At 61.5% G+C, this 54,310-nt stretch carries 61 protein-coding genes and 1 tRNA gene; 22 read left to right on the forward strand and 40 right to left on the reverse strand.

What is annotated here, in order from left to right:
• Positions 1-131 precede the first annotated feature (131 nt).
• The 5 genes from Q7T45_RS21025 to Q7T45_RS21045 form a co-directional block, all read right to left on the reverse strand.
• Positions 132-617 carry an ATP F0F1 synthase subunit B gene (locus Q7T45_RS21025; protein WP_304873245.1) on the reverse strand — a complete coding sequence of 162 codons (486 nt, stop codon included), beginning with the start codon at positions 615-617 and terminating at the stop codon, positions 132-134.
• Positions 618-622: 5 nt separating this feature from the next.
• On the reverse strand, positions 623-1,156 hold the full coding sequence (locus tag Q7T45_RS21030; protein WP_304873246.1) for a F0F1 ATP synthase subunit B': 534 nt from the start codon (positions 1,154-1,156) through the stop codon (positions 623-625).
• 64 nt (positions 1,157-1,220) lie between these two features.
• Entirely contained in the window at positions 1,221-1,448 is a 228-nt protein-coding gene (locus Q7T45_RS21035; protein WP_009796340.1) for a F0F1 ATP synthase subunit C, read from the reverse strand.
• Positions 1,449-1,505: 57 nt separating this feature from the next.
• Positions 1,506-2,252, reverse strand: coding sequence for a F0F1 ATP synthase subunit A (locus Q7T45_RS21040; RefSeq protein ID WP_304873262.1), 747 nt, complete (start codon positions 2,250-2,252; stop codon positions 1,506-1,508).
• A gap of 72 nt (positions 2,253-2,324) precedes the next feature.
• Entirely contained in the window at positions 2,325-2,696 is a 372-nt protein-coding gene (locus Q7T45_RS21045) for an AtpZ/AtpI family protein (RefSeq protein ID WP_304873263.1), read from the reverse strand.
• A 282-nt stretch (positions 2,697-2,978) separates the two neighbouring features.
• On the opposite strand from Q7T45_RS21045, the gene Q7T45_RS21050 reads away from it, so the two are divergent.
• Genes Q7T45_RS21050 through Q7T45_RS21060 form a run of 3 tightly spaced genes read left to right on the forward strand, consistent with a single transcriptional unit; the run spans position 2,979 to position 4,690 of the window.
• Entirely contained in the window at positions 2,979-3,602 is a 624-nt protein-coding gene (locus tag Q7T45_RS21050; RefSeq protein WP_304873265.1) for a 2-hydroxychromene-2-carboxylate isomerase, read from the forward strand.
• Between the two features lie 54 nt (positions 3,603-3,656).
• Positions 3,657-4,211, forward strand: a complete 555-nt coding sequence (locus Q7T45_RS21055) for a hypothetical protein (RefSeq protein ID WP_304873267.1) — start codon at positions 3,657-3,659, stop codon at positions 4,209-4,211.
• A 5-nt stretch (positions 4,212-4,216) separates the two neighbouring features.
• Positions 4,217-4,690, forward strand: a complete 474-nt coding sequence (locus Q7T45_RS21060; RefSeq protein ID WP_304873268.1) for a secondary thiamine-phosphate synthase enzyme YjbQ — start codon at positions 4,217-4,219, stop codon at positions 4,688-4,690.
• A 281-nt stretch (positions 4,691-4,971) separates the two neighbouring features.
• On the opposite strand, the gene Q7T45_RS21065 is transcribed toward Q7T45_RS21060, so the two are convergent.
• Positions 4,972-6,663, reverse strand: coding sequence for an MFS transporter (locus Q7T45_RS21065; protein ID WP_304873269.1), 1,692 nt, complete (start codon positions 6,661-6,663; stop codon positions 4,972-4,974).
• A 461-nt stretch (positions 6,664-7,124) separates the two neighbouring features.
• Here Q7T45_RS21065 and Q7T45_RS21070 point away from each other — a divergent pair, with 461 nt between their 5' ends.
• Positions 7,125-7,514 (forward strand): MAPEG family protein, encoded by a 390-nt coding sequence (locus Q7T45_RS21070; protein WP_304873271.1) that lies wholly within the window; start codon positions 7,125-7,127, stop codon positions 7,512-7,514.
• Positions 7,515-7,621: 107 nt separating this feature from the next.
• Here Q7T45_RS21070 and Q7T45_RS21075 read toward each other — a convergent pair whose 3' ends face one another.
• The 16 genes from Q7T45_RS21075 to Q7T45_RS21150 all read right to left on the reverse strand — a co-directional run bounded on the left by Q7T45_RS21075 (position 7,622) and on the right by Q7T45_RS21150 (position 19,946).
• Positions 7,622-8,629: a sodium:calcium antiporter gene (locus tag Q7T45_RS21075; RefSeq protein ID WP_304873272.1), complete on the reverse strand. Its 1,008-nt coding sequence runs from the start codon at positions 8,627-8,629 to the stop codon at positions 7,622-7,624.
• A gap of 209 nt (positions 8,630-8,838) precedes the next feature.
• Positions 8,839-10,521 carry a Na(+)/H(+) antiporter subunit D gene (locus Q7T45_RS21080; protein WP_304873274.1) on the reverse strand — a complete coding sequence of 561 codons (1,683 nt, stop codon included), beginning with the start codon at positions 10,519-10,521 and terminating at the stop codon, positions 8,839-8,841.
• Positions 10,511-10,750 carry a hypothetical protein gene (locus Q7T45_RS21085; protein ID WP_304873275.1) on the reverse strand — a complete coding sequence of 80 codons (240 nt, stop codon included), beginning with the start codon at positions 10,748-10,750 and terminating at the stop codon, positions 10,511-10,513. Before Q7T45_RS21085 ends, Q7T45_RS21080 begins: the two co-directional genes overlap by 11 nt.
• Before the next feature lie 3 nt (positions 10,751-10,753).
• Positions 10,754-12,229: a monovalent cation/H+ antiporter subunit D family protein gene (locus Q7T45_RS21090; protein ID WP_304873276.1), complete on the reverse strand. Its 1,476-nt coding sequence runs from the start codon at positions 12,227-12,229 to the stop codon at positions 10,754-10,756.
• Positions 12,226-13,719 carry a monovalent cation/H+ antiporter subunit D family protein gene (locus Q7T45_RS21095; RefSeq protein WP_304873278.1) on the reverse strand — a complete coding sequence of 498 codons (1,494 nt, stop codon included), beginning with the start codon at positions 13,717-13,719 and terminating at the stop codon, positions 12,226-12,228. The genes Q7T45_RS21090 and Q7T45_RS21095 overlap by 4 nt, the downstream gene beginning before the upstream one ends.
• Complete coding sequence (locus tag Q7T45_RS21100) at positions 13,716-14,081, reverse strand: cation:proton antiporter subunit C (RefSeq protein WP_304873279.1); 366 nt, start codon at positions 14,079-14,081, stop codon at positions 13,716-13,718. The genes Q7T45_RS21095 and Q7T45_RS21100 overlap by 4 nt, the downstream gene beginning before the upstream one ends.
• Positions 14,081-14,497, reverse strand: coding sequence for a Na(+)/H(+) antiporter subunit B (locus tag Q7T45_RS21105; protein WP_304873280.1), 417 nt, complete (start codon positions 14,495-14,497; stop codon positions 14,081-14,083). Before Q7T45_RS21105 ends, Q7T45_RS21100 begins: the two co-directional genes overlap by 1 nt.
• Positions 14,494-15,030, reverse strand: a complete 537-nt coding sequence (locus tag Q7T45_RS21110; protein ID WP_304873281.1) for a DUF4040 domain-containing protein — start codon at positions 15,028-15,030, stop codon at positions 14,494-14,496. The genes Q7T45_RS21105 and Q7T45_RS21110 overlap by 4 nt, the downstream gene beginning before the upstream one ends.
• A 14-nt stretch (positions 15,031-15,044) precedes the next feature.
• Complete coding sequence (gene mnhG, locus Q7T45_RS21115) at positions 15,045-15,410, reverse strand: monovalent cation/H(+) antiporter subunit G (protein ID WP_304873282.1); 366 nt, start codon at positions 15,408-15,410, stop codon at positions 15,045-15,047.
• Positions 15,407-15,688 (reverse strand): monovalent cation/H+ antiporter complex subunit F, encoded by a 282-nt coding sequence (locus Q7T45_RS21120; protein WP_304873372.1) that lies wholly within the window; start codon positions 15,686-15,688, stop codon positions 15,407-15,409. Before Q7T45_RS21120 ends, mnhG begins: the two co-directional genes overlap by 4 nt.
• Positions 15,688-16,164, reverse strand: a complete 477-nt coding sequence (locus tag Q7T45_RS21125) for a Na+/H+ antiporter subunit E (protein WP_304873283.1) — start codon at positions 16,162-16,164, stop codon at positions 15,688-15,690. The genes Q7T45_RS21120 and Q7T45_RS21125 overlap by 1 nt, the downstream gene beginning before the upstream one ends.
• 244 nt (positions 16,165-16,408) lie before the next feature.
• Positions 16,409-16,783, reverse strand: coding sequence for a hypothetical protein (locus Q7T45_RS21130; RefSeq protein WP_304873284.1), 375 nt, complete (start codon positions 16,781-16,783; stop codon positions 16,409-16,411).
• A 78-nt stretch (positions 16,784-16,861) separates the two neighbouring features.
• Positions 16,862-17,185 (reverse strand): hypothetical protein, encoded by a 324-nt coding sequence (locus tag Q7T45_RS21135; RefSeq protein WP_304873285.1) that lies wholly within the window; start codon positions 17,183-17,185, stop codon positions 16,862-16,864.
• Positions 17,182-17,502 carry a hypothetical protein gene (locus Q7T45_RS21140; RefSeq protein WP_304873286.1) on the reverse strand — a complete coding sequence of 107 codons (321 nt, stop codon included), beginning with the start codon at positions 17,500-17,502 and terminating at the stop codon, positions 17,182-17,184. The genes Q7T45_RS21135 and Q7T45_RS21140 overlap by 4 nt, the downstream gene beginning before the upstream one ends.
• A gap of 174 nt (positions 17,503-17,676) precedes the next feature.
• On the reverse strand, positions 17,677-19,656 hold the full coding sequence (locus Q7T45_RS21145; protein WP_304873287.1) for a sodium:solute symporter family protein: 1,980 nt from the start codon (positions 19,654-19,656) through the stop codon (positions 17,677-17,679).
• Between the two features lie 11 nt (positions 19,657-19,667).
• A complete protein-coding gene (locus tag Q7T45_RS21150) occupies positions 19,668-19,946 on the reverse strand; it encodes a DUF4212 domain-containing protein (RefSeq protein WP_304873288.1) in 279 nt (92 codons plus the stop codon).
• Positions 19,947-20,233: 287 nt separating this feature from the next.
• On the opposite strand from Q7T45_RS21150, the gene Q7T45_RS21155 reads away from it, so the two are divergent.
• The 4 genes from Q7T45_RS21155 (at position 20,234) to Q7T45_RS21170 (ending at position 24,170) form a co-directional block, all read left to right on the forward strand.
• Positions 20,234-20,857, forward strand: coding sequence for a hypothetical protein (locus Q7T45_RS21155; protein ID WP_304873290.1), 624 nt, complete (start codon positions 20,234-20,236; stop codon positions 20,855-20,857).
• 30 nt (positions 20,858-20,887) lie between these two features.
• Positions 20,888-23,020, forward strand: a complete 2,133-nt coding sequence (locus tag Q7T45_RS21160; RefSeq protein ID WP_304873291.1) for a DUF294 nucleotidyltransferase-like domain-containing protein — start codon at positions 20,888-20,890, stop codon at positions 23,018-23,020.
• A 189-nt stretch (positions 23,021-23,209) separates the two neighbouring features.
• Positions 23,210-23,887, forward strand: coding sequence for a response regulator transcription factor (locus tag Q7T45_RS21165; protein WP_304873293.1), 678 nt, complete (start codon positions 23,210-23,212; stop codon positions 23,885-23,887).
• 70 nt (positions 23,888-23,957) lie between these two features.
• On the forward strand, positions 23,958-24,170 hold the full coding sequence (locus tag Q7T45_RS21170) for a hypothetical protein (protein WP_304873294.1): 213 nt from the start codon (positions 23,958-23,960) through the stop codon (positions 24,168-24,170).
• Positions 24,171-25,082: 912 nt separating this feature from the next.
• On the opposite strand, the gene Q7T45_RS21175 is transcribed toward Q7T45_RS21170, so the two are convergent.
• The gene (locus Q7T45_RS21175) at positions 25,083-28,598 is read right to left on the reverse strand and encodes a hybrid sensor histidine kinase/response regulator (RefSeq protein WP_304873295.1); all 3,516 of its coding nucleotides are present in this window, start codon (positions 28,596-28,598) and stop codon (positions 25,083-25,085) included.
• 121 nt (positions 28,599-28,719) lie between these two features.
• On the reverse strand, positions 28,720-29,949 hold the full coding sequence (gene hemA, locus Q7T45_RS21180) for a 5-aminolevulinate synthase (RefSeq protein WP_304873296.1): 1,230 nt from the start codon (positions 29,947-29,949) through the stop codon (positions 28,720-28,722).
• Positions 29,950-30,208: 259 nt separating this feature from the next.
• On the opposite strand from hemA, the gene Q7T45_RS21185 reads away from it, so the two are divergent.
• Complete coding sequence (locus Q7T45_RS21185; RefSeq protein WP_304873297.1) at positions 30,209-30,697, forward strand: hypothetical protein; 489 nt, start codon at positions 30,209-30,211, stop codon at positions 30,695-30,697.
• Between the two features lie 33 nt (positions 30,698-30,730).
• On the opposite strand, the gene Q7T45_RS21190 is transcribed toward Q7T45_RS21185, so the two are convergent.
• From Q7T45_RS21190 to Q7T45_RS21210, 5 genes are all read right to left on the reverse strand, one after another.
• On the reverse strand, positions 30,731-31,792 hold the full coding sequence (locus Q7T45_RS21190) for an MBL fold metallo-hydrolase (RefSeq protein WP_304873299.1): 1,062 nt from the start codon (positions 31,790-31,792) through the stop codon (positions 30,731-30,733).
• 207 nt (positions 31,793-31,999) lie between these two features.
• Positions 32,000-34,165, reverse strand: a complete 2,166-nt coding sequence (locus tag Q7T45_RS21195; RefSeq protein WP_304873300.1) for a methyl-accepting chemotaxis protein — start codon at positions 34,163-34,165, stop codon at positions 32,000-32,002.
• A gap of 172 nt (positions 34,166-34,337) precedes the next feature.
• Positions 34,338-35,054 (reverse strand): outer membrane protein, encoded by a 717-nt coding sequence (locus tag Q7T45_RS21200; protein WP_304873301.1) that lies wholly within the window; start codon positions 35,052-35,054, stop codon positions 34,338-34,340.
• A 204-nt stretch (positions 35,055-35,258) separates the two neighbouring features.
• Positions 35,259-35,996: an outer membrane protein gene (locus tag Q7T45_RS21205; RefSeq protein ID WP_304873302.1), complete on the reverse strand. Its 738-nt coding sequence runs from the start codon at positions 35,994-35,996 to the stop codon at positions 35,259-35,261.
• A gap of 487 nt (positions 35,997-36,483) precedes the next feature.
• Complete coding sequence (locus tag Q7T45_RS21210) at positions 36,484-36,804, reverse strand: hypothetical protein (RefSeq protein ID WP_304873304.1); 321 nt, start codon at positions 36,802-36,804, stop codon at positions 36,484-36,486.
• 250 nt (positions 36,805-37,054) lie between these two features.
• Between Q7T45_RS21210 and Q7T45_RS21215 the strand changes: the two genes are divergently transcribed.
• Entirely contained in the window at positions 37,055-37,309 is a 255-nt protein-coding gene (locus Q7T45_RS21215; RefSeq protein WP_304873305.1) for an SDR family oxidoreductase, read from the forward strand.
• 98 nt (positions 37,310-37,407) lie between these two features.
• Here Q7T45_RS21215 and Q7T45_RS21220 read toward each other — a convergent pair whose 3' ends face one another.
• The 7 genes from Q7T45_RS21220 to Q7T45_RS21250 form a co-directional block, all read right to left on the reverse strand.
• Entirely contained in the window at positions 37,408-38,223 is an 816-nt protein-coding gene (locus Q7T45_RS21220) for a hypothetical protein (RefSeq protein WP_304873306.1), read from the reverse strand.
• Positions 38,223-38,558 carry a hypothetical protein gene (locus tag Q7T45_RS21225; protein ID WP_304873307.1) on the reverse strand — a complete coding sequence of 112 codons (336 nt, stop codon included), beginning with the start codon at positions 38,556-38,558 and terminating at the stop codon, positions 38,223-38,225. Before Q7T45_RS21225 ends, Q7T45_RS21220 begins: the two co-directional genes overlap by 1 nt.
• Before the next feature lie 519 nt (positions 38,559-39,077).
• Positions 39,078-39,362: a hypothetical protein gene (locus Q7T45_RS21230; RefSeq protein ID WP_304873308.1), complete on the reverse strand. Its 285-nt coding sequence runs from the start codon at positions 39,360-39,362 to the stop codon at positions 39,078-39,080.
• A 239-nt stretch (positions 39,363-39,601) separates the two neighbouring features.
• Positions 39,602-39,928, reverse strand: a complete 327-nt coding sequence (locus Q7T45_RS21235; RefSeq protein WP_304873309.1) for a phasin family protein — start codon at positions 39,926-39,928, stop codon at positions 39,602-39,604.
• A gap of 716 nt (positions 39,929-40,644) precedes the next feature.
• The gene (locus Q7T45_RS21240) at positions 40,645-40,944 is read right to left on the reverse strand and encodes a hypothetical protein (protein ID WP_304873311.1); all 300 of its coding nucleotides are present in this window, start codon (positions 40,942-40,944) and stop codon (positions 40,645-40,647) included.
• A 518-nt stretch (positions 40,945-41,462) separates the two neighbouring features.
• Positions 41,463-41,852, reverse strand: coding sequence for an MAPEG family protein (locus tag Q7T45_RS21245; protein ID WP_304873312.1), 390 nt, complete (start codon positions 41,850-41,852; stop codon positions 41,463-41,465).
• A gap of 45 nt (positions 41,853-41,897) precedes the next feature.
• The gene (locus Q7T45_RS21250; RefSeq protein ID WP_304873313.1) at positions 41,898-42,536 is read right to left on the reverse strand and encodes a heme-binding protein; all 639 of its coding nucleotides are present in this window, start codon (positions 42,534-42,536) and stop codon (positions 41,898-41,900) included.
• Between the two features lie 601 nt (positions 42,537-43,137).
• Between Q7T45_RS21250 and Q7T45_RS21255 the strand changes: the two genes are divergently transcribed.
• The gene (locus Q7T45_RS21255; RefSeq protein WP_304873314.1) at positions 43,138-43,365 is read left to right on the forward strand and encodes a hypothetical protein; all 228 of its coding nucleotides are present in this window, start codon (positions 43,138-43,140) and stop codon (positions 43,363-43,365) included.
• Between the two features lie 51 nt (positions 43,366-43,416).
• Positions 43,417-44,112, forward strand: coding sequence for a UPF0149 family protein (locus Q7T45_RS21260; RefSeq protein ID WP_304873316.1), 696 nt, complete (start codon positions 43,417-43,419; stop codon positions 44,110-44,112).
• 108 nt (positions 44,113-44,220) lie between these two features.
• Here Q7T45_RS21260 and Q7T45_RS29055 read toward each other — a convergent pair whose 3' ends face one another.
• A complete protein-coding gene (locus tag Q7T45_RS29055; RefSeq protein WP_370691331.1) occupies positions 44,221-44,442 on the reverse strand; it encodes a DUF3024 domain-containing protein in 222 nt (73 codons plus the stop codon).
• On the opposite strand from Q7T45_RS29055, the gene Q7T45_RS21265 reads away from it, so the two are divergent.
• Positions 44,429-44,788, forward strand: coding sequence for a hypothetical protein (locus tag Q7T45_RS21265; RefSeq protein WP_304873317.1), 360 nt, complete (start codon positions 44,429-44,431; stop codon positions 44,786-44,788). The two genes, Q7T45_RS29055 and Q7T45_RS21265, sit on opposite strands and share 14 nt — an antisense overlap.
• A gap of 54 nt (positions 44,789-44,842) precedes the next feature.
• Entirely contained in the window at positions 44,843-44,983 is a 141-nt protein-coding gene (locus Q7T45_RS21270) for a hypothetical protein (protein WP_304873318.1), read from the forward strand.
• Positions 44,984-45,092: 109 nt separating this feature from the next.
• Here Q7T45_RS21270 and Q7T45_RS21275 read toward each other — a convergent pair whose 3' ends face one another.
• The 3 genes from Q7T45_RS21275 to Q7T45_RS21285 all read right to left on the reverse strand — a co-directional run bounded on the left by Q7T45_RS21275 (position 45,093) and on the right by Q7T45_RS21285 (position 47,121).
• Positions 45,093-45,440 carry a DUF3024 domain-containing protein gene (locus tag Q7T45_RS21275; RefSeq protein WP_304873319.1) on the reverse strand — a complete coding sequence of 116 codons (348 nt, stop codon included), beginning with the start codon at positions 45,438-45,440 and terminating at the stop codon, positions 45,093-45,095.
• 19 nt (positions 45,441-45,459) lie between these two features.
• Positions 45,460-46,929 (reverse strand): hypothetical protein, encoded by a 1,470-nt coding sequence (locus tag Q7T45_RS21280; protein WP_304873321.1) that lies wholly within the window; start codon positions 46,927-46,929, stop codon positions 45,460-45,462.
• Between the two features lie 117 nt (positions 46,930-47,046).
• A tRNA-Thr gene (locus Q7T45_RS21285) sits at positions 47,047-47,121 on the reverse strand.
• Positions 47,122-47,466: 345 nt separating this feature from the next.
• Here Q7T45_RS21285 and Q7T45_RS21290 point away from each other — a divergent pair.
• The 8 genes from Q7T45_RS21290 to Q7T45_RS21325 all read left to right on the forward strand — a co-directional run bounded on the left by Q7T45_RS21290 (position 47,467) and on the right by Q7T45_RS21325 (position 54,210).
• Positions 47,467-47,658 (forward strand): hypothetical protein, encoded by a 192-nt coding sequence (locus tag Q7T45_RS21290; protein WP_304873322.1) that lies wholly within the window; start codon positions 47,467-47,469, stop codon positions 47,656-47,658.
• 107 nt (positions 47,659-47,765) lie between these two features.
• Complete coding sequence (locus tag Q7T45_RS21295) at positions 47,766-49,475, forward strand: FAD-dependent oxidoreductase (protein WP_304873324.1); 1,710 nt, start codon at positions 47,766-47,768, stop codon at positions 49,473-49,475.
• Between the two features lie 191 nt (positions 49,476-49,666).
• Complete coding sequence (locus tag Q7T45_RS21300) at positions 49,667-49,975, forward strand: UBP-type zinc finger domain-containing protein (protein ID WP_304873325.1); 309 nt, start codon at positions 49,667-49,669, stop codon at positions 49,973-49,975.
• A gap of 202 nt (positions 49,976-50,177) precedes the next feature.
• Positions 50,178-50,684, forward strand: a complete 507-nt coding sequence (locus Q7T45_RS21305) for a hypothetical protein (RefSeq protein WP_304873328.1) — start codon at positions 50,178-50,180, stop codon at positions 50,682-50,684.
• Between the two features lie 105 nt (positions 50,685-50,789).
• Positions 50,790-51,614 carry an alpha/beta fold hydrolase gene (locus Q7T45_RS21310; RefSeq protein ID WP_304873329.1) on the forward strand — a complete coding sequence of 275 codons (825 nt, stop codon included), beginning with the start codon at positions 50,790-50,792 and terminating at the stop codon, positions 51,612-51,614.
• 17 nt (positions 51,615-51,631) lie between these two features.
• Positions 51,632-52,291: an NAD(P)H-binding protein gene (locus Q7T45_RS21315; protein WP_304873330.1), complete on the forward strand. Its 660-nt coding sequence runs from the start codon at positions 51,632-51,634 to the stop codon at positions 52,289-52,291.
• Positions 52,292-52,398: 107 nt separating this feature from the next.
• A complete protein-coding gene (gene murA, locus Q7T45_RS21320) occupies positions 52,399-53,688 on the forward strand; it encodes a UDP-N-acetylglucosamine 1-carboxyvinyltransferase (RefSeq protein ID WP_304873331.1) in 1,290 nt (429 codons plus the stop codon).
• A 69-nt stretch (positions 53,689-53,757) separates the two neighbouring features.
• Positions 53,758-54,210, forward strand: a complete 453-nt coding sequence (locus tag Q7T45_RS21325; protein ID WP_304873333.1) for a DUF2948 family protein — start codon at positions 53,758-53,760, stop codon at positions 54,208-54,210.
• The last annotated feature ends 100 nt before the right edge of the window (positions 54,211-54,310 follow it).

Below are 54,310 nucleotides of genomic sequence, written 5' to 3' on the forward strand. Positions count from 1 at the left end.
CGCCGCTCTCCGGACGATGCTTCGCATCGCCGGGCTCGCGTCGACCCTCCCCCTCCAGGGGAGGGTGAGAACACAAAAAAACCGGCGCGATCATCTCGCGCCGGTTTTTTGTGTCTACGACTTGAAGCCCGTCAGTTCAGCTTGGCCTTGACCTCGGCGATACCCTTGGTCAGCAGGTCGTCCGCGACCGAGCCGGTCACCGACTGCGACAGGATGGCGGAAGCCGCCGTCACCGCGGCGTTGGCTGCCGCCGCGCGAACGTCGGCGAGGGCCTGGGCTTCGGCGAGCGCGATCTTGCTTTCGGCGGTCTTGGTGCGCCGGGCGACGAAATCTTCCAGCTTGGTCTTGGCTTCGGAGGCGATGCGCTCGGCTTCGGCCTTGGCGAAAGCGATGATTTCCTGCGCTTCGCCTTCCGCCTTGGCGTGGCGGGCCTTGTATTCGGCCAGCAGCTTGGCCGCTTCGTCCCTGAGCTGGCGGGCGTCGTCGAGTTCGGCCTTGATGCGGGCGGCGCGGTGATCGAGCGCCTTCAGCACGGTGTGATGGATCCCGAAATAGGCAAACACCGCCATCAGCAGGACGAAGGCGACGGCGACCCAGAATTCCGCTTGGTAGAGCATGGTCACTATCCCTTCAGCGACGCGTCAACGGCCGAGGCCACGGCCTTGCCGTCGGGCGCCACGCCGGTCAGCCGCTGCACGATCGCGGTGGCAGCTTCCGCGGCGATGCCGCGGACGTTGCTCATCGCGGTCTCGCGCGTCGACGCGATGGTTTTTTCAGCCTCGGCGAGCTTGACCGACAGCTTGTCTTCCAGCGCCTTGCGCTCGGCTTCCGATGCCGCGTTCAGCTTTTCGCGGGTCTCGGCGCCGATCGCCTGCGCGCGCGAACGGGCCGCGGCCAGTTCGCTCTCATAGGCTTTCAGGGCGTTGTCGGACTCGTCCTTCAGCTTCTGCGCCGCGGCCAGATCGCCCTCGATCGCAGCCTGACGGTCCTCGATCGTCTTGCCGACGCGCGGCAAAGCGATACGCGAGACGATCAGGTAGAGTGCAACGAACGCGACCAGCAGCGACACCAGTTGCGAAGCAAAGGTGTCCTTCTGGAACGGCGGAAACGGAGCCTTGTGGCCGCCGTCTGCCGCGGTATGAGCCGTCGTAGCCACGGGCTTCTCCTCGTTGGACGATCGAGGTCCCGGTTGGGACCTCACCGGCCAGATCGGTATGGGATCAGAGAGCGAACAGCAGCAACAGGGCGATCAGCAGCGAGAAGATGCCGAGCGCTTCGGTCACGGCGAAGCCGAAAATCAGGTTGCCGAACTGGCCCTGGGCTGCCGAGGGATTGCGCACCGCAGCGGCGAGATAGTTGCCGAAGATGATGCCCACGCCGGCGCCTGCGCCACCCATGCCAATGCAGGCAATACCAGCGCCAATGTACTTTGCTGCGATCGGATCCATGAAACGAACTCCTTCTTGAGGTTTGCTAGAGCGGCAGGTTTGCCAGTGAGGGCCGGATCAGTGGCCCGGATGGAGAGCATCGTTGAGATAGATGCAGGTGAGGATAGCGAAGACGTAGGCCTGAAGGAACGCGACCAGAAGCTCGAGCGCGGTCAGCGCCATGGTCAGGCCGAGCGGCAACACGGCGCCGGCCCAACCGAGGAAGCCGAGGGCGCCGAGCATGCCGATGAAGCTCGCGAACACTTTCAGCGCGATGTGGCCCGCCAGCATGTTGGCGAAAAGTCGCACCGAATGCGAAACCGGCCGCAGGAAGAACGACAGCACCTCGATGAACATCACCAGCGGCAGGATCGCGATCGGAACACCCGACGGCACAAATATCTTGAAGAATTTCAGGCCGTTCTTGTAGAGGCCGTAGAACAGCACGGTGAAGAACACCACCAGCGCCAGCGCCACGGTGACGATCAGATGGCTTGAAACCGTGAAGGTGTAGGGAATGATCCCGATGAAGTTCGAGATCATGATGAACATGAACAGCGAGAAGATCAGCGGGAAGAACTTCATGCCTTCCGAGCCGGCGGTGCTTCTGATCGTGCTCGCCACGAATTCGTAGCTCAGTTCGGCCACCGACTGCATGCGGCCCGGGATCAGCTGCCGGCCGGTGCCGAGCATCAGCAGCGAGATCACCGCCACCGACAGGAACATGTAGGCCGACGAATTGGTGAACGCGATTTCCTGTCCGCCGATGTGACCGATGGTGAAGAGCTTGGTGATCTCGAACTGGTGAATTGGATCGGCGGCCATGCGTCTCTCAGTCTATCGGTTTCGCGATCGCTCGCGGATCGGACGTTCGGTTGCGCTTCGACGACATCGGCGTCAGAGCCGTTCAGACTGCTTCGCCATCACGCCCGCGGTCCGCATCACATTCATCACGCCGGCGGTAAAGCCAAGCAGCAGGAACACGATGAGGCCCCAGGGCGAAGTCGACAGCAGGCGATCGAAACCCCAGCCGAGACCCGCTCCGACAAGAACACCGGCAACCAGTTCGGAGGAGAGCCGAAGCCCCATGGCCATGGCGGATGCCCTGGCTTGAGCCTGCTCGCTACCGGACGGGTCAGTCCCGATTTTGCGGCTGTCCCTGACTTCGGACAACCGCTGATCCAGACTTCCGAGCCTTGCGGAAAGCGCGGCTTCGTCGGACGATTTATCGCGACTTCCATTTCGCTCGCCGTTCGTGCCTTCAGCCATGCTGTGGAGCCCAAACGTATCTGCGGTGGATGGAAATAACGCCCCGTCACCCTCAAAAGCCGCGCGGACCATACTGACCGCACCTAACCAAGTCAAGATTGCGTCGTAACCAGTTAGTGCATTGATTTAGCTCGATTTATTCAGCGAGAGCGGGATCGGCGGCCAAGCCCTCGCCGCACTGCAATAGCCAAGCCCTGTGTCAGGCGGTCTTGGCCGATCTTGCACCGCTCCGGCGGGTCTGTTGGGATGGCCGCCGACAGTCATTCCCGTCTTGGAGTCCGCATGCCGCGTCCGGTCGATTACTATTTTTCGTTTCAGTCCCCGTGGGCCTATATCGGGCACAAATTGTTCCGGGAGGTCGCAAATACCTGGGATCTCAAGGTGAATCACAAGCCGGTGGTGCTGATCGACCTGTTCTCGGAGACCGGCGGCCTGCCGCTGATGAAGCGTCATCCGGTGCGGCAGCGCTATCGGATGGTCGAACTGCAGCGCTGGCGCGACAAGCGCGGCCTGAACTTCCACCTGCAGCCGGCGCATTGGCCGTTCAACGCGCGGCTCGCCGACGGCGTGGTGATTGCGGCTCTCGAGGCCGGCCACGATCCCGATCCGTATCTGCGGCGGGCATATGCTGCGGTGTGGGAAGACCAGCTCAATCTGGCCGATCCGGCGACCCTGATCAAACTGGCCGACGATTCCGGGCTTCCCGGCAGGCAGCTGGTCGAACGTTCGGGATCCGACGAGATCGGCGCGATCTATGAGCAAAACCGCCAGGATGCGCTGGCGGCGGACGTGTTCGGATCGCCGGCCTATGTGCTCGATGGCGAGGTATTCTGGGGGCAGGACCGGATCGAATTGCTCGCCGACGCGTTGAAATCCGGCCGCGCGCCCTATAGGTCGCAGGTGTAGGCTGGAAGCGCCCGGGACGGGGACGGCCTGTCGGGTTTGAGGCGGAGCGATCCCATGAGCACAGCGACATCGCCCTCGAAGTTCTCCACAGCCATCGCGGTTACCGCGGTAATTTTCGGCATCGCCGGTTCCTTTGGCGGAATCGCCGCCGCTGTCGCGCAATCGATGCCGGACGGCGAGAAGGGCCGTTATTCGATGTCGACGGTCGGCAACGGCGTGATCCGGCTGGATACCAGGACCGGCGCGGTCTCGACCTGCAACAATGGCGGCGCAGGCTGGGCGTGCTACGCTGTGCCCGACGAACGCGCGGCGCTGGATGCGGAAATCGGCCGGCTGCAGGCCGACAATGAACGACTGAAGGCTGAACTGGCGGCGCGCGAAGCCGTCGTCACCGGCAAGATCGATGAGGCCTTGCCCAAGGACATTTTACCCAAGACCGATTCGCTGAAAAAACCCGACCCGAAGGTGGCCGAGGGCGAGCGCAAGATCGAGATTCCGCTGCCGAGCGACCGCGACATGGACCGCATGATGTCGTTTCTGGAGCGGGCGTGGAAGCGGCTGATCGAGATGGCCAACCGGGTGCAGAAGGACGTTTCCGGCCGGATTTGAAAATAATGCCTCATGGCAAATCCATCTCCCGTTCCGCGCCATCGACGGTCCCGGTGACCACCATCGTGTCCTCGCTGCTGACAGTGCAGACGCGCGGCGCCGGCTTCACCGACCTCAGCGCCGAAATCGAAAAATTCGTTCGCGAGGCCGGTGCGCAAGAGGGCGCGGTGACGCTGTTCATCCGCCATACCTCGGCGTCGCTGACGATCCAGGAAAACGCCGATCCCTCGGTGCTGGACGATCTGATGACGGCGCTCGGCCGGCTCGCGCCCGAGGGGACCGGATGGAGCCACGACACCGAAGGTCCCGACGACATGCCGGCGCATATCAAGACCATGCTGACCGCGACCTCGCTGCAGGTGCCGGTGCTCGAGGGCGAACTCGCGCTGGGCACCTGGCAGGCGATCTATCTGGTCGAGCATCGCCGCGCGCCGCACCGCCGCGAGGTCGTGCTGCAGTTTGCCGGAAGCACGAGTTAGAGCGCTCTGAGCCAGCGCGCTTTTTTCTTCTCCCCTCCTCCCGCGAAGCGGCGGGGTGGGGTCGGGGGTGGGGGGTGTCTCGGCGTACTCGCTCCGAGTCGTCAGCGCGTACTACCCGGCAGCGAGTCTGCGGAAGCGCCCCCCACCCCCGACCCCTCCCCACCACGCGCAAGAGCGCGTGGGAGGAGGGGAGAAGAGCCCAAAACAAAACCGGCCGCGGAGCGATCCGCGGCCGGCTTGTGAGGATGATCCGGCGGCGATCGCCGCCGGATCAGTTCAGTCTACTTGGTGATATCGACGTCCTTGGTTTCCGGAAGGAAGAAGAAGCCGACGACCGCGGTGATCGACGCGAAGATGATCGGGTACCAGAGACCGGCGTAGATATCGCCGGTCGAGGCCACGATCGCGAACGAGGTCGCGGGCAACAGTCCGCCGAACCAGCCGTTGCCGATGTGATAGGGCAGCGACATCGAGGTATAGCGGATCTTGGTCGGGAACAGTTCGACCAGCATCGCCGCGATCGGTCCGTACACCATGGTGACGAAGATCACGAGGATGAACAGCAGCCCGATCACCGCCGCGACCTGCGGCCGGAAGATATCGAACGGATGCTGCATCTTCACGATCTGGGCGTCGCCGGCCTTCGGATAGCCCGCGGCCTGCACCGCCGCCAGCACCTGCGGGTTCGACACCGCCGCTGCCGTGTAGGGCACGTCCTTGCCGGCGACGACGACCTTCACGCCGGAGCCGGTAGCACCGTAGCTGGTGGTGTACTTGACCGACTGCAGCGCCAGGAACGCCCGGGCGGTGTCGCAAGGCGCGGTGAAGACGCGGGTGCCGACCGGGTTGAACAGGTCGCCGCACAGTGCCTTGTCGGAGACGACCTCGACCTTCACGGTTTCGATCGCCTTTTCCAGCGCCGGATTGGCGTTGGTGGTGATCGATTTGAAGATCGGGAAGAAGCTCAGCGCCGCGATCAGGCAGCCCGCCAGGATGATCGGCTTGCGGCCGATCTTGTCGGACAATGCGCCGAACACGATGAAGAAGCCGGTGCCGAACAGCAGTGACCACGCGATCAAGAGGTTGGCGGTGTAGCCGTCGACCTTGAGGATCGATTGCATGAAGAACAGTGCGTAGAACTGGCCGGTGTACCAGACCACGCCCTGACCCATCACGCCGCCGATAAGCGCGATCAGCACGATCTTGGCGTTGCTCCAGTTGGCAAAGGCTTCGGTCAGCGGAGCCTTGGAGCCCTTGCCCTCGTCCTTCATCTTCTGGAACACCGGCGATTCGTTGAGGCGGAGCCGGATCCAGACCGAGACGCCGAGAAGAGCCACGGACACCAGGAACGGAATGCGCCAGCCCCAGGCGGCAAATTCAGGTTCGCCGAGGGCGGTTCGAGTGAACAGGATCACCAGCAGCGACAGGAACAGGCCCAGCGTGGCCGTCGTCTGGATGAACGAGGTGTAATAGCCCCGCTTGCCCATCGGCGCGTGCTCGGCCACGTAGGTCGCCGCTCCGCCATACTCACCGCCGAGCGCGAGACCCTGCAGCAATCGCAGGCCGATCAGGATGATCGGCGCCGCAATGCCGATCGTCGCCGCGTTCGGCAGCAGGCCGACGACGAAGGTCGACAGGCCCATGATCAGGATGGTGACGAGGAAGGTGTATTTGCGGCCGACGATGTCGCCGACGCGGCCGAACACGATGGCGCCGAACGGACGGACGATGAAGCCCGCGGCAAAGGCCAGCAGCGCGAAGATGTCGCGGGTCGCCTGGTTGAACATCGGCAGCTTGGTGGCGGGATCGATGACGCCGAAGAACTGCGCGCCGATGATGCTGGCGAGCGAGCCGAACAGGTAGAAATCATACCATTCGAAGACGGTGCCGAGCGAGGAAGCGAGAATGACGAAACGTTCGTCCTTCGTCATGCCTCCGGTTCTGACTTTTTCCGTTGCAGCTATTGTGGACATTTCCGGTCGCTCCCGTCTCTTTTTTGATTCACGAAGATGTGTGATGCGTCAAATAAACGCGCATCAATCAGGCGCCTCACTACAGGCTCGGGAAGCATGCCCCAATAGTACTTTCGGCTGGCAGAGATTTGCCACGCACACGATGGGGTTGCGAGATTTTGCCCCGATGCTGGCGTGATTCCGCGGGCGTAACCGGTCGGCAGTGCTGATTTTACGGGGACAAATGAGCTTCGCGCGCAGGCCAGGGCCTTCGAAAAATGCTTCTACTCGCCTTTGCATTCTCCGAATCAGTTAAACCAAAGTCGGGACCATGCTGCGCGAGGAACCCGCCGACGATCGGTGTAGTCTCAAACTAAAGTCCAATGCCGGAGAAAACAGCGCGATCGTCCACATCGCCAACGGAGATGATCGCGGTCCAGCGCGCGAACAGCAGATAGGTCTCGCACAATCGGGGAGGGAGCATGTCCGTAGAAATGAGGTGCTTGTTTGCGGCCATGGTGCTTGCGCTCGTGCACCTGACCGCAGCTTCCTTTAGCTTCAAGGCGCAAGTAGGCAACCGATATTCGGTGGGTCCACGGGACGAATATATCCGTCGAACGGGTATTGCCGGTCGGCTTGAACGCGCTCAGTGGAATTTTCTCGAGACGTTTCCGGTCTTCGTAGCAGCGGTGTTGATGGTCCACCTGCTGGATCGGAGCGGGGCCGTCAGCTCTGCAGGAGCGCTGCTTTACGTTGGATTTCGCGCGATCTTTCTTCCGCTGTATGCATGGGGCGTTCCCTGGCTGCGCACCTTTAGCTGGAATATCGCCACACTCGGCCTGGTCCTGGTCATGGCGCAACTTGTGCTTTGAATTGACGCGGCCCGCATCTGATTCGTCCAGCGTCCGCGCCGTTCAAGAATCCACGATGTACGCTACCTTCGGCGGCGTGGGGGACACCCATGTCTTGCAAGAACCACTCAATGTCCGTGCAAATAGACCGCATAGGAACTCAGCAGATAGACTGTCAACAACGACAGGCTCACCCAGCCGACGGTGCCATGGAAGCGCGTGACCGGCCTGTAGAGTAGCGCGACGATCAGGATTCCGGACATGATCACCGCGGCGAAGGCCGTTATGGCGTGCGTCGGCGACACCGCCGAGAGCAGCGGTCCCTGCACATAGAAGAGATCGTCAATCGCCAGGATGAGCACATCGAACAGGTTGCTGCCCAGAAGATTGGCAATGGCCATGTCGAGTGCGCCGAGGCGCAGCGCACTGATGGTCACGACCAGTTCGGGCAGCGAGGTTGCGCCGGCAATAAGCAGCGTGCCGACGAATGTCGTACGCCAGCCCATGACCTCCGCGATTTCCACTCCGATGAACGGCAGCCATGCGCCGGCGCCGACCACGACGGCAGCGGCGCCAAGATACCGGGTGACCGCCATCCGCAGGGTGACTTTCGGGTCGTTGTCGACCATCGCCCGGGGAGCGGGCCTCCGGCCCTCGTAAACGAAGGCGGAGCGCATCGCGACAAGATAGAGAACGAAGATGATGGGGGTGTAGATGCCGACGTGAAGGAAACTGATATTGAGACCCTCGCGTCCGAGCAGCAGCGAGACTCCCGCCAATCCGATCAGGATGACGCCGAAGCCCGCCGTCAGGATGTGCCCCTGATCCATGCGGCTATACATCGGTCCATCACGGTGCATCGCATCGAGAACCACCAGCATCGTCAGATTGAAAACGCAACTGCCCAGGGCATCGCCAACCGCGATGTTGGGCGCGTCGGCGATGGTGACCGCGCTGACGCCAGTGAACAGTTCGGGCAGCGATGTAGCCGTGGCAAGCAGGAGCAGCCCGATCCACGTCCGTGATACGCCGGTCCTCCGGGCGATGATGTCCCCGTAACGGGTAAGGACCGGGCCGGCGAAGCCGATCAGGGCGGCACATATAGTGAATTTCACCCACACCATGGCAATCATCATCTGCAGCCTGCCGCTGTGGCTTCGGACGCAATGACCAAGTATGCCCTGGGCTCGACGGAGCTGCCGGCATTGTCTGGATCGGGGTCAAGCTATAGCCCTTCGGCCGCGGCTCATTGCGCTAGGTCAACGCTTCATGGACAGGGCAGACCGAGAAGTACATGCCGAGTCCGCGCCGCCGGATGGAGAGAATTCTCGATCGGGATTCAGAATCACAAATACGACAGGATAAGATACGCGGCCAGCATGATGGTCATCCAGAACGCCATCGCGCCGGTCGGCCAGGTGCGGGCCAGGATACCATCGGGTCCGTGATAACGCTGGATACCCGACGAAACTCCCCGGGCAGCCCGTTCTGCTGAACCCATGACGCCATTCCACGCGGTCTCTGCTGCCCGGTTCAGGTTCTGAGCGAGCGCCAGACCGAGCCTTCGGTATAGCCAGTCAACGTCTAGCGTAATGGTCAGCGTCCGCTTCAGCCAGTCAAGCATCAGAAAAAATGCGAGACCGGAGAACAACAGCAGTTGCAGATAGAAAACCACGTGGCTCGGAGTATAGGGAACATAGGTTACCGGATACGGCAAGATAGCGTAAAGCGGCCCGGGCAGGACACCGATGCCGATGCACAGCGCCGCACACAGGACCATGGCGGCCCGCATGTTCCAGGGCGGATCGGCCGGCCGCAGTCCTGAATCTTTCTGGAAGAAGACGAACCATGGAAACTTGATGCCGGCGTGCAGGAAAACGCCGGCTGATGCGGCCGCGAGCAGATACCACACCATTTCCAGCCGCTGGATACCCGCGGCATCCGAGATCATCGATTTCGAGACGAAGCCCGACGTCAGGGGAAACGATGAAATCGACAGCGCGCCGACGATGCCGCAAATGGTCGTGAGCGGCATGGTGCGAAACAGCCCGCCGAGGTCGGTGCATTTGCGCTTGCCGGTCATGTAGAGAACCGAGCCTGCCGACATCAGCAACAGCGCCTTGTAGATGATGTGCGTGAAAGCGTGCGCGGCGGCGCCATTGAGTGCGAGTTCGGTACCGATGCCGATTCCGGTCACCATGAACCCCACCTGATTGACGATGCTGTACGCCAGGATGCGGCGCATGTCGTTTTCGAGGATCGCGTAGACGATCCCGTAGAACACCATGAACAGTCCGACATAGATCAGCAGTTCCGTGCCCGGAAAGCAGCGCAGCAGTACATAGACCGCGGCCTTGGTGGTGAAGGCCGAAAGGAACACCATGCCGCTCCACGAGCTCTCGGGATAGGCGTCGGGCAACCAGGACGAAAGCGGCCAGGCGCCTGCGTTGATCAGGAACCCGGCGAGGATCAGGCCTCGTGACAGGCTGTCGAGTTCGAGCTTGCCGAGCGCCAGCGAGCCGGTCGAAGCGACCTCGCCCGCGATGCCGGCCATCAGCAGGACCCCGCCGAGCAGATGGATCGCGGCGTATCTCAATCCCGGCCCACGCGCGGACGGCCCCGCGCTCCACACCACCAGGGTGGAAGCGATCGCCATCAGCTCCCAGAAAATAAACAGGCTGATCAGGTCGCCCGCGAACACCACGCCGATGGCGCTGCCGGCGTAGCAAAAGGCCGCCGCCAGCTCGACCACGCGATTCTGGTTGAGCGCGAACAGACCGCCGGCGAACGCCATGACGGCAAACACCGTCGCGAACAGGCGGGACAGCGCATCGCCCTTGACCAGCGTCAGCTCGTAGCCAAGGAACGGCATCCGCAGCGCCGCTCCGTCGGGGACCTGCCAAACCAGGAACAGCGTCACCAGCGGCATCGCGAGAATCGTGAAGCCGCGCAGCCGGACAGGCAACATCGGCAGGACCAAGCCGCCGATGATCAGCACGATGGCTGGCGGAAGGACGCTAGCTGTCATAATAGGTGTCCGGCCGCTTCAGGATGGCACCAAGCGCCTTGGCAAACACGATCATGGCGACGCAGGTCGCGAAACCGAACCAGGCGCCGAAGCCGAATGTGCCGTCCAGCCCGAAATGCGGGTGATGGTTGATCGCGAGATCCATCAACACGGTCGCCGCCAGCACGATGACCGATCCGATCCAGAGCCGCTTGATCGTGCTTGCGCGGGTAAGCCAGTGGTCGTCCATGACTTAACGCCCCATCATAAGTGTTGCCAGCGCATAGGGAATGCCGGGCAGGAAGAACATCAGCATCGATCCGGCCGCCGTCGTGGTCAGCGCCAGCACCATCGGCCACGGCGCCTCGCCGTGCGCGGGTCCATGCCCGTCGTCCGGCGGCTCGCGAAAGAATGCGCGGAAAACGATCGGCAGGAAATAGCCGGCGTTGAGCAACGTGCTCACGATGATGACGGATACGGCCAGCCAGTTGGCCGTTTGCATCGCCCCGGTGAGAATGAACCATTTGCCGAGAAAGCCGGCCGTCGGCGGAATGCCGATCATGCCAAGCGCGCCGATCGTGAAGGCCGCCATGGTCCACGGCATACGCCGGCCGATGCCGTCCAGCTGGCTCACCTCGGTCAGGTGCGCAGCGGTGTAGATCGACCCCGCCGCGAAGAACAGGGTGATCTTGCTGAAGGCGTGGGCGGCGATATGCATCGCGGCGCCGGTCAGGGAGATCGGCGCCAGGATCGCGACGCCGAGCACGACATAGGAGAGCTGCGAGATGGTCGAATAGGCGAGCCTGCGTTTGAGGTTGTCCTGTCGCAGCGCCACGATGGACGCCGCGATGACCGTCGTCCCCGCAACAGCCGTCAACCATGCCGATTGCCCTAATGAGCTCAGATTATCGACGCCGAAAACGAACACCGCCACCTTCACCACCGTGAAGACGCCGGCCTTGACCACCGCCACGGCGTGCAGCAATGCGCTGACCGGCGTCGGCGCCACCATTGCCGCCGGCAGCCAGAAATGTAGCGGCATCACCGCCGCTTTGCCGATGCCAAAAACGTAGAGCGCGAGCAGCACGGCGATCACGGGGACGCCGGCCTTGCCGGCGAGGATGCCGCCCGGCGTGAAATCGAGCGTGCCGGCGATGGCCCAGGTGGCGATGATCGCTGGCAGCAGTAACAGCAGCGACGTGCCGAGCAGCAGCAGAAGATAGAGGCGGCCGGCGCGAACAGCCTCCTCGTTCCGCTTGTGCGTCACCAGCGGATAGGTCGAGAGCGTCAACGCCTCGTAGAACAGGAACAAGGTGAACAGGTTCTTGGCGAACGCGATCCCGATCGTGCTGCCGAGCGCCACCGCAAAGCAGACGTAGAATGTGGTCTGGCGCGGCTCGTCGTTGGCGCGCATGTAGCCGATCGAATAGATCGAATTGACAACCCACAGGGAGGCCGCGACCAGCGCGAACAGCATGCCGAGCGGTTCGACCTTGAACGCAAGGTCGAGGCCCGGGACCACCCGGAGGATCTGCATTTCCGGCCTGGCGCCATCGAGCACCGGCCCGAGTAGGCCGATCGTGAGCAGGCACAGTGTACCCGCCGTCACCAGCGTCACCGTCTCGCGCAGGTTCGGAGAGCGGCGAAACAGCGGAATGAGCAGCGCGCCGGCGAACGGCGTCAGCACGGTCATCACGGCGAGGTTCTCGTTCGACAGGGCCGCCGTCATCGTAGCCCCCCGAGCAGGTTCTTGACGGCCGTACCGGCGATTCCCGCGGTCCACTGGGTATCGAGGCCGAAATAGATCGTGGCGGCGGCCAGCACGACCAGCGGCAGCAGCATCGACAGCGGGGGATCGCTCGCATTGGCGATCGCGGCCGACGGCTCCCGCAGCCAGACGACTTCGAGGACGCGGCCGACATAGACCAGCGCGATCAGCGAGCTTCCCACGATCAGGAAGACCGGCACCCACCACCCCTTGTCGAGCGCACCGAGCACCAGAAACCATTTGGAAATGAAGCCGGAGGTGCCGGGCGTGCCGACGAGTCCGAAACACGCGACCGTGAAGGCGGTCATGGTAAGCGGCATTTTGCGTCCAATGCCGGCAAGATCGGAAAGCCGCACTGTGCCGATGCGGAAAAAGATCGCTCCGGCTGCAAGAAACAAAGCCGCCTTCATCAGCGCGTGATTGACGATATGGACCAGCCCGCCGGTCAGTCCGGCCTGGTTGGCGAGCCCGATGCCGAGCGTGATGTAGCCGATCTGGGCAACCGAGGAATAAGCCAGCATTCGCTTCAGATCGGTCTGGAACACGGCGATAACCGAGGCCACGAACATGGCCGCGATCGACAGCGCGATAACGATGTCGGTGACCGGCAATTCGCGGAAATCGATCGCGACGCCGAAAATCGAGAAGAAGAAGCGCACCAGCAGGTAGATCGCGACCTTGGTCGCGGTGGCCGACAGGAAGGCCGTCACCCAGGACGGCGCATAAGCATAGGCGTTCGGCAGCCAGGCGTGGAGCGGAAACAACGCGAGCTTCAGGCTGACGCCGACGGTAATGAAGGCCAGGGCCGCCACGATGGCGCGCGAGTGACCGGCCCATTCCGGGCCGAGCCGCGCGGCGATGTCGGCCATGTTGAGGCTGCCGGTCAACAGATAGAGGAGGCCCACGCCGATGATGTAGAAGGTCGCCCCGATCGTGCCCATGATCAGGTACTGGAACGCAGCGAGCAGTGCGCGCCGGTCGCGGCCGAGCGCCACCAGCACGTAGGTCGACAGCGACGATACCTCGAGAAAAACGAAGGCGTTGAAGGCGTCGCCGGTTGTCACGATGCCCAGCAGCCCGGTGAGGCAGAGCAGATACATGCAGTAGAACCAGGCCTGCTGTCCGTCCTCGACCTCGAACGCGACCGAGCGCCGCGCGAACGGCATGATCACCGCGCCGACCGTGGAGACCAGCAACAGCATGAAGCCGCCGAGAACGTCGACCCGGTACTCGATGCCCCAGGGCGGCGGCCAGCTGCCGATGTGGTAGGAGATCGGACCGCTCGCCAATACCTGCCACAGCATCGCGCCTGCGATCAACGGCATCAGCCAGCTCACCGCCAGCGCCACAGCGAAGGCCGGGCCGGCGCGGCGCAGGAACCCAGCCAGCACCGCCCCGATCAGCGGAACAACGACCTGCAATATGGGAAGGTGCGGCCAGACCGCGTTCATGTCTCGCGGTCCCTCTCGAAGATCTCATCCTCCTCGATCGTGCCGTAAGCCTCGTTGATGCGCACCACCAGCGCGAGGCCGAGCGCGAGCGTGGCCATGCCGACGACGATGGCGGTCAGCATCAGGACGTGCGGAAGCGGGTTCGAATACACGGTGAATGACGGATCGATGATGGGAGCGGTTCCGCCGATGATCTTTCCCGGCTCGACGTAAAGCAGATACACGGAGGTCTGGAAGATCGACAGTCCGACCAGCTTCTTCACCATGTTGCCGCGGGCGACGACGATGTAGAGGCCCGCCATCATCAGGAAGATGGTGATCGCGTAGTGGTAATGATCGGTGACAATCGCCAGCGTCGGCATCAGCGGCCCCGCTCGACAAAGGCATAAAACAAGGACGTCATGGTGCCGGCCACCGTGATCAGGACACCCGCCTCGACCAGGAATATGCCGAGCTCGTGCCCGTGGGCGGGGTCGTGAGCGAGCACCGAATAGTCGAGATAGTTCTTGCCCAGCAGGAGCCCGGCGACGCCGGTACCCGCATAGATCAGTACGCCGAGCGGGACCATGCTCTGGACCACGGCCTGCGGCGCGATGCGATGCGCCAGATCGAGGCCGCAGGTGATCGCGAGCAGGATGACCGTGCTGGCCGCAATGACGCCGGCCTGGAAGCCGCCGCCCGGCCCGTAATCGCCATGAAACTGTACGTAGAGCGCGAACAGCAGAATGAACGGCAGGATCAGCTTGGTGCCGACGCGCAGAACGAGATCGTAACTCATCGCGAGGTCTCCGCATCATCGCGGCGGCCTCGCCGCCGTGCCTTGCGCAGCAGCAGCATGACCCCGATGCCAGCGGTGAAAATTACCGTCGTCTCGCCGAGCGTGTCGTAGCCGCGGTAGTCGGCCAGCACCGAGGTCACGACGTTCGGAACGTTGGTATCTTTGATCGTGTCGGCGATGTAGCGCGGCGCCACATGCTTGTGAATGGCCGCATCGGGGGTACCGAATGGCGGTAGCACCAGCGTGCCCCACACCAGAACGGCGCCGGTGCCGAGCGAGACGAACAGCGGCAAGAGATGGGGGCGCACCCGCTTCATCTCGGTGGTCTTGACGAGGTGCAAGGTCGCGAGCAGCAGCACCGTCGAGACGCCGGCGCCGACCGACGCCTCGGTCATCGCCACGTCCACGGCGTCGAGCACGATCAGCACGCTCGCCATCAGGAAGCTATAGATGCTCGCAAGGATGACGACGCCGAACAGGCTCCGCTGCCGGACGATGGCGATGGTCACGACTGCAAGCAGCGTCAGCAACACCGTATTGATCAGGGTTATGATGGCTGCCTCCCGTCGTCCGGATCGGTCGACCGGGGGCGAGTCATGCCGCGACGGTCTTCCGCCAGCAGCGGCTTGATACCTTCATGCAGACAGGCTTGCGCGAGGGCGTGCGTCACGACGGGGCCGGTAAAAACGAACAGCGCCAGGAGAAACAGAAGCTTCAGCGTCACCAGGCCGAAACCGGCCTGCAGGGTCATGCCGAGGATCAGAAAACCGACGCCGAGCGTGTCCGTGACGCTGGCCGCGTGCATGCGCGTGAAGACTTCCGGCATGCGCACCAGCCCGAACGCCCCGACGAGGGTGAAGAAACTTCCAAGGAGGATAAGTCCCCAGCTTGCGAGATCCACGGCCAGCGTCATGATTTTGACTCGCTGTCGGCGTCGTAGGCCAGGTCGCCATGGCGGAAGAACTTCAGGACCGAGAGGGTGCCGATCAGATTGAGGAGGCCGTAGGTCAGCCCGATGTCCAGGAACTCGGGGCGCTCCGTCAGAAAGCCGACGACCGCGAGCAGCATGATGGCAAGCGTTCCCACGGAATTGCCAGCGAGAACCCGGTCGAACACCGTCGGCCCCTTGATCGCACGGATAATCGCGAGCGCGAGAGCGACGAGGATGGCGGCGGCCGCGGCGGCAAACATCACGCCGCGCCTTCAAACTGACTGACGCGGCGGTCCATCCCGCCGCCCTCGAGGTCGTCAGCGCCGTCTCGCACCAGCGCATGAACGGTGAATTCGTCGCCGCTCACCCCCACGGTAATCGTGCCCGGCGTGAGTGTGATCGAGTTGGCATAGGTCGCCATGCCGGCCGGCGTTTTCTGGCTGGCCCGCACCACCGTCATGGTGGGCGAAATCGGAAGGCTCGGATCCAGGATGACCTTGGTTACGCTCCAGCCGGATTTGGTGATCTCGAGAAACAGCCAGGGAAAATAGGTGATGGCCCCCCGGAACAGCTCGATCGGATGCCCCTCCGGATCGGCGGCGCGCATGCGGATCGCAGCGAAGACACACGCCACCGCGCACACGGCACCGGCCGTGACCAGCATAGGCGTGTAATGCCCGGACAATGCGAGCCAAAAAGCGAACAGGAGCCCTGCCAGACTGAAGTACCGTATCATCCGCTCCTACCCTGGTCTTGCTACTCAAGCTCACATTTCAGTTGGCGTGCTACAATCTGGCTCATTGTCACATAGCCTACTCGAGAAGATTGCGGATTTGCCTCGTCATCATCGCATCATAGACTAAGACGGCCCCGGCACATAGACTATGCTGAACAGGATCAGGAAACCTGCCGGAGACGGTACGTGCTTCATATCCGCAGCATAAGCTGAGCCTTCGGGCACTCGAGCTCGCGCTCCAGTTTCAAACCAGGGTTTCAACCGCCGAGAAGAAAAGCGCAATGCTCCACATCACGATGGAGACGATCGCGCTCCAGCGCGCGAACAGCAAATAGGTTTCGCGCATGACCGTCGAGACCATCCTCTGCGCCACGGCCTGCGGCGGACGGCTCTCCTTGGGAAGATAGAGCCACATCTCGGTCCGGCGGTGATCCTTGGTGCGGGCTTCACGGGCCTTGAGGACGAGAACAAGGGTCATCAGCAAGCTCAGAAAACCTCCCGCCTGAAAGGCGGAACGCGGGACGAAGGACATGGCGATCAGGACGCAGAAAATGGCCAGCGATGCGAATCCGCACGCGCGCAGCACCGTTGTATAGGCAATCTGGCGCATCTCTTCCACGATCCGCCCTCCGTCTGCGCGGGACCTGAGCCCCAGCGTAGCGGCAAGGTCTCGCGCCCTCAACCTCGGGGCAGCCGGCTAGAGGCCGATTTTGAGAAAATTGCCGGCAGCGGGCAGTGCCAGGATCGCCGTCGTGGCAAGCCAGATCCAGAGCGATACGTTGTTTGACTCCGGGGCGCCGGTGACCCGCTCGTAGATCGCCGCCGGAATTCCGCCGATAATGACCGTGGCGGTCGAAACCATCAGCGACGCGAACATCAGCGTCAGCGACAGGTTGCCGAACAGCAGCGGGCCGGCGATCGTCTGCACGTAGAGCAGCGCGAAGATCAGCCACAGCTGGTTGAAGATGCCGTTGATCATGCCGAAGAACGCGATGCCGATGAAATAGAAGTTGCGGTTCATGACGCCGCTCCGCCGAGCTTGGGGGCGAGGTTCAACAGCAGCAATGTGTAGTGAAGCACGACGCGCAGCCAGAACATCCAGACGAAGCCGAACAGCCACAGCACGGCGGGAGCCGTGACCTTCGGGGTCACGATCGCGATGAGGCCGATCACGGGATCGGTGAACCGGCAAAAGAACCGCCAGATGTAGTTCGGCGAATCCGCGTCGACCATCAGGCCGAGCAGGAACCGGCCGAGCATGGTGTACATCAGCGCCGCCAGAACGAAGTTCGGCAGATGGTAATACCAGTAGGTGGCGATTGAGGCTGCAGTATCCAACGTCCGATGCTCCCCGCCGTGCTTCGACAATCGACCAACCGGGATGTGTGACGACACCGCGATCGTGCATGACAATGGCAAGCGCCGACTTCCCCGGCAAGAGCGGACGCAAGGTCATCGAAAACAAAACGGGGCCCCGAAGGGCCCCGTTCATCGAGATGTATTGCAGTGCTCTTAAGTGGTCTTCTCTTCGAGCACCGTCCTGCCGCGCGGCTTGCGGATATCGTCGACATAGGCCTGCATTTCCTTCGACGGTTCCTTGCCGAGCAGGCTGACCACGTAGATGACCGCGAAGCCGAGCGGTGCTCCCAGCATACCGCAGGCGATGTTGGTCAGGCCGAACCAGCCGACCTTGTTGGCCAGCGGGTGTGCCAGCGTCGGGAAGGCCTCCATGGCGTTGGGCAACGCCATGGCTTTCGCGATATCGACGATAGGCGCCCCCGTCACCGGGTTCAGCAGCGATGTCATGCCGTAATACTTCACGCCGGCGCCCGGGAAGTAGCGGGTTGTGACGAGATAGAACAGGCACAGTCCGAAGCCGGCAATGATGCCGCAGATCGCTCCCGTCGCCGTCGTGCGTTTCCACCAGACGCCCATCACGAGTGCCGGGAAGTTACCGGCCATCGCCAGCGAGAACGCCCAGCCGACCATGGCCAGGATATCCCCGGGCTTGGTGGCGGCCGTCGCCGCCGCAACAATGGCGACGATCAGCAGCAGTACGCGGGCGACCATCAGCCGGCGCACGGTCGGCGCGTTGGGATCGACCATCTTGTAGTAGACGTCGTGCGACAGCGCGTTGGCGATGGCGAGCAGCAGCCCGTCAGCGGTGGACAGTGCGGCGGCGAGGCCGCCGGCGGCGACCAGACCCGAGATTACATAGGGAAGTCCCGCGATCTCCGGGGTGGAGAGCACGATCACGTCGGTGTTGATCACGAAGTCCTGCAGCCTGACCACGCCGGTATGACCGGCGATGGCCTTGCAGGCCGCGACGATCGCATCGATGCTGCCGGCGTTCTTGCCGCAGATCTGGATCAACCCGAGCTCACCCCAGTTGAAAATCCAGGGTTTCAGCGCAGTGACATCTGCTCCGATGATGTTCGTGTAGACTTCCAGCTTCGAGAACGCCGCGTAGGCCGGCGCCGAGAAGTACAGCAGGAAGATGAACAGCAGCGACCACGCCACCGACTGGCGTGCTTCACGCACCGACGGGGTGGTGAAGTAGCGCATCAGGATGTGCGGCAGCGAAGCCGTACCGACCATCATGCAAAGGATGATCGCGAAGAAGTTCAACGGGCTGTAGTTGATGAACGGCGAGATATGCGGCTTGAGGTTGGCGACGGTCGCAAGACCGCTCGCCAGCATTTGCTGCTCCCGCGCGATAATGTCCGAGATGGCCAGTCCGTAGGTGAGTTCCGGAATCGGAAATCCGTACTTCTTGGTGGACAGGATCACGATGGGTGTCAGATAGGCGATGATCAGCACGATGTACTGGGCGACCTGGGTCCAGGTCACCGCCCGCATCCCGCCCAGCATCGAGCAGACCAGAATGCCGACAAGTCCGGCGAAAACGGCAAGTTCGAATGGCATGCCGAGGAAGCGCGAGGCGATAAGCCCGGTGCCGTAGATCTGCGCCGTCACATAGGTGAAGGAGCAGGCGACCAGCACGATCACGCCGAGCCCGCGGGCGAAATTGCCGCCGTACCGGAAGGCCAGGAAGTCTGGCACCGTATAGGCGCCGAACTTGCGCAGATACGGTCCGATCAGGATCGACACCAGCACGAAGCCGCCGGTCCATCCGAGCACCCATGCGATGCCGTCGTAACCGAGCAGGAACAGGGTGCCCGCCATGCCGACGAAGGACGCCGCCGACATCCAGTCGGCGCCGGTCGCCATGCCGTTATAGAACGCCGGCACGCTGCGGCCGGCGACGTAATATTCGGAAACCTGCGCCGTTCGCGAGAGCACGCCGATGATGGCGTAGACCGCCAGCGTGAAGAACACGAACAGGTAGCCGAGGATCTTGTTCGGAACCCCCATCTGCTCGAGCACTGCGATCAGGATGACGAACGCGAGGAAGCCGCCGGTGTAGATGCTGTAGACCCGCCCAAGGTTGTTGAGAAAGTCACCGCTGCCTGATGTAGATTCTGTAGCCATTTCCGTTCCCCCTAGTCTTCCTCGGCAAAGCCGTATTCGCGGTCAATCTTGTCCTGCTGTCTTGCGAACATGAACAGCATGACCACGAACACGATGAGCGATCCCTGCGCGGCCATGTAAAAGCCGAGCGGAAAGCCCAGGATCGGAATGATGATCTTGTTGAGCGGCACCACGAACATGTGGATGACATAACCGAAGAAGAACCAAACCCCGAGATGCATGAACATCAGCCGGGAGGTCTTTGCCCAGTGGGCTTCTTCTCGTTGCTTCAGGTCTGTAGATTCAGGCATGGGCTGCAAATCCTCCTCAAAGCACCGGTCGCAATGCGCCGGATGGACTGATCGAGGGGAATGCAAATCCCTTCAGCGCGGCGCCCCCCCTGCCGCCCTCCATCCGGTCTTGCGCCGGTATGGAGACGTTGAACGCTAGCACTACGAACGGTTCCGGCTTTATTATACTTTCGGGGAATATGAGAATGTTGCAACTGCGAAGCAAACAGGCGTTGAAAACATTGGACTTGGCAGAAGCCGGATAAGCTGGCGAACTGTCCTCGGTCCATTTTGCGGGAAAGACGGCGATGAAACTGTTCGACAAGTTGTTTCGTCCGCGTCCGCCGATTCGCGACCGGGAGGCGCTGGCGGACTTCGTCGACGCGCAATCGGCCTTCATCGTGCAAAAGGGAATCTACGAATATTCCCGTGCGCGCGCGGGCCACTATGCCAAGGTTCTGTTTGCCGAGAAGGAGTTCGCGCAATCCGTCGAGTATTCGCGCTGGCAGGCCTATCCGCTGGGCCTCTCGATGGTCGGCGAAATGATCAATGGCGTGCTGGCTTCCGAGGCCGACGGCATGCAGCGCCGGCAAATTCTCGACCAGCTCATCCTTGTCGTTCTTTCGGTATTCGACCGCTACCCGGTCCCTCCTTCGATCGGCGAGTCCGCCTGGCTTGCCGCGCGCAGCGACCTTGCGCACCGGCTCGATCTGGCTGGCGGGCATGCGCCCAGGCGCGTGATGGATATTCCAGATCCGCTGGCGGAAGCCTATTTCGCCATGATGCCGATCCACGAAAAGCTGCGCGGGCGGGATTTCCAGACCACCCGCAATTATCTCCGCGTCAGCCTGTGCAACATCCACGACGAATTGATCTCGCGCATGGACAGGGCCGCGGTGCAACGGACATTGCTCGCGGATGCCGTGGCATAATCATCACGTCGCGGCGGGTCAGGAGGGGCGATGGACAGCACGAGTGGCGGCGTCCCGCTTTTGTCGCTCGACGCCGTTGTCATCGATACCGAAACCACCGGGCTCGATCCGCGCAAGGCGCGGGTGATCGAACTCGCCGGGGTCCGCCTGTCCGGCGGAAAGCTGGCGGGCGATGGCGCGTTTCGCCAATTGCTGCGGCCGGGCGCTGAAAAGATCCCGGCGGAGACGACGCGCATTCACGGCATCGACGATGCCATGGTCGCGCAGTCGCCGACGTTCGCGGATGTCTGGCCGGATTTCCACAGGTTTCTCGGCCAGGCCATGGTGATCGGGCACACCGTCGGGTTCGACCTGGCGATATTGAAGCGCGAATGCGATCTTGCCGGCCTGCCGTGGCTGCGTCCGCGTACGCTCGATACAAGGCTGCTGGCGCAGATCGCAGCACCCGACCTGGCCGGCTATACGCTGGAGAACCTCGCCGCCTGGCTGGGCGTCGTCGCCGCCGGCCGGCATTCCGCGCTCGGGGACGCGACGACCACGGCGCGGGTGTTTCTGGCGCTGGTGCCGAAGCTGCGCGACCATGGCATCCGGACCGTTGCCGAAGCCGAACGGGCCTGCCTTGCGCTCACTTCCGTACTCGACGGTCAGGCGCAGAGCGGCTGGATCGAGGCCGTCGAGGCTCCGGCGCGCACGGACGCGGAACGGACCCTGAAACGCTTCGACAGCTACGCCTACCGGCACCGCAATCGCGACATCATGCGGGTGCCTCCGGTGTTCGTGGAATCCGGCGCGTCGGTGCACGACACCCTCGCGCGGCTGGCGAGCGAGAAGATCTCGGCCGTCTATGTGGCGCCGCACGCTGCGTCCGGCGGCGTCAAGGCGGCGGAGGCGGGCATTGTCACCGAGCGTGACCTGCTGCGCGCGATCGCCCGGTTCGGCGCCGCCGCGCTCGATCTGCCGGTCGGGCAGATCATGAGCCGGCCGCTCACGGCGGTTCCGGCGGATGCTTTCGTCTATCGCGCCATCGGCCGCATGAATCGCCTGAAGACCCGCCATCTCGGCGTCGTCGATGAAACCGGCAGCGTGGTCGGCGCCTTGTCCGCGCGCGATCTGCTGCGCCTGCGCGCAGGCGAAGCGATATCGCTCGGCGACGAGATCGACGACGCCGCGGACGCGCCCGCGCTGGCGGTGGCCTGGGCCAAGCTGCCGCGGGTCGCGGAATCGCTGCTGGCGGAAGGGCTGTCCGGCCGCGACATCGCGGAAGTGATCTCGCGCGAACTCGGCGCGCTCACCAGGCAGGCTGCCGTGATCGCCGAGCGGATCATGCGCGAGCGCGGCCACGGCGACCCGCCCTGCGGTTATGCCCTGATCGTGCTCGGATCGGCCGGACGCGGGGAAAGCCTGCTCGCGATGGACCAGGACAATGCCGTGATCTTCGAACATGGCGAGCCGGACGGCGAGCAGGATCGCTGGTTTGCCGCGCTCGGAACCCATGTCGCGGATATCCTGCATGAGGTCGGCGTGCCCTATTGCAAGGGTGGCGTGATGGCCAGCAACGCGCCCTGGCGCGGCTCGGTCGCGACCTGGAAGGACCGCGTCGACCACTGGATCACGCGCTCCAGGCCTGCGGACCTGCTGTCGGTCGATATCTTCTTTGACCTGCGGGCCGTCTGCGGTGATGGCGGTCTTGCCGTCGCGGTGAGGCAGGCCGCCTTCGCGGCCGCCGAGGGCGAGCTCGCCTTCGCCAAGCTGCTGGTCGAGGGCATCAGCATTCCCGCGAGCCTGAAGCTCTTCGGCGGCATCCGCACCGAAGCCGGTCGCATCGATCTGAAGGCGGCCGGGCTATTCGGTCTCGTCGCCGCAGCGCGGGCGCTGGCGATCCGCTATCACGTGATGGATCGATCGACGCAGGCGCGGTTAGCCGGCGTGAAGGCGCTCGTTGACGTCAGCCAGAGCGATCTCGATGCGCTCGTCGAAGCCCAAGGCGTGTTTCTCGATCTCATCCTGTCGCAGCAGGTCGAGGATATCGCCCACGGGATCCCGCCCTCCAACACCGTTTCGGTGAAGCGATTGACGGCCCGCGACCGCGATCGTTTGCATGCGGCGCTTCGCGCGGTCACCGCGATCAATGCCCTGACCCGCGATCTCCTGTTCAGGCAGTGATCCGGGACGGGGAATGCTGCGATGCACAACGGGTGGGTTAACCGCTTTGCGGCGTGACGGCATTGTGCGCTTGCATGCGAACGCCGGTCAGACGACAATCGCCGGGAAAACTCGCTTGGCAGGCTTTCTTGCAAAGCGGTCAAGGGCTTGCCGCAACCGTCTCACAAGAAATCGTCTCACAAGAAATCAATGACCGCCGCTGTCAGCACCCATCTCGTTATCGCCGATGACCATCCGCTGTTTCGCGATGCCTTGCGACAGGCGGTCGCCAGCGTCGTGCCGTCGGCGAAGATCGGCGAAGCGGGGTCCTTTGACGAATTGACCAAGCTGCTGGAGCGGGATTCCGATGTCGATCTGGTGCTGCTCGATCTGACCATGCCGGGTATCAGCGGCTTCTCCGGCCTGATTTACCTGCGCGCGCAATACCCGGCGATCCCCGTGGTGATCGTCTCGGCCAGCGACGACGGCGGCACCATCCGCCGTTCGCTGGATTTCGGCGCCTCCGGCTTCATTCCCAAGCGCTTCGGGGTCGAGACGCTGCGCGACGCTATTGTGAAGATCATGGAAGGCGACGTCTGGATCCCGCCGGACACCGATCTCACCTCCACCGCCGACCCGGATATGACGCGGCTGCGCGACCGGCTGGTGACGCTGACCCCGCAGCAGGTGCGGGTGCTGATGATGCTGTCGGAAGGTCTGCTCAACAAGCAGATCGCCTACGAACTCGGCGTGTCGGAAGCCACCATCAAGGCGCACGTATCGGCGATCCTGCAGAAGCTCGGCGTCGAGAGCCGCACCCAGGCCGTGATCGCCGCCGCCAGGATTTCCGGCGGCCAGTGGCGGCAAGGCACACCCTCGGCGACGTAGCCGTTGCGTAAACAAACCGACTCGAAGCCATCATCGGCTACATCTGGATGCGACAACAGCGGAGGACGCCATGGCCTATTTCCAGCGAAAAATGGACGGCATCGAGCGGGGCGGCAAGATTGCCGCCGATGTATTCTGCGTTCTCCTGCTGGGAGTCATGGCGGTGGGATGCCTGGGCATTTTATCGGGTGTCGTCGCGAGCGTGCTGGTTGTGCTGGGCGTGCTGACCATCGATTATTACACGGCTGATCCGGACGATCATGTCGCCGGCGTCATTCGATAGGCGCCTTTGGGGCATCACGGCCGCGCGGTTCGCTTTTTAGGAGCGGCATATCGCGTGAGCGAGCCTCATCCTCATCGGATGTAAAAAAATCTTCGCCAGGCCAACTTGCGCGAAAACACCGATTTGTCGAACAGATTCAACGAATCGACCCGACGGGCAAATCACTTCCGATTATCGGAAATTGAAAGTCAAGCCCCGCGCCTGAAAATATTTCTGTTTTCCAGAAGTGAGCGCCGGTCTATAAGCATGGCCATCCCGTCCCATTCGAGAGGGGCGTTTCGCGAGCGTCACGAACGCGGGGCGGGGAAGCGGTGGACGCAGCGGGTGCTCCTGACGAGGGCGCCTGATGCGGATGGCGAAATCGTGTGGTCCCGGCACCCTCAGGCTGGTGTCAAGTTCGCAGCTCAGGCTCGCGGGCGACGGTGGCAAAAGTGCAGAGCTCACCGAGGAGAGCACCTATAAGCCTTAAACCATCGCGCAGGGAAAGTCGGGATGCCTCCGCTGCCCTGTATGCTCGTGTGCGTATTCTCGTGCATTTTTTGCACACGAGACCGCGGGTGCAGCGCGCACCCGGCTTTCCCTGCGCCCTCTCTGTTTCGGAGGGTGGCAATCGACGCAAAGCTCGGACGCATGGCGCCGCGAGAATGCGGACGTGCATCTGCTGTTGAAAGTTGATTCAAACTCCCAAAGCGTCATTGCGAGGAGCTCTCTTGTCCGCCCGAAGGCGGTCTTCGGCGGACAATAGCGCTTCTCGCAATGACGTTGATGGATTGGTGCGTACGTCGGATTATTCCCGTAGCCCGGATGGAGCGCTTGCGTAATCCGGGGCCACCGCCGCGTTGGTCCCGGATTGCGCCATCGGGCGCGCATTCGCGCGACCGCTGGCTCCATCCAGGCTACCAACTGTGCTTGCTACTCCGCCGCCACCATCTGCTGGGTCCGCCACTGCCCGAGCAGTGCGCGCAGGCTGGCCGGCTTGACCGGCTTGTTGAGCACCGCGATGTTCTCGTCGCGCGCCGCGTCCCGCACATGCGGACTGCGATCGGCGGTGATCAGGATCGCGGGAATGTTCTCGCCGAAGCGGCGGCGGATGTCCCGGATCGCGGCGACGCCGTTGCCGCGGTCGAGGTGATAGTCGACCAGCAGGCCGGTGACCGGTTCGCCGGCGGCCTCGATCGCCTCGATGGCGGCTTCGGGATCGGCCACCGCGATGACCTCGGCGTCCCAGGCCGTCAGCAGGGTCTTCATGCCGTCCAGGATCGCCGGGTCGTTCTCGATGCACACGATCAGCGAGCCGCTCATCGGCGTCCTCGACAGCGGCGTCGCGCTGGTGACCGCGCCGGTGACGGTGGCGGCGCTGGCGACCGGCACCGTCACCGAAAAGAACGAGCCACCGCCGGCATTGGAGTCGATCGCGATGCCGTGGTTGAGGACGCGCGCGAGCCGCTCGACGATCGACAGCCCGAGGCCGAGGCCGCGCGCGATCCGCGCGCCCTGTTCCAGCCGATGAAACTCCTTGAAGATCTCGCCGCGCTTGATCACGGGAATGCCGACGCCGGTGTCATAGACCCCGATCTGCAGCGACTGGCCGTGACGCCGGCAGCCGACCAGCACACGGCCGCGCGGGGTGTATTTGATCGCGTTGGAGATCAGGTTCTGCAGCAGCCGGCGCAGCATCAGGCGGTCGGATTCCACCGCCAGCGAGCACGGCACGAAAGTCAGCTTCAGCGCCTTGGCCCGGGCAATCGGCGCGAACTCGATTTCCAGCGAACGCATCAGGTCGCCGATCTTGAAGCTCGAGATCGACGGCGTCATGGCGCCGGCGTCGAGCCGCGAGATGTCCAGCAGCGCGCCGAGGATTTCCTCGATCGCCTCCAGCGAATCGTCGATGTTTTCCACCAGCCGCGAATCCTCGCCGCCGTTCTGGCGTTCCACCAGACTCGTGACGTAGAGCCGCGCCGCGTTCAGCGGCTGCAGGATGTCGTGGCTCGCGGCGGCCAGGAAGCGCGTCTTCGAGATGTTGGCGTCCTCGGCGGTGCTCTTGGCCCGCGCCAGTTCCGAATTCAGGCGGGTGAGTTCCTCGGTGCGGTCGCGCACGCGCTTTTCCAGCGTCGCATTGGCGCGTTCCAGCGCCTCGGCCGCCTCGAACGACGGCGTGACGTCGGAGAAGGTGATCACCAGTCCGCCGCCGGGCATCCGGTTAGCGCGCACCTCGATCACCATGTGGCGATCCGGCAGCCGTTCCAGATACGGCTCGCCCACGGTGGTATAGGCGGCCAGCCGCATCTCCAGCAACGAGGAGCCATCGGTATCGCCGAAGCCGGGAGGACGGTTCGCCCCCATGTATTCCAGGATCTCCTGCAACGGAATCCCGATCTGCACGAGGTGCAGCGGAAGTCCGAGAATTTCGCCGAACTGCTGGTTGGAACAGATCAGCTGCAGTTCTGCGTCGAACACGGCGATGCCCTGCCGCACATGGTTCAGCGCGGTCTGCAGGATCTCGCGGTTGAAGTGAAGGGCGGCATGGGAATCGTCGAGCAGTTTCAGCGCGGCCTTGGCGGAGACGGTGCGCTTGCGGAGCAGCAGCGACATCACCAGCCGCGAGGACGCCGCGCCGATCGACGAGGCGATCAGATGTTCGGCATGCTGCAGCAATTCGAAATCGGCGGGCGCGGCCGGGTCGAGCGCGGTGTTGCGTGCGATCGCGAAGGCCTCGAACGAATGACTGGCGCGATCGGGGCCGAGATATTGCGCCACCGTGCTCTGAATGTCCTGCACGGTCACCGTGGTGCGCCAGCGCCGGAATGCCGGGGTCGTCGGCGCCAGCGTGCTCGGCGCAAACAGGTCGGCCTGCAGCCGTTCGATCGAGGACGGCTGGCGCGCCATCGACAGCACGATATAGGTCAACAGGTTGAGCGACAGCGACCACAGCACGCCGTGCAGCAGCGGCGGCAGGTCGGCGCCGAACAAAGCTCGCGGACGCAACGCCTCGATGCCGAACGGACCGTGCTGCAGCAGCAGCATGCCGGCGGTATTGCCCTCGAGGAAGCTCGGCAGGAACAGCGTGTAGATCCAGACCGCGACGCCGACCAGCATGCCTCCCATGGCGCCTCGCGCGGTGGCGCGGCGCCAGAACAGGCCGCCGAAGAACGACGGCGCCAGCTGCGCGACCGCCGCAAAGGACAACAGGCCGATCGCCGCCAGCTGGGCGTTGCCGAGCGCCCGATAGTAGAAATACGCCATCACCATGATGGCGAAAATCGCAAAGCGGCGAACCCGGAGCAGGAAGTTGCCGAAATCTTTCTGGCCGGCGCGGGATTCACGGCTTCGCTGCAGCACCAGCGGCACCACGATGTCGTTCGAGACCATGATCGACAATGCGACGCATTCGACGATCACCATGGCGGTGGCCGCCGACAGGCCGCCGACGAAGACGATGACGCTGAGCACGGGAGAACTGGCCTGCATCGGCAACGCCAGCACGTACATGTCGGCCTCGACGGCGCCGAACGGGAAGGTCACGAGCCCGGCGATCGCGATCGGAATCACGAACAGGTTGATGGCGACCAGATACAGCGGAAACAGCCAGCGCGCCCGGCCCACCTCGGCGTCGCTGGAATTCTCGACCACGCTGACGTGAAACTGGCGCGGCAACAGCATGATCGCGAAGAACGACAGCAGCGTCATGGTGAGGAAATTGCCGATCGAGGGCGTGTATTCGAGGGCCCGTACCGCCTCCGGGGTCTTCATCGCGCGTTCGATCAGATCGACGGGTGAGAACATCCAGAAGGTGACGAAGGCGCCGACCGCGATGAAGGCCACCAGCTTGACGATGGATTCGGTGGCGATCGCCAGCATCAGGCCATGCTGGTGTTCGGTCGCGTCGGTCTGCCTGGTACCGAACAGCACCGCGAATACCGCCATCGCCAGCGTGACGATCAGCGCGACATCGCCGATGATCGGAATCGAGGAGAAGGCCTGGTCTTCGCTCAGGATGGTTCCGAGCGACGACGCCACCGCCTTGAGCTGCAGCGCGATGTAGGGCACCGAGCCGATGATCGCGATCGCCGCGACCGTGGCGGCGACCGCCTGGCTCTTGCCGTAGCGCGCGGCGATGAAATCGGCGATCGAGGTGATGTTCTGCGATTTCGCCAGCTTGATGACACGGCGCAGCAGCGGGGTACAGAACGCGATCATCAGGATCGGGCCGACATAGATCGCGAGAAAGTCGACGCCGGTGCGGGTGGCGAAGCCGACCGAGCCGAAGAATGTCCAGGAGGTGCAGTAGATCGCCAGCGACAGCGGGTAGATCAGCGCGCTGGCGCGGCCGCGCTGGGTCGGCGAGAGGCGGTCGCCGTAGCTGGCAACCAGAAACAGGAACAAGATGTAGCCGAAAGCGGCTGCGATCACGCCCCAGTCGTGCAGCATGGCTGCTTACCTCCCTCGCGTTTCGGCGCTGCACCCGGGGCCGTCGCGGGAGCCATTATAAACGGATTGGGCCGGTAGCACATGGTGCAACCGGCCCAAATTCCCGTTTCGAGAGGAAGGGTTACTCCGCCGCCAGCGATTTCGCGCGCAGCGGCAGGCCGAGGCGATCCCAGACCTGCAGCAGCGCTTCGGCGAGCTGATCGATCAGGCCGTCGTCATGATAGGGCGAGGGCGTGATCCGCAGCCGCTCGGATCCCTTGGCGACGGTCGGGTAGTTGATCGGCTGGATATAGATGCCATGCTCTTCCAGCAGGATATCGCAGGCCCGCTTGCAGGCCTCGGGGTCGCCGACGAACAGCGGCACGATATGGGTTTCGCTCGACATCACGGGCAGGCCCGCGGCGTTGAGGATCGCCTTGACGCGGGCGGCGCGGTCCTGATGGCGCTCGCGCTCCCAGCTCGAGGTCTTCAGGTGCCGGATCGCGGCGGTGGCCGCCGAGCAGATTGCGGGCGGCAGCGCGGTCGTGAAGATGAAGCCGGGCGCATAGGAGCGCACCGCGTCGACGATGTCGGCGCTGGCGGCGATATAGCCGCCGAGACAGCCGAACGCCTTGGCCAGCGTGCCTTCCAGAACGTCGATGCGGTGCATGACGCCGTCGCGCTCGGCGATGCCGCCGCCGCGCGGGCCGTACATGCCGACCGCGTGAACTTCGTCGACATAGGTCATCGCGCCGTATTTCTCGGCGAGATCGCAGATCTTGGCCAAGGGTGCCACGTCGCCGTCCATCGAATACAGGCTCTCGCAGGCGATCAGCTTGGGCCGGTCCGGTCCCGCGGCGATCAGCAGTTCTTCCAGATGCGCCATGTCGTTGTGGCGGAAGATCTGGCGCTCGCAGCCGGCCTGGCGGACACCCTCGATCATCGAATTGTGGTTGAGCGCGTCCGACAGGATCAGGCAGTTCGGAATCAGTTTTGCGATCGTCGAGATGCCGGTCTGGTTCGAGACATAGCCCGAGGTGAACAGCAATGCGGCCTGCTTGCCATGCAGGTCGGCGAGTTCGGCTTCGAGCTGCACCAGCGGGTGATGGGTGCCCGCGATGTTGCGGGTGCCGCCGGCGCCGGTGCCGACCCGGGTCGCGGTCTCGACCATGGCGCCGACCACTTTCGGGTGCTGGCCCATGCCGAGATAGTCGTTGGAGCACCAGATCACGACATTGCGCGGCCCCTTCGGGGAATGCCACACCGCGTGCGGGAACCGGCCCGCGATCCGCTCGAGATCGGCGAAAACCCGGTAGCGCCGCTCGTCATGCAGGCGGCTGAGGGCGGTGCTGAAGAACTGGCTGTAATCCATCGCGAAACCTGAAACGGTGCGTGAAGCCGGAGCGGCGAGCCTCTTTTTAGAGCGTTTCTACAATTAATGTCGAGCGGGAATCGGGGCCTTGATCAGGATCAAGTCCGGTCTGCGCCGCGCGCAATTCGCTGGCCATGGGGCGCCCCGACGGCCCGGGCGCTTCGTCCTGTTCATGCATTGAGCGGGGCGTCGATTAACCCGCAGTTTACCATGTTGGCGGTAGCTTTCCGGCTCGAGGATTCCAAAAAGGGTCACGCGTATGGCGTTCCGCGCAAATCAGCAGCTCCGCGACGACATCTGGGATTACCGGTACAAGTCTTCCGCGCCTGCCGCCCCTGAACCCGAAAACATCGTGAGTTTGGCGGCTCCCCCCGCGCCGAGGAACGACGGCGTCACCGCGCTCGACCTCGTGCACCAGGCCGCCGAAATCTTCAAAGGCATGGAAAACCATGCGCGCGAAACCGAAGCGCGGGCGAAGGCGGTGTGCGAAGACCTCGCCGACAAGCTGCGGCTTGCCGAAACGCAAAAGGACGCCGCCGAGCAGGCGCGCCGCGAAGTCGTCAACGAACTCAATGGCAAGCTCCAGGACGTATCGAGAGCCTTGCAGCAGGCCCAGTCGCGCATCATGGGTGCGGAAGAACGAACGGTAGCCGCCGAATTTCGCGCCCAGGCCGCCGAAGCCAAACTCTACAGAGCCAACCAGGAACTCGCCGCCGTCGAGGAAGCCATCCGCAAGCGGCTGCTCTGAGCACCCGTCGCTGCATGCCGTCGGTTTCGGTTTTCAGGTGGTCCTGAAGCGCAGTACGCCGTCGGTTTCCTCGGCGATCAGTCGCCCCTCGACCAGCATGTAATTGACGTGCGCGATCAGCTCGCCGGCGGCAAAGCCCATCTGGTGCACGTCGAGCACGTGCTTGTGGAACACCACCGGCACCAGCTCCTTCGAAGTCTGCGGGATTTCCCGGCAGGCATCGGCGATCAGTCCGCAGCGTTCCTCGTGATGATCGGCCAGCTGCTTGATGCGGGTCTTCAATCCGTAGAACGGCACGCCGTGGCCGGGCAGCACCAGCACATCATAGGGCAGCGTGGTGGTGAGGCTGGCCAGCGAAGCCAGATATTCGCCGAGTGAATTCTGGTCGGGTTCGACCGCCCAGACGCTGACATTGGGCGAGATCTTGCTCAGCACCTGATCGGCCGACAGGAACAGCTTGTCGGCGGCGCAATACAGCATCACCTGGTCGAGCGCGTGGCCGCCACCGGTGATCACCTTGAAGCGCCTCGTGCCGATCGAAACCTCGTCGCCATGCGAGATCCGGCGATAGGACGGCGGCAGCGTCGAGACCCGCTTCAGATAATCCTGGCCGCGGCCGAGCAATTTGTCAGTCAGGTTCTCGTCCATGCCGTGACGGCGGAAGAACAGCCGCTGCGCGTTGCGCCGGTCCTCGGTGCCGCGGTTCTGGTGATAGACCGATTGCAGATATTCCACCTGCGACATCTCGAGCGGACAGTGGAAGCGATCGACGATCCATCCCGCGAGGCCGACATGATCGGGATGCGAATGGGTCACGATCAGCCGCGTGACCTTGACGTGGCTGAGCGGGCCCTCGAACAGCGCGGTCCAGGCCGCGATGGTTTCCTCGTTGCCGAATCCGGAATCCACCATCGCCCAGCCGTCGCCGTCGGCGAGCAGATAGATGTTCACGTGGTTGAGGCGGAACGGCAGCTTGAGCCGGACCCACAATATTCCGGGCCTCACCTCGACGACCTGATCGTGGCCGGGGTGATTTTCCCAGGGGTAGCGCAGCGCCTCGGCCGAGGACGGTACCGTGTCTGTCTTGGAATGCATCGGTTGGGTTTCGCGATTGTCGTTATCGACTTAACCGCACAATCGGCGCGACGCCAGCCGAAAAACAACGGCGATTCCGGCAATCACGGGGAATGCGGGCCTCAAGGCCGGCAAAGGCCCGTCCATTCATGCATAGCCGTCATTCCCCGGTGCGCCATTGCGCACCTGAGGTCTGGTGCTGGCGCACCGCCCCGGAATGACGAAGGCTTACGCCGCCCGGATATTCGTCAGGAACGCGTCGATTTCCGAGCGCAGCACGTCAGCCTCACGGCGCAGTGCCGCAGATGCGCTCAGCACCTGGCCGGCGGCGGCGCCGGCCTCGGCGGACGCGGTGGAGACCCCGATGATATTGCTGGAAACCTCGGATGTGCCTCCGGCGGCATGCTGAATGTTGCGGGCGATCTCGCGCGTCGCCGCACCCTGCTCCTCGACCGCCGCCGCGATCGCCGCCGTCACCTCGTTGATCTCGCTGATCGTCATCGAGATGTTCCGGATGGCGCCGACTGCCGAGGTCGTCACCGTCTGCATGCTGGCGATCTGCTGGCGGATTTCGTCGGTCGCCTTCGCGGTCTGGTTGGCGAGGCTCTTCACCTCGGAAGCGACCACGGCAAATCCGCGGCCGGCCTCGCCGGCGCGCGCGGCCTCGATGGTGGCGTTGAGCGCCAGCAGATTGGTCTGCGAGGCGATGGTCTGAATGAGGTCGACCACGACGCTGATGCGGCCGGCATTATCGGCAAGCCCCTGCATGGTGGCGTCGGTGGTGCCGGCATCGTCGACCGCCTTGCGGGCGATTTGCGCCGACGTGACCACCTGGCGGCCGATTTCGGAGATCGATGACGACAGTTCCTCGGTGCCCGCGGACACCGTCTGCACGTTGACCGAGGTTTCCTCGGCGGCGGACGCCACCGCGCTCACCAGCGCGCTGGATTGATCTGATGTCACCGACATCGCCTGTGCGGTGGTCTGCATCGAATTGGCCGAATTCTGCAGGGTGTCGAGCGCAGTGCGGACGGTGGCCTCGAATTCGACGATCCGGGCTTCCATGCGCGAGGCGCGCTCGGCCTTGGCGATGCGGTCCTTGTCTTGGTCGGCACTGAGCGAGCGGGCCTCGATCATGCTCTCGCGGAATACCTCCAGCGAATCGGCCATCGCCCCGATCTCGTCGTGCTGGCTGGAGCGATAGATTTCGGTTTCGAGGTCGCCGCTGGACAGCACCTGCATCGAGCGCTGCAGATTGCCGATCCGGCGCAGGATGTTGCGGCCAACATAGAGCCAGACGAACAGCACGGACCCGATCAGGGTCGCAGCACCCAGCCCCTGCATGACGATGGTCGCCAGCGAAATTTCCTTGCCCGCCTGCGCGGTCGAGGCGTCGGTTTCGCCCCGCACGCCCTCGACCAGCTGCTGCACGCTGATGCCGAGGCCGACATTGAGCTTGCGGCTTTCTTCGAGAATGGCCTGGCCATAATCGGCGTTGTCGAGTTCCTTCTGGCGAATCTTGAAGACGCCGGTCTTGCCTTCGCCCAGTCCCATCACGGCCGCAGCCGCAGCGCGGAGCGCGGTGGTCGACGAGCCGGTGGGCAGCAGGTCGAGATTCTTCTTGACGCGCTGCTGCGCGGTGCGGAATTCCTTCTCGATGATCTCCAGCGCGTCGCTGGAGTCGGACGAAAGCGCCGATATCAAATTGAACGCCATCAGGTTGCCGCCGGCGACGACGTCGCCGAGCTGTTCGACGACCTGTTCCGCCTTTGTGGCTTCTTCCTGGGAGAAATCGGGGGCGCCGAAGATGCCGTTGAGCTGGGTCTGCGCGTCGAGCATCGCGGGCCCGGCGGCCTTCACGAAGGCGGCCTGGGCCGCGCGCACGGCGCCGTAGAGCTTGTCGTGCTGGGCACCGGTTTCGAGGCGCTCGCGCGCTGCGTTGCCGAGGCTCTGGATCATTTCGTCGATGTTCTTCACGGTCTCGGCGAGGTTGGACACCACCGTCTTGTCGGCGCCGAGCGCGGTGATCTCGCCGAGCTTGGCCAGCGTGATCGCCTGGGTTTCCTTCATCTTCTTGGCGCGATCCTTCAGAATCTCCTCGCTCTGCGAGGCCAGCAGCGCCGGCCCCTGGCTGGCGAGGCTTGCGCTCTGTTCGGAGAGCTGCAGGCTGGCCGCCAGGCGAGGGATGTCCCGCCCGCTCAGTTCGACCATCGCTCCGCCGAGATGTCCGAGCACCATGCCGGCGCCGAGGCTGATGACGATCGCCATGCCCGCGATGACCGCGAAAGCGGCGAACAGACTGCCCCTCACCCCCCAACGCGGACGCAGGAGACCCAGGATCCCACCAAGCCTGGTGATTGTGACAAGCCTACCGATCGTGAATCGCAACGCCATGCCGTCCCCGCCCACATCTTCAGGATGAATCTTCTGGCCAACAGTATCGCGTTACCGGGTTAACAAAATCACGAGGATTTGAACGGCCGCGAAATTTTTGCGAATCGACAAAACGAAAGGTTGGCTGACGCATATTCCGCAACCCGGCATTTCCGTGAGATTGCTCGACTGCTCAGTACCTCGCCGCGGTCGAACCCAGGTTGAAGCGATAGTTCACGCCGGCTTTCAGGGTGTGCTCGTCGTTGCTGAACGTGCCGAACGGGACCAGCGCGGCCGGCGCGACGAAGCGGCTCTTGCCGAAGTCGTAATACTGATACTCGGCCTTGGCCGACCAGTTCGGCGTGAACAGATATTCGATGCCGGCGCCGACGGTGTAGCCGTCGCGATGATCGCGATTGAGCGTGAAGGCGACCGGAGCGCCGCCGAACGTCAGGGTTTCGCTAGGGCTGGAATAGGCATAGCCGCCCTTGGCATAGAACAGCGCCGGACCCCAGGAGTAACCGAGACGGCCGGTGACGGAGCCGAGCCCGCGCTGGTTGTTGCTGTAGACGAAGCCGGCGGGGAAGATCGAACCGATCTTGTTGCTGCTGAGCCAGGAGTACTGGCCTTCGACGCCGACGACGAAGTTGCCGGCGAACTGAAAGTCGGCGCCAACCTGAACGCCGCCGAGGAACCGGGCGTCATAGTTGCTCAGCGCGAGGCCGTTGAAGTTGGTGCTGCCGCTGAAGGCCCCGCCGGCGTGACCGCCGAGGTAGAAGCCGGTCCATTGGTAGATCGGCGCCGCATAGGCCGGCGCCTGGCCGTAAGGACGAGCCCCGAGATCGGCTGCAACGGCGGGCACGCCGACGCCAAGAACGATGAGAGCGACAATACCGGGAATGAGCTTCATGATGCAGTCTCCGACGGATTCCGGCGGGCGGCGTATCGGTGCCGCCCATGCCGAGGAGTTAGACGGCATTTGAATAAAATGCCGTGACCAGCTTGCCGGAGCGAAGACTGCCGGGGGCCAAACGCTCTGCGTACTTAATGAAGCCTTAACGAAAAAAGGCCGGCATGAAGCCGGCCTTTCGTCAGTGTCGCGGGAAACCGGAGATCAGTACCGTGCAGCAACCGGGGCGCCGCCGAGGTTGAAGCGGTAGTTGATGCCGGCCTTGACGGTATGCTCGTCATTGCGGGTGCTGCCGAACTGCGTCAGCACCGCGGGCGTCACGAAGTTGGTCTTGCCGAAGTCGTAGTACTGATACTCGACCTTGCCCGACCAGTTCTGCGCGAACATGTATTCCAGGCCGGCGCCGACGGTGTAGCCGTCATGGTGGCTGCTGTTGGTCGAGAACGGCTGCGGCACGCCGCCGAACGTCAAAGACTCATTGTAGTCGGAGTAGGCATAGCCGCCCTTGACGTAGAGCAGGGCCGGACCCCAGGTGTAGCCGAGACGGCCGGTCACCGAGCCGAGGCCACGCTGGTTGTGGGTGTAGGCGTAGCCAGCGCCAGCGCCAGTGAAGGCAACGCTGTTGTTGTTGCTGCCGAGCCAGGAGTACTGGCCTTCGATGCCGAGCACCCAGTTCGGAGCGAACTGGTAGTCGGCGCCGCCCTGCAAGCCGCCGAGGAAGCGGCCGTCGCCGTCGTTGTTGTTGGTGCCGAGAAAACCGTTGCTGCCGCCGAAGGCGCCGCCGACGTGACCACCGATGTAGAAGCCGGTCCAGTTGTAGATCGGCGCGTACGCCGCGGGAGCTGCCTTGGTGTAGGGACGAGCGGCCATATCGGCTGCAAGTGCTGGTACGGTCGCGCCGAGAGCGATGAGGGCCACAGTACCGAGGAGGAAGTTCTTCATTAGTTGTAGTCTCCAGAAGTCATTTTTAATTTTGCAAGATTAGCCGCGCAGCGGCGTCGTCCATGGCGCGCACTTAGACAGCTTCCGCACAAAATGCTGTCACCCATCGGACACATCGGGAAGGTTCCGCTCGATTCAAATAACATCGATTTTTACGTGCTTAATTCGGCCTCAATGAACTCCAAATGAGGCCTTAGTCGCCGCGTGTTTCGTGCAGTTGTTTTCAAATCGCGCCGTCCCTCGATCGAAGATTCCGCCAAACACGTCCCACACGATTGAAGATTACGCTTTCTGCGGCGTCAGCCTCTCAATCAGCTCGCAAACGTCGGGCCGGACGCTCTGCCGGATGTTTCTGATTGTGCGATCACTTCGCTGTGATTGAGTTTGCTTCGGCATCGAGGCGCGAATGTCATCGACGCGAGCTTAGGCCGGGAAGACAAAACGCCGACGTGACGCGAATCGGGAGCGGATAGCGCGCATGACCGTCTCAGCCGAGGCGGCGGCGGACCTCGTCCCGCATCTGTTCGCGGAAGGCTTCCCGGCGCGCGGGTCTCTCGGTCTCGGGGACATTATGCCGGTCGAAGATGTTGAAGTTGTCGAGGATCGGATGACGGTCGCTGGCCATCGCCAGAACGCGAAGCTGTTCGGCGACCTGTTTGCTGGGACCGGTGACTTCCCATCGGCGAATCATGTTGGCTCCGGCGTCCGCGGCGAGACCGCATAGCTTCGCCATATCGGCGACCGACAGCGGCCTGCCGATGGCGTCACCGAGATCCGCGCGAAGCTGCTTCAGTTCATGGCCGGTCATGGTCGAGAATCAGTTGTCGAACGCTGCATCTGCATGACCTGATCCACCGGCATCGTGGCATGATTGAGGTTCGCCGATCTGAAACGGCCCTCCCGTCCCCACGCCCACCCAACAGCAATGCGGCCGATGCCATGGCGTCGCGGGCCAGGCTGAAACCATATGCCGGCGGATATGCCTTTTCCGCACCGCCGCTCCTACCAACCCACGTGTCTTTCGGCTTTGATGGCTGGGGTATCGGAAGGTATTCGCCATGACGCGCGCGCTGGCGCGCGAACTCGGCGAAGACGGCATCACGGTCAATGTCATCGCGCCGGGCTTCACGCTGACCGAAGCCAGCCTCGGCTTGATGGAGAACGCCGCCGAATACGGCGTTACGCGGGGCGCCCTGAAGCGCGCCGCCGGAACCGACGACATGGTCGGCGCCGCCCTGTTCTTCGCTTCATCCGCCGCCAGTTTCATCACCGGCCAGACCCTGATCGTCGACGGCGGCCGTCAGTTTAATTGAAACGGGGTAAGGAGGCGCATTCGCTGCGCCCGGAAACTCTCGCGTTCTGCAGGGCGCGGTTTACAGGTCGATCAGCCCGCCCCTTGACTATTGTCCTCTCAGCGACCGCTCCATGGAGTTGTGCCGAATTCGGCAGGCATCGGCATTACATCCGGTTCTTCGGTAGCCTTTCGCAGAATCGCAGCCTTGATCGTTTCGCTTGTGACTTCGATCGGCGTGCCATCGGCGTCCACGCTGAGAACTCCCACAACCGCGACCGGTGCACTCATGATGTAGGTTTCCGCCAGATCCATCTGCTTCGTTATTTCGGCCCGGATGAATTGCGGCGTCCAGCCAGCGGGAAGACCCTTCACCGCGGAATACTCGTCGTCGGAAATGGTCTGCGCGTGCCAGCGCATCTGTTCGATCATTTTCTGTGGAGAATATGCCGGTGGCTTTCCGGCGGCCGCCATGACGAGCGGACCGATGGGACACATGTTGGCGGAGATCGCGACGATATCGGCAAAATCTCGCGCTTTCCTTCGGCTTGAGGCCGCAAGAACCTTGTTGATTGCGAGATCTGCCTGATGAAGCCGAAGTCCCCATTGTTCGTCCCTGACAAGAGGGAAGAAACGAATTCGTGTGTCGCTCATCCATTGGATGACGGTCGATGACGAATTGTCGGAGACCGTCGCTTCATAGGTTCCATAGGCCCTGACATCGACGGTGACGCGGAAGCCCTCCCTCTCCAGATCGGCGATGTCTTTTTCCGCAACTTCGGAGACTTCTTCGTCGGTGTCGTGAAAAATGTCGATGTCGTCCGAACGGCGCGGCCAGTCGAGATTCAGGATGAGGCCTCCTGCCAGATAGCTGGATTGGGAGCGGTTCAGGGACAGCCGTTGCATGATCCGCTTTTGAAGATCGGTAAGGGCCATTATACGCGCTCCGCATGGGAAAGGAGTTCGCGTCCAAGCGCGAAAGCCCGGGCGTCGCCCCTCTCGATCATCGCCTTTGCAACCACGCTTGCACGGGCACGAAGATTGGGCAGACGATCGAGATCGACGTTGTCCAGAATGCGGACCCTGTATAGCGCCAGCGCTTGATCGAACGCCGCCTGCAGATCCTTGTCGTTTCGATGATCGGCCCGAAGACGTTCAGCCAGACGAAGCACATCGTCCCGTGCGGACGAAGGTACCAGGACCTCCACCCTCACAAGATCCGCTGCACCCCCGGAACGACGATATTTCTCAATGCGCTTTCGGACGGACATGGTATTTCCCGTTCAAATTCAATATATTACCCGTATCCCGGATACGCAATGCCTCAGTTCGAGGGAGACTTCGGATGAAAGCTGATCACGGACGCCAGTGCGGCTCGCCAAACCCCGAACTGGCGCATGGTTGATTTTCCAGCGCTCTTCCGAAGCAAGGGCTCTTCCGAAGCGGGGCTTATCCGAGGAAAAGACTGGTGCTGCCAGACAGGATTGAACTGTCGACCTCTCCATTACCAATAAATGGTATAGTAGATTATCGTTATATTTCAATATCTTATAGAAAATTCTGGCAATGTAATATGACTTTAATACTTGAAATCGCCAGAAGCCATTGTTTTTGCTTGGTTTTTCTGGTTACGGTATTGGCTGATAGGGAGATGGCAGCCGGTATGGCTGCAGATCTCGGACAGGGATGATCCTATCGGGCTAACCTACCGACACCGGCGATCATCTTGATGAAGGGTTGGCTCTGCATACGCTAAGTGCCGCAAACGTGTTGCGAGATGCTGAGTATCATCAGCAAGTGACGCAGCCCGTTTTCTTCAATTCGTTTTTCTGATCTAGAGTTTTTTTGATCGCGTCCTTTGTGCTTCGAGACCGATCGTCGGACGCCTTCTTTAATGCATCGGATTGGTTCGCGCTCGCTTGGATCCGGTCCGCGCTGATTTGTGCATCGTTGGCATGAATTCTCATTTTTGCCGACGATGAGTTAGCCTTAAACTTGCCAGTTTCTGCTAAGCTGAACGCGTGCGCGGTCGTGGCACTAAACACGAATGCACTGACAATCAGATATTTTATCATTTGGTGTTCTCCTTTGATCGGCAACCAATGCCATATCTAAGGACTTTCAAATGTGAGGAGCCTCACTGAGGGAGCCTCAGCGCGTTGCGAAACCTGCACACCTGCCGGAGACGTTCTACCTACCTTCAGCGACGGACCTAAAACCCACGCGCTGCCGAATTGTTGGATGCCGCAGGCTAACTGAACAAACAGGAGAGCGACCGCTAAGCCGCTCCCCACGTCGTCGAAATCAAGTCGCTTTATTTCTTCGCAATCAAAGCTTCGAGCGGCTTAGCCGTCTGCTTGAAGAAGTCAGTATAGAGTTCAGAGATTTTCTTCGCTTCGGCGACGAACGTTTCATATGCGTTCTTCACGTATTCGGTCTGAAGCTCCATCACCTTGGCAGGCTCTTTAACGCTGGTCAGCTTGGCAAAAAACTCAGAGCTGTCCTGCATTGCCTTCTTGGCGTAGTCGGCATGGGCGGTCGCAATTGTCTGAACGGAAGTTGCCAGGGTTTGGACTGATGCCATGGCTGCATCACCTTGAACTTTGGTAGCCTGCTGAATTTGTTCAACGACGTTGGTCATTTTCGGGTCCTTTTGGGTGAAAGATGCGCCTCTATGCTGCACTGCAGCATTAATAGCAAGCGTTCTTTCAAGGCTTGGGATCATAGAACCCAGGCACCCGCCTCCGTTGCCGTTATTCAGGATCTTGCGGGACGGTCGATCGTACTTATTTTTGAAATAGCTGGATGCAATCCCCCGCAAGTAGCGTGTCCAGCCAAGTCTGACCCCGGCGCCCCCCACGCTGGGGTCATTTCTTCGCTTACATTTCTCTCCAAGCTCACCGTTCCACGCAGCAGCACAATGATGGTCGGCGGCTTGCCTTGGGACAGCAGGACGAATCTCGTTCTCACGGCAACGGAGCAGCGCTAAAACCAAAGGGCTACCGAATTGTGGGCGATTGAACGGTATCGTTCTGCTCGCTATCGGAATACCGTTGCTGCAGGCGTGGGGAGGCTCCATGAAACCGCAATTGAGCGAGTTCTCACTTCGCTATTTGATAGTTCGCCAATTGTCACAACTCCCGACATTTCGCAGCGGCTTTGCGTTCGACCTTTTCCATGATGGCGATTCTTGGAAGGCAGCCCCGTCAACAAGCTCCATTGATGGTAACGCCGAGTGCGAAAACAGATTGCAATCAGTCTGCGTGAGCCTTCGTTCTAAATTCGACATGCAAGCGCGCCATCAAGGCGCTTACAGATAGCGCTGCCTTGCTGTATCCTGAGCGCGCATTTGCATGATCAAACGTCATTCCGAGACAAGGACGAGCGAACCTTCGACATCGTTCTATTGAAAAATTCGTCTCGCTCACGCTCAAATCTATGCTGGACGGCTTTGAACTCGGACAGGCGCTGTTCCAGTTTCTCGTCTCTGAACAGCCTATCTTTCGGTTTCGGCAGTTCTGGGTGTAAGACCGACTCGATCAGTTCAGCCGCCTGTATTGCCTTTTCATCTCGATCGGACCTAGGGCTGGCTACCCCTTGCACAAACGCCAGCGTTTCCTCGACTAACGGGTCGGATTTTTTCTTCCACCATTTCATAATAAGTCCCCATGCCCAACGCCATCTCATCAAAGGACCATGGGTGCGTCAATGACATCGGCGCGCTGTCTTGCAATACGAAAATGATAGATTGCTGCGGTGCGCTCGCGCAAACGCGCACGTCGGGACGATTGCCATGCATGCGAACCTAGGAATTCAGTCTTTTAACGTCCGCAACGCCGCGATTGACGCCTCGTGACAAACTTGATGTTATCGTGACAGGCGCCACGAAAAGAGCGCCGATTTATTGCTTTGGGGGGAAGCTATGCGGGCTATTCGCAACGATCGTTCCAAGATTATCAAGCCCAAAAATAAAATAAGCGCCAAGGTCAAGACCGTCAAGATTCAAACGAACTTGAAGCTGACCCATTGGTATGAAAAAGCGGCGTTATCTATCAGCGCAGCCAAGTAGTCCTGCATCTACAAAAGCCATCGAGCGGTTCGACCCGCGCTTGCAGCAGAGGCTCCTAGCAGAAATGTGGGGAGGCGCCGAACTCCTCTCTACCTTCCATCGTGTACTACATAAGTGCCTTCAAGACTCCGTATGCAGCACCGAGAAACAGTCCGATTGCAGCGATAAAGGAAATCGTAAATCCGACTCCACGTGATGCTGGATTTCGTATGTAGGAAACCGAATAAATTACTCGTCCAACGACCCAAATGAGCCCGCCAACAGCCGCTACTTTGTCCGTCGACAGTATTGCGTAGAGCCACATTGACGGGAGGAAGAACACCATCTGTTCCAGGGTATTCATTTGCACACGATAAGCCCGCTCAAAATATTCGTTGCCTGTCACGGCGGGCGCTTTCACCCCATATTTTCCTCGTGCCCTAGCGACGTTCAAGGACACAACGAGGTAAACGAGGAGCGTCAGCAGGGTCGCAGCTTGCGTGTAGTGATAGCTCATGACGGTCCTCTTGTAGACAAAGAGAAAGTGCTAAATCCAATTTTGCTATTTCGTGACAGGAATGACAACTTCATTCGTCCGCAAGAATGGTATTGCCCACGGCGGATTGTAAAAGAATGCGGTGGCTGGTCCGACAATCTTCCATTTCGTTGTTTCAAGTGACCTGATTAGCTCTGCCGTTCGTGTTGTCACCGCAGGATCGCCTGTTGATCCAGTAAATCGCAAGACCGCAACCGTCGTTGACGGCATCTGTGTCAGCTTGACCCTAGGATTAGATGGCTCAGGTAGCTGATCGATTGAATATTTGGATGGCATGAAAAAGCGCATGACTAATCCATCGGCTGACTTGTTCACTTCAACGGGCGCGGTCATCGCAATCTTAGTGCCTGGCGAGCTAATTTCGACAGGTGAAGTCATGGCGACATTCTCTGACGTTTTGTTTGCACCAAAGATGTAGCCAGCGATAAGTCGGAATGCGTCTCCTCTTGCGTTGTCTGACGTGCTTGCATCGACGATTGTTTCTGCCGCGACTCGGGGTCCATATTGGCGGATTTCAATTTTGTCACCAAATCGTTCAAGCACGTCGTAACGAGGCTGCTCAGTTCCCATATTGACGCCGAAAATCGAAACGACCGCCGCGACAACGGAAGCGAAAGAGCTATAGATCGATTGAAATATTTGCATCTTTTCTTCTGCTATTTGTACAGCTCGCTAAAGGTTTCGTATCGCAAATTCGAAAAGGCGCCGCACAGGCTAGTGAAAGGGATTATGGAGAATCAAACATCAACCAAGCGTAGCTTTGCTGTGCGGGATTGAGGCAACGTACAGACAGGTTCCGTAATCGTTTTGTCCCAAACTCTCTTTTTGGAAGATGCTTGATCTTCGCCCACTCGGTGAAATACCTATCTCTTACTGAAATTAAGATAAGCGGTCCACGCAGCGCTAGCCAGAACCTCCGACGGGCGCTGGGCGCATATCTTTTCGACTTCAGTCACCATTGCCGTGTCATCGACATTCGATTGGGTTTGCTCGCTTGCCGCTGCAACGTAATTCAGTCCACTCCAAAAACCGTAGATCCATACATTCCCCTCGGACCGGCTTGCTTGCGTAGACCGCCAGTGAGCACAGCTCATGCGCCCAACGCCCGTCAAATGCACAGAAACGCTAGCCCCGTCAGCTGGCTCGGGTAAACAGAGAAAAGTGGTACCGAGAAACATTGATAAGATTCGTATGACCATAGCGACATTGTTGGTGTTTCGAGCCAAAGTCGGGAATCCTTAAGAAAGTGAAGTTGATTCTGGTATTATCAAATTGGGAAGCATCCATCGCAATGATCTATGTCATACAAGTGGCGATTGCTGCACCCAATAATCCAATGCGAAAACGTCACAACCTCGAGCGAGAGCAAAAAGACAAATACGCCCACTTATATCAGAAGGGGGTGCTGCTGCCATACGGCTACAGGTGGCGAAGTTCATCGGGTGGCGTACCCCAACGCCAGCAAAACTGGTGACTTTTTTACCACGCGATGCTTGAATTGATAAACAGCAATCGAGACCATCTTATGAAACCTGAACCCTTGACCGATGCTGAGCTTGATCACCTGAGTGAGGTTCTCAATGGTTTCGGCAATAAGCGTTCGATGAACTTGGAGCAATTAGATGGTTTCCTTGCTGCCTTGATCTGCGGTCCTGAGCTTGTTCCTCCGAGCAAGTATCTTTCCAAGATTTTGGGAGACAAGACGGTCTTTGAGGATACGTCCTCTGCACAAGAAGTGTTGTCCCTCATCATGCGTCATTGGAACGCCATCGCCGACACTTTGAATTCGGATAAGTTGTACCTGCCGTTGCTTCTTGAGGATGAGAGCGGGATCACCTACGGGAACGATTGGGCGAACGGCTTCCTCGATGGAATGGAGTTCGGAAAGGAAGATTGGGCTCTTCTGTTAGACGATGAGGACCATGGCGGCGCGCTTATGGCAATTTTCGCGTTAGCAAACGAAAACAATCCCGATCCCACGATGCGACCGTACAAAGATCCAATTAGCGCGGAACTTCGGGAAACATTGATTGTGGGTGCGGCGGCGGGCACGACGCAGATCTACCGCTATTTTAAGGTACAGCGATTGCCTAACAAGGACCCGCTCGGCGGTACGCCTACCTTCCGCCGCACCATGCCAAAAACTGGAAGGAACGATCCGTGTCCATGCGGATCTGGCAAGAAATTCAAGCAGTGCTGTGGCAAGACCACCCTGCATTAGAGCAGAGACGCAAATTGTCGAAGCGGCTCCTGCATCAAGAAAAGTCGAAGCTGAAATGTAGATCTTGTTCCATGAGTTGGACAAACGCTCGAATGCGGCTGGGGTCGCTTAGCCAAAGAAACAGCCGTGGTCGTCTTTCTCGACGACATTTAGGAATTCTTCAATCGATGCCGCTTCCAAATGTGGTTCGTAATCATGCCATTTTAGATCGGCTCGCTGCCAGAAGATTTTCCAGTTCTTCTTGTTCTTGTTGTACGTCGCTTTGGCAATGGGGTGTTCATACGAAAACCTCCAACGAACGGATAAATTCAAGGCAGTGCAAAATAGCAACCTTGTCGAAAGTCTCGGACCAGATCAAATTGAAGGCTTGCTTAAGGGGAGAATTGAAGTGGGTGATGCACCGATCGTTCTAAGAGAACCTGCAGTCTGCACGACCGGAACGGCTTGGGCAGTTTCCTTTCCGAAGCTGACCGATCAGTTTCTGACTGGATTCGCAATTCAATGCTACATCGTTGAGCAGCTTCCGCTACCGTTCTTTGTTGTAGAGTTTTTCCTGAGAAAAGATGCGAGCGGTGGGACTTCCACGTTAGAAATCCGATTCCAAGATAAGTCCTTACCCAAGCCGGTTGAACCGAATTCGAAAGTCATCGTGCAGCTATATTATCCTGCGCCGTGAACCAGCAACAGAAAGTTTAATCCTACACCGTGTTCTAACTGATCGGAGTCTCCCATGACGCCAGAAGAAGCCCTGATGACGATCCTTCGTTTGATTGACGGTTCAGACGAAGTGAACGACGCGAAGAACCTCCAAACTCTGTTGCGAAGCATCAAGGTGCTTGCCGAAAAGGGTTTGGGCAGAGAGCCGACATGATGGGACCGCATCGCCGGATGGCAGCCGGTATGGTTGGCGATATTGGAAGGGATTACCCCCGCCTGATCCCCCAGGAATGACTGGTGACCATCTCCGGTCAAACCCAACATCAACCGAAAAAGCAGCCGTGGTCGTCCTTGCCGACAACATCTAGGAATTCTTCAATGGACGCCGCTTCCAAGTGCGGCTCGTAACCATGCCATTTTAGATCGGCACGTTGCCAGTAGACCTTCCAGTTTCCTTTGCTCTTGTTGTACGTCGCTTTGGCAATGGGGACTTCGAGCATCTTGCCTTCGTCTCTCCATTGAGCGCGGATCTCGTATATCTCGATGCTCTGTCCGGCGATCCGAAACGCAAGATCAACCTCCTTTCGGATATGCGGCGGCGGTCGTCGTTTCTGGATGAATTCTGCAACCAGCTTATCGCAGCGTTTGATCTCAAATTCGGAGAGGGTCATGGCGGTAATCCCTAATCGGCTAAGGTGCCGGAAAATGACCTTTGCCAACACCTTCGATTATTCGCCTCGCGTGATTTAATTTGCGATACGCCGCGACTGACATTGCCGCTTTCTTTTCAGCGGACGCACTTTCCCTACCTCGCACCTTGACTTCATCCTCGCTCAATTTCGAAGAAAAGCCGAGGCGTTGGGCAATCTGCCATAACTTCAATTCAGGTTCCCGTTGCTTTAGGTCGTAAACTTCTAAGTCCATCTTAAGCGCCGAAACTCTGAATTGAGCTCCAATAGGATATTTCGCCACGCTCTCTTTCATCAATCGTTGCCCGCGCCCCCTGTGATGGCGTTTCCCCACGATTTTCCTCACGCTGCTAAATATCGCCCGCTTTGAAAAAGTCAGTGGGATCGCGATAACGAGTTGAGAGCCGCTTTTCCAACTTTCCTCAATTGCCGAAATGTCAGCAGGCAATAGTTCAGCGACTGTGCTTGTAACAGCTGGTTCGGCGAATAATCGAGCACCCCGATCTCCCGTCGTCCACCAACGCTTGAAGTCTGACGAGCGTACATCGCCGAAGACGTAATCGTCTTTCGACGGTTTAGTCCCAATCTCTTTGGTTCGTAGTTCCCAGATGCGCTGGAAGTATGTTTGGACCTCCGATGTCCGCGCGACAACCTCTCTGGCTCCGGTCTTTCCTCGTACATGCAGAATGATATTGAACTCGTCCGGCTTATCGGTCGGCTCAGAGTCGATATCCCGCCAGCGCAGTCCCCGAGCTTCGCCTATGCGAATGCCGGTGTTGGCTAGGATCAGTACGTAGTTGGTGAGCATTGTGCGGTCGCGGATGATCGGACCCGACTTGTGCTCAGCCTGCTTCACCCATTCACGAAGGAAGCGGGTGAGCTTTGTCCAGTCTTTGCCATCAAAATGCGGACGGCGTTGCCCGTCGTGCTTTGGTCTCTCAAATTCGATCTTCTTGTCGATATGCCCCCGCTGGAAGCACCAGTTCAGGAACGTCCGAAGCTGGCTCATCTCGTGGATGATCGTCGCTTCTTTCGGTACCTTTTTGACCGAGTTTTGCCGTCGCCAGTCGAAAAACCTCGCAATTTCCTTCTGGCTGATTTCGGTGACTTTGTTTTTGGCGAAGTAGGGGACCGCGTAGAGCTTTAGGAGGGCTACGATGGCGGCGTCCCGGTTGCTCTGCTTGCCGGTCGCTTTCGAGCTTTCCTCGAACTCCTCCACCAGGCGCTTGAGGTTCGGTCCTGTGATCGATTTGCCGAGCTTCACATTGATGCGGAGTTCGTCGAGCAGGTCGTCAGCGAACTTCCTAGCCTCGTACAGCTCAGATGTGCCAGTTCCGCGGTAGATGTACCCCACACCGTTCGGCACCTTCATACGGCACAGCCAGAGGCGTTTAGGACGGTTCTCTAGCTGATAGAGGACGACCTTCCCGTCATGGAACGATTGCTGGTTGATGACCTTCGATGCAGCCATGGGTCATCATAAACCCGACCGGAAAAACCCGATACCGTAATATGACTGTAATATGGCAAAAAATCAGGATGATTCGGCTCTGAAAAATCCGAATGTCATTGATTTAATTGAGAAAACTGGTGCTGCCAGACAGGATTGAACTGTCGACCTCTCCATTACCAATGGAGTGCTCTACCACTGAGCTACGGCAGCATGCTCCGGACACGAGAATCGGCCCAAAAGGACCCCTACAGAGCGGGCCGATCCTTGCCACAAGCCCCCCGCCTGCGCAAGCGCATAGCCCGCGGCGTTTGCCGTCAAAACGGCCCAAATCGGCGCTGGGTTGCCGTGCCTCGGGCTGGTTGCTGCCGATCCGGTTCCCGATTCCTCCTTAAAACTGCTGCGAGCCGGGGTCCAGCCTTACTGTGCCTGGGGGTGTTTTCGCGATTTTTGTCCGGGCCCCGCGAGGCACCGCCGAAGGGAACACCTCGGCGTTGCCGCAGCCGCGGTCATTGGTCTATTGCTCGTGCGGGCGCACCCTGTTCCCACAGGCTCATCATGACGGATGACAAGAACCAGCGCGAGAGCCCTGCGAAAAATTCGCGGGCTGACCGGCTGAAACTGGCGCTGCGCGAAAATCTCAAGCGGCGAAAGTCGCAGGCGAGGGGGCGAAGCGATGCGCACGCCACACCTCGCGATGACGCCGGCGCCTCCCTACATGACGAAATCGGCAAGAAACCGGGTGAATAGCCGTCATGCGGCAGTCCGGAGGAAATGATTGACTACGCGCGGTGTGGCCCGGGACATGCTTGTCCGCACCGCGGCGGCTTTTGGTGTGCAAAGGGTGTGAGACACAGATGGCGACGGATTCCACGACCGGAGATGGCGCGAATGGCGGTGGTTCGTCGTTTGTGTTTCCCCGTTACGAGCAGACCTTTCCGGAGCTGACGCCGCAGGAAATCGCGCGGATGCGCCGGTTCGGCGAACCGAGGACTTATGCGTCGGGCGAAACGCTGTTCGAGACCGGCAAGGTCGGGCCCGGCATGTTCGTGATCCTGTCCGGCCATGTCGCGATCACCCAGCGCGACGGCCTTGGCCGGGTGACGCCGGTGATCGATCAGGGGCCGGGTCAGTTTCTCGCCGAGATCGGCCAGCTCTCCGGCCGGGTCGCGCTGGTCGACGGCCATGCCGAGGGCGATGTCGAGACGCTGTTGATCGCGCCGGAGCAATTGCGGGCGCTGCTGGTCGCCGAAGCTGATCTCGGCGAACGCATCATGCGCGCGCTGATCCTGCGCCGGGTCAGCCTGATCCAGGGCGGCGTCGGCGGCCCGGTGCTGATCGGCGCCCACACGCTTGGCGAGATGGCGCGGCTGCAGAATTTTCTCGGGCGCAACGGCCAGCCCTACCATGTGCTCGATCCCGCCACCGACAAGGACGCCGCCGACCTCGTCGCGCGCTATGCGACCTCGCGCGCCGATCTGCCGCTGGTCATCGTTCCCGACGGCCGGGTGCTGCGCAATCCCACGGAGTCGGCGATTGCCCACGCGATCGGGATGATCGGCGGCGAGGACCATGACAAGCTCTACGATGTCGCGGTGGTCGGCAGCGGGCCGGCGGGGCTCGCCACCGCCGTCTATGCCGCTTCCGAGGGATTGTCGGTCGCCGTGTTCGACGCCCGCGCCTTCGGCGGCCAGGCCGGCGCCAGCGCACGAATCGAAAACTATCTCGGCTTCCCCACCGGCATTTCCGGCATGGCGCTGGCCGGCCGCGCCTACAATCAGGCGCAGAAATTCGGCGCGCAGATGCTGATCCCGGTGTCGATCAAATCGCTGGATTGCTCGCGCAGCGATGGCGCGCTGGCGCTTTCGACCGACTGCGGCCAGCTGATGCGCGCGCGCTCCGTCGTGGTGGCGAGCGGTGCGCGCTACCGTCGGCCCGATATCGAGAATCTCGCGGCGTTCGAAGGCCGCGGCGTCTGGTACTGGGCTTCCCCGATCGAGGCGCGGCTCTGCGCCGACCAGGAGGTCGCCCTGGTCGGCGGCGGCAACTCCGCGGGCCAGGCCGCGGTGTTTCTGTCGGGCCATGCCCGCAGCGTCTACATGGTCATTCGCGGCGGCGGGCTCGGCGCCAGCATGTCGCGCTATCTGATCGAGCGGATCGAGGCCACGCCGAATATCGAATTGCTGTTCAATACCGAAGTGGTCGGGCTCGACGGCAGCGAGGAGGGATCGCTGGCGCGGGTACGCTGGAAGAGCCGCCTCGGCGGCGACGAGACCGCCGTCGATATCCGCAACCTGTTCCTGTTCGTCGGCGCCGATCCCGCCACCGACTGGCTCGACGGCTGCGGCGTCATGGTCGATCGCGGCGGCTTCGTCGTCACCGGCGCGCAGTGCGGCAAGGAGGGACGGCCGGCATCGGCGCTGGAGACGTCGGTACCCGGCGTGTTCGCGGTCGGCGATGTCCGCTCGGGATCGGTCAAGCGGGTCGGCGGCGCCATCGGCGAGGGCGCGCAGGTGGTGGCGGCGCTGCATGGCTTTCTCGAAGACGCCACGAAACCGGCGCTGTGAGTGAGATGGGGGGCCAGCCGCACACTCCGACCTCATCCTGAGGAGCACGCGCCCCTTGCGCGTGCGTCTCGAAGGATGGCCGCCAGTTCGGTGCTCGCGGCCATCCTTCGAGACGGTGCTGAAGAAGCGCCTCCTCAGGATGAGGTCAGAATGTGCGGCAACCAAGGGACAACGGAAAACAGGAATACATCATGTCAAAGGGCTGCAGCCATATCGCCGGCATCCAGAACGTCACGCCGAGTGCGCTCGGCTGCGAGGAATGCCTGAAGAGCGGCAGCCGATGGCTGCATTTGCGGATCTGCCGCAGCTGCGGCCATGTCGGCTGTTGCGACGATTCGCCCAACAAGCATGCGACCGCGCATTTTCATGCCACCGGACATCCCGTGATCGAGGGCTATGATCCGCCGGAGGGCTGGGGCTGGTGCTACGTCGACGAAGTGCTGTTCGACCTGTCTGGCCGAAAGACTCCTCACAGCGGGCCGATACCGCGCTATTACTGAAGGCGCGGCATGATCGAATTTCGCGCGCGGCCTGCAGCGATGGCTGCGCGGTTTGTGACCGCCGTGCAAAAATCCTGGGCACGCACGCACTTTTTCTTGATCGTCACCGCATGGCTGGATTGCCGCCGGCACAACGGCTGCGTGTGGCAATTTTCGATCCGGGATCGTAGCATTCGCGCGTCTTGGTATCGGGGAGCGCATCATGATCCTGGGGTTGTGTACATCCACATTTGTCACGCTGCACGTCATCATCAGCCTGATCGGCATCGTGGCTGGCATTATCGTCATGTTCGGGATGCTCGGCTCCAACCGGATGCCGGGCCTGACTGCGATCTTCCTGTCGACCACGATCCTGACCAGCGCCACTGGTTTTCTGATTCCGCCGCTGGTGTCCGAAAAATTTCTCCCCTCGCATTTGTTCGGATTTCTCTCGCTCGGGCTGCTGGCGGTGGCCTGTTTCGCGCTGTACGGCCAAAAACTTGCCGGCGCGTGGCGCTGGATCTATGTGCTGACCGCGCTGATCTCGCTTTATCTCAACGTGTTCGTGCTGGTGATCCAGAGCTTCCTCAAGGTACCGGCGCTGCACGCGCTGGCGCCGAGCGTGCCGCCGGCCGAACCGCCGTTCGCCGTCGCCCAGGGCATCGTGCTGGTGTTCTTCGTCGTCGTCATTATCGGCGCGCTCAGGCGGTATCGGCCCGTCTACGCGTGATCCCACCCCGTCATTGCGAGCGCAGCGAAGCAATCCAGCTTCAAAGCAAGCTGGATTGCTTCGTCGCAAGTGCTCCTCGCAATGACGATAAGCAGAGGAGTACCCATGCCCACGATCACCACCAAAGACGGCACTGAAATCTTCTACAAGGACTGGGGCGCTGGTCAGCCCATCGTATTCAGCCACGGCTGGCCGCTGTCATCCGATGACTGGGACACGCAGATGCTGTTCTTCCTGAACAACGGTTTCCGCGTCGTCGCCCATGACCGCCGCGGCCACGGCCGGTCCAGCCAGACCGGCGATGGCCATGACATGGATCACTATGCCGACGACCTCGCGACCCTGACGGCGCATCTCGATCTCAAGCGCGCCGTTCACATCGGCCACTCCACCGGCGGCGGCGAAGTGGTGCACTACATCGCGCGGCACGGCGAGAGCCGGGTGGCGAAGGCGGCCATCATCAGCGCGGTGCCGCCGCTGATGATGAAGACGCCGGCCAATCCCGGCGGCCTGCCCAGGGAGGTATTCGACGGACTGCAGGCGGCGCTGCTCGCCAATCGCTCGAATTTCTACCGCGATCTGCCGGCGGGGCCGTTCTATGGCTACAACCGGCCAGGCGCCAAACCCTCGGAGGCCATCATCCAGAACTGGTGGCGCCAGGGCATGATGGGCGGCGCCAAGGCGCATTACGACGGCATCGTCGCCTTCTCGCAGACCGACTTCACCGACGACCTCAAGAAGATCACCGTGCCCGTGCTGGTGATGCATGGCGACGACGATCAGATCGTTCCCTATGCCGACTCCGCGCCATTGTCGGCCAAGCTGCTGAAGAACGCGACGCTGAAGACCTACAAGGGCTTTCCGCACGGCATGCCGACCACGGAAGCGGCCACCATCAACGCCGACCTGCTGGCGTTCATAAAGGGATGAACGGAGTTCGCCCAGGCATGAAAGTCATCTTGTTCGGCGCGACCGGCATGGTCGGGCAGGGCGTGCTGCGCGAATGCCTGATTGATCCCGACGTGACAAGCGTACTCGCGGTCGGGCGCAGCCTGACCGGCCAGCAACACGCAAAATTCCGCGAAATCGTTCACGGCGATTTCACGGATTTCTCGGCCATCGAATCCGAACTGTCAGGCTATGACGCCTGCTTCTTCTGCCTCGGCGTCTCCTCGCTCGGCATGGACGCCGAACGCTACCGGCACCTGACCTACGACGTCACCATGGCCGCGGCGAGGACGCTGGCAAAACTCAATCCGGGCATGGTGTTCATCTATGTCACCGGCCGCGGCACCGACTCCACCGAGCAGGGCAGCCGGAGGTGGGCGCGGGTCAAGGGCAAGACCGAGAACGACCTGCTCAAGCTGCCGTTCAAGGCCGCCTACATGTTTCGTCCCAACGGCATCCAGCCGCTGCATGGCGTGCGGTCGAAGACCGGCTGGATCAACGCGGTCTACGCGGTGTCCGCGCCGCTGTTGTCGTATCTCGTCCGCGCCACGCCGGGCATCATGACAACGTCCGAAAAACTCGGCCGCGCCATGATCAAGGTCGCGCGCGATGGATATCCGAAGCCGATCCTGGAGAGCGAGGATATCAATCGCCTCTAACCGTCCCAGTCCCGCCCCTAAACCCATCAAATAGCCGCAAATTTCAAAGCTTTTGCCATCCGGGGGCCCTTGCTCCTATACTTTGTGCATAGCAAGCAGGATTTGGCATGGATCGCATTCGCATCGTCGGCGGCAGCAAGCTCAATGGCACGATTCCGATTTCGGGTGCGAAGAATGCCGCACTGCCATTGATGATTGCGGGGCTGCTCAGTGAAGAGACGCTGATCCTCGACAACGTGCCGCGGCTGGCCGACGTCGTCAATCTGCAGCGTATTCTCTCCAATCACGGCGTCGATATCATGTCGGCCGGCAAGCGGCCCGGCGATCACGAATATCAGGGCCAGACCCTGCACATTTCGGCGGCCAACATCATCGACACCACCGCGCCCTATGAACTGGTGTCGAAAATGCGCGCCAGCTTCTGGGTAATCGCGCCGCTGCTGGCGCGGATGCACGAGGCCAGGGTGTCGCTGCCCGGCGGCTGCGCCATCGGGACCCGGCCGGTCGATCTGTTGATCATGGCGCTGGAGAAACTCGGCGCCATCATCACCATCGACGGTGGCTATGTGATCGCCAAGGCGCCCGGCGGCCTCAAGGGCGCCGCGATCGACTTTCCCAAGGTCACCGTGAGCGGCACCCATGTCGCGCTGATGGCGGCGACCCTGGCCAAAGGCACCACCGTGATCACCAATGCCGCCTGCGAGCCGGAAATCCAGGACGTCGCCGACTGCCTCAACAAGATGGGCGGGCGGGTCTCCGGCGCCGGCACGCCGCGCATCGTGATCGAGGGCGTGGCAAGACTGCACGGCGCGCGGCACACCGTGCTGCCGGATAGAATCGAGACCGGCACCTATGCGATGGCGGTGACGATGACCGGCGGCGATGTGCTGCTGGCCGGCGCGCGGCCGGAGCTGCTGCAATCGGCGCTCGACGTGCTGACCCAGGCCGGCGCGGTGATATCAGTCAACAATGAAGGCATCCGCGTCAGTCGCAACGGCGCCGGCATCATGCCGGTGACGGTGTCGACTGCGCCGTTTCCGGGTTTCCCCACCGATCTGCAAGCCCAGCTGATGGCGCTGATGGCCTGCGCCAAGGGTTCCTCGCACATCACCGAGACGATTTTCGAAAACCGCTTCATGCATGTGCAGGAGCTGGCGCGGTTCGGCGCGCGGATCAGTCTCGACGGCGAAACCGCCACCATCGACGGCGTCGCCAAACTGCGCGGCGCGCCCGTGATGGCCACCGACCTGCGCGCCTCGGTGTCGCTGGTGATCGCCGGGCTCGCCGCCGAGGGCGAGACCATGGTCAACCGGGTCTACCATCTCGACCGCGGCTTCGAGCGGCTCGAGGACAAATTGTCGGCCTGCGGCGCCACCATCGAACGTATCAGCGGATAGGGCGCGTATTCCGCAAAAGTGGGTACCGGTTTTGCGAAAAGAATACGCGCAAATGATAAGGTGTTAGCGGTGAACGCCCAGCTCAAACTGATCGCCCTCGATGCCGACGATCTCGCGGTGATCTCGGCGCATGTGCAGGATGCCCGGGTGCAGACATCGGACATCGTCTGGCGGCAGGGCGAAAAGCGGCTGGTGGTCGGCATGCTCCGGCTGGACTGGGAACAGACGCTGGCGGGGGAAACCTCGCCACGCCGCCTGATCGCGGCGCTGCGGTTCGACCGGGTGCTGTCGTGCAAGTCGCGTAATATCGATCTGGAGACGCCGCCAGCTGCCCTCGAGCTCGTGGGAATCGAGTTTCATCCCGGGGAAGCCCCCGGCGGCAGCGCGCTCCTGCTGTTCGCCCATGGCGGGGCGCTGCGGCTCGACGTCGAATGCCTCGAATGCGAGCTGACCGACCTCGGCGACGACGATCTCGGAGCCGGCGATTCCGGCGAGGGGGCGGAATCGGGGCTGGGGGCGTGAGGTGCTGCCGTAGGGTGGGCAAAGGCGCACCCTTCGCGCCGTGCCCACCATCTGCCATTGAGCAACGCTGAGAAATGGTGGGCACGGCGCAAGGGCGCCT

This window comes from Bradyrhizobium sp. (assembly GCF_030646015.1).
Classification (GTDB): Bacteria; Pseudomonadota; Alphaproteobacteria; order Rhizobiales; family Xanthobacteraceae; genus Bradyrhizobium.

Bases quoted from the DNA above. Each gene is read 5' to 3' on its own strand.
- Q7T45_RS21025 (WP_304873245.1), bottom strand. From the start codon at position 617: ATGCTCTACCAAGCGGAATTCTGGGTCGCCGTCGCCTTCGTCCTGCTG.
- Q7T45_RS21035 (WP_009796340.1), bottom strand. From the start codon at position 1,448: ATGGATCCGATCGCAGCAAAGTACATTGGCGCTGGTATTGCCTGCATT.
- Q7T45_RS21040 (WP_304873262.1), bottom strand. From the start codon at position 2,252: ATGGCCGCCGATCCAATTCACCAGTTCGAGATCACCAAGCTCTTCACC.
- Q7T45_RS21045 (WP_304873263.1), bottom strand. From the start codon at position 2,696: ATGGCTGAAGGCACGAACGGCGAGCGAAATGGAAGTCGCGATAAATCG.
- Q7T45_RS21050 (WP_304873265.1), top strand. From the start codon at position 2,979: ATGCCGCGTCCGGTCGATTACTATTTTTCGTTTCAGTCCCCGTGGGCC.
- Q7T45_RS21055 (WP_304873267.1), top strand. From the start codon at position 3,657: ATGAGCACAGCGACATCGCCCTCGAAGTTCTCCACAGCCATCGCGGTT.
- Q7T45_RS21060 (WP_304873268.1), top strand. From the start codon at position 4,217: ATGCCTCATGGCAAATCCATCTCCCGTTCCGCGCCATCGACGGTCCCG.
- Q7T45_RS21065 (WP_304873269.1), bottom strand. From the start codon at position 6,663: ATGTCCACAATAGCTGCAACGGAAAAAGTCAGAACCGGAGGCATGACG.
- Q7T45_RS21070 (WP_304873271.1), top strand. From the start codon at position 7,125: ATGTCCGTAGAAATGAGGTGCTTGTTTGCGGCCATGGTGCTTGCGCTC.
- Q7T45_RS21075 (WP_304873272.1), bottom strand. From the start codon at position 8,629: ATGATGATTGCCATGGTGTGGGTGAAATTCACTATATGTGCCGCCCTG.
- Q7T45_RS21080 (WP_304873274.1), bottom strand. From the start codon at position 10,521: ATGACAGCTAGCGTCCTTCCGCCAGCCATCGTGCTGATCATCGGCGGC.
- Q7T45_RS21085 (WP_304873275.1), bottom strand. From the start codon at position 10,750: ATGGACGACCACTGGCTTACCCGCGCAAGCACGATCAAGCGGCTCTGG.
- Q7T45_RS21090 (WP_304873276.1), bottom strand. From the start codon at position 12,229: ATGACGGCGGCCCTGTCGAACGAGAACCTCGCCGTGATGACCGTGCTG.
- Q7T45_RS21095 (WP_304873278.1), bottom strand. From the start codon at position 13,719: ATGAACGCGGTCTGGCCGCACCTTCCCATATTGCAGGTCGTTGTTCCG.
- Q7T45_RS21100 (WP_304873279.1), bottom strand. From the start codon at position 14,081: ATGCCGACGCTGGCGATTGTCACCGATCATTACCACTACGCGATCACC.
- Q7T45_RS21105 (WP_304873280.1), bottom strand. From the start codon at position 14,497: ATGAGTTACGATCTCGTTCTGCGCGTCGGCACCAAGCTGATCCTGCCG.
- mnhG (WP_304873282.1), bottom strand. From the start codon at position 15,410: ATGACGCTGGCCGTGGATCTCGCAAGCTGGGGACTTATCCTCCTTGGA.
- Q7T45_RS21120 (WP_304873372.1), bottom strand. From the start codon at position 15,688: ATGTTTGCCGCCGCGGCCGCCGCCATCCTCGTCGCTCTCGCGCTCGCG.
- Q7T45_RS21125 (WP_304873283.1), bottom strand. From the start codon at position 16,164: ATGATACGGTACTTCAGTCTGGCAGGGCTCCTGTTCGCTTTTTGGCTC.
- Q7T45_RS21135 (WP_304873285.1), bottom strand. From the start codon at position 17,185: ATGAACCGCAACTTCTATTTCATCGGCATCGCGTTCTTCGGCATGATC.
- Q7T45_RS21145 (WP_304873287.1), bottom strand. From the start codon at position 19,656: ATGGCTACAGAATCTACATCAGGCAGCGGTGACTTTCTCAACAACCTT.
- Q7T45_RS21150 (WP_304873288.1), bottom strand. From the start codon at position 19,946: ATGCCTGAATCTACAGACCTGAAGCAACGAGAAGAAGCCCACTGGGCA.
- Q7T45_RS21155 (WP_304873290.1), top strand. From the start codon at position 20,234: ATGAAACTGTTCGACAAGTTGTTTCGTCCGCGTCCGCCGATTCGCGAC.
- Q7T45_RS21160 (WP_304873291.1), top strand. From the start codon at position 20,888: ATGGACAGCACGAGTGGCGGCGTCCCGCTTTTGTCGCTCGACGCCGTT.
- Q7T45_RS21165 (WP_304873293.1), top strand. From the start codon at position 23,210: ATGACCGCCGCTGTCAGCACCCATCTCGTTATCGCCGATGACCATCCG.
- Q7T45_RS21170 (WP_304873294.1), top strand. From the start codon at position 23,958: ATGGCCTATTTCCAGCGAAAAATGGACGGCATCGAGCGGGGCGGCAAG.
- Q7T45_RS21175 (WP_304873295.1), bottom strand. From the start codon at position 28,598: ATGCTGCACGACTGGGGCGTGATCGCAGCCGCTTTCGGCTACATCTTG.
- hemA (WP_304873296.1), bottom strand. From the start codon at position 29,949: ATGGATTACAGCCAGTTCTTCAGCACCGCCCTCAGCCGCCTGCATGAC.
- Q7T45_RS21185 (WP_304873297.1), top strand. From the start codon at position 30,209: ATGGCGTTCCGCGCAAATCAGCAGCTCCGCGACGACATCTGGGATTAC.
- Q7T45_RS21190 (WP_304873299.1), bottom strand. From the start codon at position 31,792: ATGCATTCCAAGACAGACACGGTACCGTCCTCGGCCGAGGCGCTGCGC.
- Q7T45_RS21195 (WP_304873300.1), bottom strand. From the start codon at position 34,165: ATGGCGTTGCGATTCACGATCGGTAGGCTTGTCACAATCACCAGGCTT.
- Q7T45_RS21200 (WP_304873301.1), bottom strand. From the start codon at position 35,054: ATGAAGCTCATTCCCGGTATTGTCGCTCTCATCGTTCTTGGCGTCGGC.
- Q7T45_RS21205 (WP_304873302.1), bottom strand. From the start codon at position 35,996: ATGAAGAACTTCCTCCTCGGTACTGTGGCCCTCATCGCTCTCGGCGCG.
- Q7T45_RS21210 (WP_304873304.1), bottom strand. From the start codon at position 36,804: ATGACCGGCCATGAACTGAAGCAGCTTCGCGCGGATCTCGGTGACGCC.
- Q7T45_RS21215 (WP_304873305.1), top strand. From the start codon at position 37,055: ATGACGCGCGCGCTGGCGCGCGAACTCGGCGAAGACGGCATCACGGTC.
- Q7T45_RS21220 (WP_304873306.1), bottom strand. From the start codon at position 38,223: ATGGCCCTTACCGATCTTCAAAAGCGGATCATGCAACGGCTGTCCCTG.
- Q7T45_RS21225 (WP_304873307.1), bottom strand. From the start codon at position 38,558: ATGTCCGTCCGAAAGCGCATTGAGAAATATCGTCGTTCCGGGGGTGCA.
- Q7T45_RS21230 (WP_304873308.1), bottom strand. From the start codon at position 39,362: ATGATAAAATATCTGATTGTCAGTGCATTCGTGTTTAGTGCCACGACC.
- Q7T45_RS21235 (WP_304873309.1), bottom strand. From the start codon at position 39,928: ATGACCAACGTCGTTGAACAAATTCAGCAGGCTACCAAAGTTCAAGGT.
- Q7T45_RS21240 (WP_304873311.1), bottom strand. From the start codon at position 40,944: ATGAAATGGTGGAAGAAAAAATCCGACCCGTTAGTCGAGGAAACGCTG.
- Q7T45_RS21245 (WP_304873312.1), bottom strand. From the start codon at position 41,852: ATGAGCTATCACTACACGCAAGCTGCGACCCTGCTGACGCTCCTCGTT.
- Q7T45_RS21250 (WP_304873313.1), bottom strand. From the start codon at position 42,536: ATGCAAATATTTCAATCGATCTATAGCTCTTTCGCTTCCGTTGTCGCG.
- Q7T45_RS21260 (WP_304873316.1), top strand. From the start codon at position 43,417: ATGAAACCTGAACCCTTGACCGATGCTGAGCTTGATCACCTGAGTGAG.
- Q7T45_RS21270 (WP_304873318.1), top strand. From the start codon at position 44,843: ATGACGCCAGAAGAAGCCCTGATGACGATCCTTCGTTTGATTGACGGT.
- Q7T45_RS21275 (WP_304873319.1), bottom strand. From the start codon at position 45,440: ATGACCCTCTCCGAATTTGAGATCAAACGCTGCGATAAGCTGGTTGCA.
- Q7T45_RS21280 (WP_304873321.1), bottom strand. From the start codon at position 46,929: ATGGCTGCATCGAAGGTCATCAACCAGCAATCGTTCCATGACGGGAAG.
- Q7T45_RS21290 (WP_304873322.1), top strand. From the start codon at position 47,467: ATGACGGATGACAAGAACCAGCGCGAGAGCCCTGCGAAAAATTCGCGG.
- Q7T45_RS21295 (WP_304873324.1), top strand. From the start codon at position 47,766: ATGGCGACGGATTCCACGACCGGAGATGGCGCGAATGGCGGTGGTTCG.
- Q7T45_RS21300 (WP_304873325.1), top strand. From the start codon at position 49,667: ATGTCAAAGGGCTGCAGCCATATCGCCGGCATCCAGAACGTCACGCCG.
- Q7T45_RS21305 (WP_304873328.1), top strand. From the start codon at position 50,178: ATGATCCTGGGGTTGTGTACATCCACATTTGTCACGCTGCACGTCATC.
- Q7T45_RS21310 (WP_304873329.1), top strand. From the start codon at position 50,790: ATGCCCACGATCACCACCAAAGACGGCACTGAAATCTTCTACAAGGAC.
- Q7T45_RS21315 (WP_304873330.1), top strand. From the start codon at position 51,632: ATGAAAGTCATCTTGTTCGGCGCGACCGGCATGGTCGGGCAGGGCGTG.
- murA (WP_304873331.1), top strand. From the start codon at position 52,399: ATGGATCGCATTCGCATCGTCGGCGGCAGCAAGCTCAATGGCACGATT.